Consider the following 57,671-nt stretch of genomic DNA (forward strand, 5'->3'; position numbering starts at 1 on the left):
AAAAAATAACTATTAAAGGCTTAAAAGATTAAGAGGGATCAGTGTTTTTAACTTGACGTGGGGAGTCATACCAACGCTCTGTTAATGGGCAAAATATAGTTGGCTAGAATAAGCGACGACGAAGCAAAAACCAACTGTATTTGTTCCTTGTTAAACAGCTCATTAGGTTTCACCACGCATAAATTGTGTCATAAATGCATCAACATCATTTTGAACAAGATCGTCATAAACAAAAGGCTGATTTAATACACTTTGGCTAACAATTTCACAGAACTTATTAAGTGAATTAAAGTAAAAAATATCTTCACCTGATTTAAAACTGCCATACTCGCCAACGCCTTCAGTTATTGTTTTTAAATCATTATGTGATAATAATTTATTTCGGGCTTTTTTCACTGATTTTGAAATGCTTTCCATTTCTTTAACACAAGAACAAAGCTTTGATTTTTCTTCTTCATTCCATCCACCAAACTCGATGATGTAATCTAGTGACAAGTTAATATTTCCACCTTGTACAGCTGGATCATGTAATTTGGCTAATTGGTGTAACCAACTTTCTTGAAACACTTCTTGAATTCGGTAAAAGAAATGCTCATGCCTTGGTGCTCTGATTTTATTTACATTAGGATTTTCGTCAAAAAGATATTTCCTCATTTGATATGTTTGGAATAACCAATCACAAATTTTGAAAAACTCTTTAACTACAACTTCTGTATGATGCGACATCCGTGAAACCTAACAATTTATTGGGGGGAAGTTTCTCGTTTTTCTGCCAAAGTACTTTCCCCTTTTTATTCTTGTCACATTATTAGCAAAACTCATAACTGTTTACTAGCTCTTTATTAATAAGATTATTCACAAACACAGTGAGTGAAAAAGAAGCAATCATCTGCTTTGACATCACTCCCAAGGAAACCTTAATTTATATACTAAATATAGAAAAGTTTGCTTTTGCTTTTGCTTTTGAGTCTCCATCCAAACATTCCTGAAATAAAATAAGTTTTTCAAAGTATGAGACAGGACGTCGAGTAAGGGATGGTGTTCAGGGACGAATTTACATCCCGTCTTTGCAAGCAAAGCTTAGTTTTATTGAAGATTAGAATGTTTGTTAGGAGCGGCCTTTTTCGCCTACCTTTTTTGGCTGTTGAAAAAAGGTATGGTCGCCGTCAAGGTGAAACCTTAGAGTTCATATAAATACGATGACAAAGTTAATACGGCAAATAGATAATTAAACATGTGCCTTTTTGACTGTTGAATGAAGATATTTTTCACATCATGGATGATGGGATGTCATCAAGACATGGATGTTTTATTAGATGACCAAAGGACGAATTTACATCCCGTCTTTGCAAACAAAACTTAATTTTATAGAAGATAATAATATTGGTTGGAAGCGGCGCACTATTTCATTATAAGAGCGGGTTACGTTTTTGGGCTGTTGCAAAAAGGTATAGTTCACATCATGGATGATGGGATGTCATCAATACAGGGATGTATTATTGATGACCGCCGAGGGGCGAAACCTGACAATTCATATATATTCTATTTAAAAAAAACGCCAACCTAAACAACACCTCTTTTAAAAGTGCCCTTACTTCACGCCTGAAGTGAAAAGGCTACTGCCAGTCCCAACTCACATTAGACACCAACAAACACTCGTCACATTTAAAATCAAACAAACCATGTAACGGCTCTTTCTGATCATCTTTTGTGAAAAGCCAATCACCATCACAACTTGGGCATAAACGTTGTTGCTCTGCTTCCAAGCTTTCACCACCAACACGATACAAATATTGATAAACCGGTATGTTAATTTGTTGTTGAATAGTTTTGGCTATCGCGTTGCCGTTTTGTAATAACTCACTATCGAGCTGGCTTAACTGCTCTATGGCAAAGGGTTCTATTTCTGTAATTTCATTCATTTGTAATTGGTCGCACGCCGCTTGGCTTTCTTGCCATTTAATTAATGGTTTTCTTACCTGCTCTGGCATTTTGTATAACGGTACTGGAGCAAAGTGTTCTAAGCAGCGCAGCGGTGAACAAGACTGTACATAGGTGGAATATAAAACCAGTGCTTTGGGTTGGTCACACGTATCAGAAAAATCAGACTGGCACTCTAGCCCTTTTAAGGTGAATTTTGGCGTAGACAATCCAAGTTGTTTTAATTGTTCAAAGGCTTTTAGCACAAACTCGTTATTATATTTAACCGCCAACGAGTCTTGTTCTGGGCAAACAAAGGTGATCTCAAACTTGTCGTCAATCAATGTAAGTGGAAACTCTCTTCCGATGATTTGTCCGTTGTAGCGGTATTGGTCTAATAACATGGAAATGGCTTGTTGGGCTTCATCAAGCTCTATGTCTAATTCACATTCAAAAGACAACTGGCATACGTACATCTGGAGATCCTTTTACTGGGGTTTCACTCAACAAGTTCAATTTTTTAACACAAAGCAGCAAAATAACATGAGTTATTTCATATTAATTGTTTATAACTAAAGGTTTGATTGCTAAAATCGCCGCCATTCTAGCCTAATTAAAACAATTGATTAGGCATTATTTAATATTTATGTAAACGGATCAAAAAACAATGCGTACTAGCCAGTATATAATTGCTACTTTAAAAGAAACGCCTTCTGACGCTGAAGTCATTAGCCATCAGCTTATGTTAAGAGCCGGAATGATCCGTCGTCTTGCTTCTGGTTTATACACTTGGTTGCCGACAGGGTTAAAAGTAGTACGTAAAGTTGAAGCCATTGTTCGTGAAGAAATGGACAAAGCTGGCGCGATTGAAATGTTGATGCCTGTAGTACAGCCTGCTGATTTGTGGATTGAATCTGGCCGCTGGCAAGAATACGGTCCAGAGTTATTACGTATTAAAGACCGTCAAAATCGTGATTTTGCCCTTGGTCCAACTCATGAAGAAGTTATTACTGAGTTTGTTCGTAAAGAAATAAACAGCTACAAGCAGTTACCACTTAACTTGTATCAAATTCAAACTAAATTTAGAGACGAAGTTCGTCCTCGTTTTGGTGTAATGCGTAGCCGTGAATTCACCATGAAAGACGCTTACTCTTTCCATTTAGACCAAGCGTCTTTACAAGAAACTTATGACGTTATGTATCAAGCATACTGTAATATCTTTACTCGTTTAGGTTTAGATTTTCGTCCGGTTATTGCTGACACTGGCTCTATTGGTGGTGATGCATCTCATGAATTCCATGTACTTGCTGACTCTGGTGAAGACGACATCGCATTCTCTACAGAAAGTGATTACGCTGCGAATATTGAAAAAGCGGAAGCCTTTGCTCCACAAGAAAAAGCGGATACGCCAACCCAAGAGTTAACATTAACTGACACGCCAAATGCAAAAACCATTGCTGAATTGGTTGAACAATTTAATACGCCAATAGAAAAAACAGTTAAAACATTAATCGTTAAAGCCTCGGCTGAGTGTGTTGCTGACAATGGCGCAGAATACGTTGCGCTAATAGTCCGTGGCGACCATGAGCTTAATGAAATAAAAGCTGAGAAGTTAGCTTTTGTTGCTGAGCCGCTAGAAATGGCAACTGATGAAGCGATAAAAGAAGTAATGAAAGCAAGCCCTGGTTCTTTAGGGCCAATCAACTGCCCTATTCCGGTTATTGTAGACAGAGCGGCTGCGGTTGCTTCTGACTTTAGTGCTGGGGCAAATCAAGACGGTAAACATTACTTTGGTATTAACTGGGAACGTGATTTACCACTTTCACAGGTTGCAGATATTCGTAACGTAGTTGAAGGCGATGTTAGCCCATGTGGTAAAGGCACATTAACCATTAAACGTGGTATTGAGGTTGGTCATATATTCCAACTTGGTAATAAATACTCAACGGCGATGAATGCTGGCGTATTAACGGAAAGCGGTAAACACCAAGTATTAGAAATGGGTTGTTACGGTATTGGTATTACGCGTATTGTTGCTGCTGCAATTGAGCAAAACCACGATAAGTACGGTATTAAATGGCCACTGGCATTAGCGCCATTTACGGTAGCAATTGTGCCAATGAATATGCATAAGTCTCATCGTATTCCAGATATTGCGCAAAAGATTTACGACGAATTAAAAGCCGCTGGCATTGAAGTATTATTTGATGACAGAAAAGAGCGTCCTGGTGTTATGTTTAATGACATGGAATTGATGGGTATTCCACACCAAATTGTTATTGGTGAACGTAATCTTGATACTGATCAAGTTGAGCATAAAGACCGTAACTCTGGCGAAAAAACACTTTTAGCAATTGACAAAGTAGTTTCGTTTGTTGTGAATAAAATAAAAAATATTTAATAAGAAAAGTAATTAAATTATGAAGATAAATACAGATAATGTAGCTCAACTAGCTTGGGAAAAAATGGATGGTTTATTGCCGTGTATCGTACAAGATGCAATTAGCGGTAAAGTCTTAATGCAAGGTTTTATGAATAAAGAAGCCATGAACCATACATTAAACACTAAGCAAGTTACTTTCTTTAGCCGTAGCAAACAAAGACTGTGGACTAAAGGCGAAGTGTCTAAAAATACGTTAGATTTAGTTGAATTGTCAGCAGATTGTGACGATGACTCAATAATTGCTCTGGCAAACCCAAATGGCCCTACGTGCCATACGGGAACAGAGACTTGTTGGCATGACAACACAGCACAACCTGAAATTAGTTTTATTACTGATTTAGAGCGTTTAATTGCATCACGTAAAGGCGCGGATCCAAAGTCATCTTATACCGCTTCTTTATACGCCAGCGGTATTAAGCGCATGGCGCAAAAAGTAGGTGAAGAAGGTGTTGAAACCGCACTTGCTGCCACAGTACAAGATTTGGAAGAGCTTAAAAACGAAAGCGCTGACTTGATTTATCATTTGTTAGTCTTGTTACAAGCCTCTGACTTAAGTTTGTCTGATGTGATTGGTGTGTTAAAAGAACGCCATAAAAAATAAGCTGATGCTGGAAAGTTTTAAGGCTTTAAGGCTTTAAGGCTGTAAAAGAGTTAGACAAAAACAAATAAAAAGCCAGTTTTCAGTTAATGGAAACTGGTTTTTTTTGATCTTGCTTCATGCTTTTATTTTATGGCCTTGTGCTTTTATGCTGAGACCGCTACTTGGCTTGAGAGCCGACTCCAGAACTACGTAACATGTGTTTTTCACCTACCGCTATTTGACTCATCTTCAATAACCTTAGCCAAACACTTTGCTGAATATAATGAACATCGTATTGCTGACACAGTGCTTTAACCTGTGGCTGAATAATCCTATATTGGCGCATAGGTAATTGCGGAAACAAATGATGCTCTATTTGGTAATTAAGATACATGTGGGATAAATCTATCCACTCGCTGCCAGTGCTGTAATTTGCAGAGCCGTAAATCTGTCGTAAAAAGTATTGCTCGCCGCCGCGTTCTGTTTTTGGAATATCTTGATAACGGTATAAATCGTCACCCGAATGATTAGGCACAATAATAATAAACGTGTGTAAGTTATGCAGTAACTCAGCACCTAATCGGCAATAAAACATAGCCCAACCCAGTGAAAAAAAGTACTCAAACAATAAAGGTAAAATAATAAAGTGAACGGTTAAGTAAGGCAGAAAAAGTTGGAACCACATTACCCTTTGTGACTTCTGCCTGATATCAATAAAGTTAAAAAACGTGATCTCATTCATCCCTCGGCCAAAGGATAAGGTTCTTGCTGAGTAATAGGATATTTTCCAAGTGAATGCGAATAACAGTAATATCACGAGCTTTAAAAAAGCAGGAAGCTTCATGTTTGCTAACCAATCCAAATTCTCTTCCACCAAGTCCGGATCTTTAACTTCTCCGGTAAAAGAATGATGCAAATAGTTATGCTCATAATTCCACGCTTCTGGTTTTATCCAATCAAACCAATCGAGGAGTCTGCGCCAACCAATCGCGTAATGTTTGGAATGAAAGCGTTTGGGAACGCCTTTTATTTTGTTGTAACCGCCATGACCAATATGATGCATTAACAACCAGTTGATCATTAACGACCAAGCAATTAATAAACTTGAAGCTATAAACCAATGATAATAACAAGCAGCTAATCCGGCGATAAAAGCCAGTTTGCCTTGCCAACCTATAAAGCGCATATGCCAATAATCACGTTTACTACTGTTGTCCTGCGCGGCTTTTCCGATTGCTTTTAATTCATTAACAAACTGAGTTAGGTTTGTTTTTGATAACTGCTCCACTTGACAATCCTTATCTCATTAAAAGTGAATAAAAAGTAAACTACTGTTATATCCTTATGGTTTCATTAAGTAAATATTAAATGCGGCCTTTATGAAATGTACTTTGGGCTGTGGTATATAATTACACACAGCCTCAAAGTAGTTACATTACTGCTAAACTGTCACTGCTAGTTATTATTTTTTACTGACGGCTTTAACGTCAAAGTAGAAAACACACTAGCGTCGATGTAACCTAAGTTTTTATCGCCATTTACCGCTTCAATTTTGGTAGAGCCCATAAAGTGTTCTCTTTGTTTACTACCGTCATTGTCACAATACGCCAGCATAAAACCCATTTGCTTATTGGTTTTAAGTTCAACCGGTTTTGCATCTGTTGTACCGACTTTAAAACTGTCGTCATATATTTTGATCGCCACTTCCCAAATCAGCTTTTTATGAACAGTACTGTCACGTTGCCAGCGACTTTCTATATGATCGTTAAGCAGAATGAAAGGAGCTTGGTTATCAGCTGTTTGCTCACCAATATCCACAGCTTGGTTATCTAATGCCACATGATAGGCAAAAGCATTGAAGTTAAACTGATGATTTCCACCAGATTTATCTTCATCAATAAAGATCTCTAAACAGTCGTCGTCCCAATATAAATTAAGCGGATTTGGGTATTGGTCAAACAGTACATCATCAACAATTTCAGCTAATAAATATAACTGACCTTTATCCCATGCAAGTTTAAAGCGACCTGAAAAGTCCTCAGCCGTTGGTACGTTGCCAATCATGTCATGCGGCATGTCATACCAAGTTGCTTGCTGCCAAACACTCTCGTCAGCTTTACCGTCAATGTTTACAACATTGTTAGTATGCACAGCTATAAAGCTTTCTTTTTGACTTTGCTTTTCACTTTGTTTTCCATTTGCTGCGGTACTTGTTTCAGCCACAGCATTGCTTATAAACGCACTGGCTAACATACATGCCAAAGCATGTTTTTTTAGTGTTTTGCTGTATTTAGTCATTGGATAATTCCTGATTAATTTCTTTAACAATCTCGTCTAATGGCTTATCCGCATTAATGCTTATAACACCTTCACTAGCACTCGGTATTTCAAGTGCATCAAACTGTGTGCTTAATAATGCAGGGTCAAAGAAATGATTTTCTCTTTGAGCAAGACGAGTCGCTATAATTTCTTGCGCTACATTTAAGTGAACTATATTTAGCTCAAAACCTAACTGAGCAAACATCTTTCTATGCTCTGCTTTTAAGCCTGAATAAGCTAATACACAAGATTGACGATTATCCAACAGCATACCTAAGAACTGTTGAATACGTTGCAGCCAAGGCAATCTGTCGTCGTCCGTTAATGGTGAGCCACTTGCCATTTTTTGTTTTGCACTTTCATCGTGAAAACTATCGGCATCTACAAATACTTGGTTGTTTAATGCAGCGACTTGCTCACCTACTGCACTTTTACCACAACCGCTAACACCCATAACTATGGTTAATTGCGGCGAAGATAACTCTTCTAGAGGCAATACAACTTCAACTTTGTACGTTTGCCCGGCTTTGACATCACAAATTTTATGCTGTGCTGACACTTCACCGTTAATAGTAACGACTGTGTCTTTGGTTTTATCTGATTTGATAACATTTAGTTCAATGCTTGCGCCTCTAAACTCACGTTGTACCGCTAAACTTGGCCAATGTGATGGCAATTGAGGCTGAATAAGTAAGTCATTGCCACAACCTTTAAGACCACACAAACCTTCAACCACACTACGTAAATACCAAGCAACGGTGCCGGTATTAAATAAATGACTTGAACGCCCTGCATGATGAGGATGTTGGTAATAAGCACCGCGATAATAATTAGGCACAAATACGGGTAATTGACCTTGCGCTTTTGCATTGGTTTGACTTGGTAACATGCGCTTTAATACGTCAAATGCTAAATCATTTTGACCTTTGGTATACAAAGCAAAACCATAAAACATAGCGGCATGGTTATACACAGAACCGTTTTCTGACACGCCTGCTGACTTTTGCGTAACACGACCAATATCTTCACGCATTTGGGTAAAACTCGGCGCTAACATAGTCACGCCATAAGGTGTGGCTAATTGAGAGAATATTTGGTTATTCATTAACTTATATTGACTGTCTGATGCAGCGTTACTTAACATGGCCCAACTTTGTGGGTTTAAGAATATTCGCCCTTCAACATCTGTTTTTGTACCAAAAACATTACCATCGTCGGTTATGCCACGGGCAAACCAATCACCATTCCAGCAATGTTTATTTACTTGTTGATTTAATGTGTTGGCGGCAGTTACAAAGTCCGTTAATTGTTGTTGGCTTTGTGTTTGTGCATCGTCTGATAAATAGGTTTTACAAACCGTTACCCAACAACTGATGGCATAAGAACTAGCCAGCGATAACCAAGCAGAGACACCTTTGCCTTTGTAACCAACCATATTCATTGGGTCACACCAATCGCCCTGTTCTATGTAACTCAAACCTCGCTCGTCAGTGGCACTTAATAACCACTGCATAGCTTTGTCTAAATGAACTTTAACACTTGCGGTTTCAGGTTCAGCGTTAGGCGTCACTTCAAAAGCAACCTGCTCGCTTAAAATACTGCTATCGCCAGTTTCATCTAAGTAAGCTTGTAAACATATCGACAGCCAAACACAGTGGTCTGTATGAGGAACTTGGTTGATATATTTAAGCTCAGCTTCATCTGTTAATAAAATACCGTCCGGCATCGCACCTGAGTTTTTTTGTTGAGACAAGGCAAGTAACAATCTTTCTCTGGTGACCGCTGGCGCAATGTAAATCATACCCATTGCATCTTGTAAGAAGTTGCGAGTTTGTGGGTCGGTACTTAGTCTGTTTACGTCACCATGGTAAAATACCTGACGTGGTAACCAATGATTTACGTAATGATCAAAGTCGGCATCTGGAGACGTTATCGATAACGTACCTTTGCCTTTATTTATGTAATCTGAATAGTCTTGTTGTATGTCTTTAAGCTGCTCAGGCTTGGCTAACAGTTTTGCTTTTAAGGTTTTGATCTCTTCTACATTTTTTGCAGGGCCAAAGATAATGTTAAGCTCTTGCTTCTCGTTTGGTAACAAGTGTTTGTTAAACTGTTGTACTCCAGCAGGAGTTTCATAACAGGCCGGTTTGTTTTCCAAACGAGCTTCTTGCAGCATGGATGGATTATGCATCCCCCCTTCTCCACGGAAGGTTAATAAATTACAACACCAAGAATCTGGTACTTGATCTGCCACCATATAAGTTAAGTCTTTTAACTCTTGATTCTTAAAGTAATCCTCTACTTTTTGATATGGCGTAACTGACGTTGCAACTATTCCTGAGAGCTCCGTATTAAAGTCGGCAGATTGGCTCATCCATGACATATAACCAATAGAAAAACACGGATAGATAGAAATCGATACCGCTGTAGCGTTGCTATTCACAACCTCAACTGACCATAACTCGACAACTAAATCCTTAGTTAAAGATAATGTAATTGTGAACTCAATGCCCCATTTGTTAATGATCCATTTAACATCGCTTGTTCCGGCAGAAAAGCAGAAAGAGTCGACTTCTACGCGCATAGGTTCATATGGTGCAGAAAATATTTCGCCAGTTTCTTCATTTTTTATATAGAAGAAACGGCCTGGATGATCGGCATAATAAGGTTGCTCTGGTTGAATAAACGTCTTTGCTTCTAGATTAGGCGCATAAGAATACTTTGATGGCTCTGGCTGCATAAACTGTGAGGTCATGTAACCTCGGCAGTTTATTTGAGCCACCATTTTAGAATTCCACAAAAAAGTGGTCGCACTAGGCATAGTTAAAGGGCTGAACAATTCTGTTCTTGCTAAGTCATTTTTGACTGTATTAGTAAATGTATTCATTGACATGATCTTATTCTGTTGTCCCAGCTTGATAATTACTTTTTAGTTTTAAGTCGTTTTGTACTTGCTCTAATGTTTTTTGTCCTAGTGGATAAAACCAAATGCACACAACGGCTAATACCGCAAAAACGGCAGGTATGAGTGACATTAATAAAACAATGCCCATTTCTGATGCTGAGTTTTGTGCTTGGTTAGCGACATATCCCAACGAACCTAATAACCAGCCCATCATGCCGCCTGCAATTGCGCCACCTAGCTTTTGTGCAAAAGCCGCTGCTGAGAAAACCATAGCGGTTGCGCGTCTGCCATTTTTCCATTCAGAATAATCCGCGGTATCGGCATACATAGAAAATACTAATGGTGATTTAGGCCCTAAACATAAGCCTATTAATATTTGAACCGCGAATATCAAAGGAATATTATCTTTAGGCAGAAAGAAAAATATCACGGATAGGATGGCAACGAGCCCCATTAAGATAAGTAACAATTTCTTTTTATCTAAAAACTTCACCAATATAGGTGTTAATGCCGCACCAGCCATTAAACTAAGCATGTAGGCCATAGAGAAAGAGCCAATTAGGTCTTCACGGCCAACAAAATACTTAAAGTAAAATGTACCTGAGCTACCGCGTAAGGTAATCGTTAACATGATGATCAAAGCAAGACTGAATAAGATAATCCAAGGTTTGTTTTTAGTTAAATCTTTAAGGTCTTGTAGTATTGGTGTTTTTTGCTCTGCTGGAGGTGATATTCTTTCTTTAGTGGTAGCAAAGGTAATAAAAAATAGAATCGCTGCAACAGCACCATAAAGCGCCATTGTTAACTGCCAACCTAAAATCTCATTACCATTACCTAAGTATTCAACTAAGTCTGGCGTTAAGTACGCAACGATAGTTCCGCCAGAGAATGCACCTATAAAGCGGAAACTGGTTAATGTTGTACGTTGATTTGAATCTGAGGTGATCACGCCCATAAGCGCACCGTATGGCACGTTGATGAAAGTGTAAGCTAACATCATAAAGATATAAGTAGCATACGCCCAAATCAGCTTACCTGAGTCTCCAACATCTGGCACAGTGAAGGTTAATATTCCAGCCGCCACGATAGGAATTATGCCCCAAAGTAGATAAGGTCTGAATTTACCGTACTTGGATGACGTTCTATCTGCCATTGCCCCCATAAGCGGATCTGAGAAAGCGTCAATTAAACGCGTCACCAACATCATGGTACCTACAGCGGTTGCAGATAGACCAAACACATCGGTATAAAAGATAAACAAAAACACATCAAATACACGCCAATAAAAATTAGACGCCACGTCCCCACATGCGTATCCGACTTTCTCTTTTAACGATAATTTATTTGATTGCTCAATAGATGAACGACTGACTTCCATATAACTTAACCTTGCTATTTATTATTTGTGACTATTCAAACATCTTATGTAAGCGCTTACAATGAAATTTTGATCATAGTGATTATTTATTACAATCTAGCCCACAGCCACCATGGCATAAGGAGTTATAGAGCTTTAACTCTATAATACCATTACAAATTTACCCTTGACGATGTACGTATTTTGGATTATTTTATGGATGTAAGCGCTTTCAGTTTTTGCAACAGGAAACGATGTAAGCGCTTTCAGTGCGGATAAACTAATAATATAAAATCACAACATCAACAGGAAAGTGCGAGAATAATATGAAAAATAATCGCTTTACAAAAACACAAATAGCAACCAGCTTATCAATCGCTTTAGGTGCATTTTCTGCACCTATGGTTTATGCAGCCGATGAAGCAGCAGACAATGTAGAAGTAATCGAAGTACGTGGTATTCGCGGCAGTTTAGTAAAATCAACTGCAATGAAGAGAAACGCGACAGGCGTTGTAGATTCGATTTCATCAGAAGATATAGGTAAATTTCCTGATACAAACCTTGCTGAATCACTTCAGCGTATTACAGGTGTATCAATTGACCGTGAAAATGGCGAAGGTTCAAAAGTAACTGTTCGTGGTTTTGGTCCAGATTTTAATATGGTAACACTTAATGGCAGAACTATGCCGGCGTCAAGCTTACCAGGAGGCGGTGGTACTGCTAACTCTCGTGCGTTTGACTTTTCTAACTTAGCATCAGATGCAGTTAGTGCGGTAGCCGTTTATAAAACGGGTCAGGCTAGTATTGCAACTGGTGGTATTGGTGCGACGATTGATATTGTTACAGGCAAACCATTAGACAACCCAGGTATGCATGCAAGCATAGGCGGTAAAGCATTAATGGACACAACCAATCGTGTTGGTAGTGACATTACTCCTGAACTTTCTGGTTTATTTAGCTGGACTGATGAAGAAGAAACTCTTGGTGCTTCAATTACTTTTAATACACAAAAACGTGATAGTTCAGCATCCGGCGCTTTTGTTAACCAGTGGAAAACGAATCCTTATGATGGCGTAATCCCTAAAGAAAGCACTGATATTTCTTTAACTAATGAACCTGACATTGGTCAATTGTACTCTATCCCTTCTGATTTAAGATATAAAATATCTGATAGAGAACGTGAGCGCGTTAATACTCAAGTAACATTACAATATCGTCCAATAGATAGATTAACTGCGACATTAGACTATACATATTCAAAGCAAGACTTATTTGAAGCTCGCGCTGAACAATCTGTTTGGATCGATGACTCTTACACAACCGAATTAACTTTTGATGATGAAATCGTGACAACTCCTGTTGATTTCACTCAAGACCGTCTTGAGTTAGCTCCTCGTGATTTAGGGTTGGCATTACAAGAACTTAATCAAGTTAATGAAAATAACTCAGTTGGACTTAATTTAGTTTATGAAGTAAGCGATGAATTAGTACTTGTTTTTGATGCTCACTCATCAACTGCTGAAAGTTCACCTGATGCGCCTTATGGTAGCTGGATGAATGTTGGTTTAGGTGCAAATGTTGTTGCTGGTCAAAACGTGGACTACTCAAAAGAGTTTCCAATAATGACTATCGACTTTGATGATTGTGATGCAGCTCGCGGATTAAATTGTAACACCGAGTTAGATATTTCAGATGTTGGTACTTCTATCTTAGATATGAATAGAGCAACTCAAAAATCGACTATTGATGAAGTTAGATTATCAGGTAGTTATGAAATGGACTTTGATGGTATTGAATTACTTGAAAGTGGTAAAATTGATTTCGGTATCGGTTCTCGTACCATGGAAAGCCACTCACAACAAAGTTTAACTCGTCATACTATGGGTAACTGGGGTATCGAAAATCCAGGTGAATTACCTGAAGGTTATCTTGATAAAGTTAATTTCCTTGCTGAATTTGACGATTACGATACAACTGGTGCATTTAGCCAAGGCTTTACAGGTGATGCTGCGCAAATTGCTACATGGGCCGCTGAAGAATACGGTTTTGATTTAGTAGCTAACAATGCAAATGCAACAGATCGAACAATTACAGAAGAGATAACGACTGCATTTGCTCAATTCTCAACATACGGTTATATAAGTGAATTACCATTCAACCTTTCTGTTGGGTTACGTTATGAAAACACTGATATCACATCTTCAGCACAAGTAACTTTACCAAATGCTGTTGCATGGGAATCAGATAACGACTTCAATGTTCGTTTTGGTGAAGGTGCAGAGTCTTATTCTGAATCAGCAAGTTACGATCACTTATTACCAAGCTTGAACTTCGATATTAGTTTAAGACAAGATGTTAAAGCTCGTTTTTCTTATAGCACAACTATCGCTCGTCCTACGTACGATCAATTAAGCACTGCAGCTAGTGATGTTTCTGGTCCAACTGGCCCTACAATTCTAACTGGAACTACAAATGGTTCAGCTTCAAACGGTAATGTAGCCTTAATACCATTAGAGTCAGATAATATTGACTTGTCTGTTGAATGGTACTTTGATGATGCAAGTTATGTGTCTGTTGGTTATTACCAAAAAAATATTGCAAACTTCACAGGTCGTGAGCCAGTTACTGAAAATGTATATGGGTTACGTGATGCGACAGCAGGTCCTCGTGCATTAGCAGCTCAACAAGCACTAATAGACTTAGATATTGCTGTTACTGATGCTAACTTATTTGGCATGATTGCAGCCACAGAAAATGGCATAACATTTAACTTAGCTGACGTTGAACAGTACGGTATCGACTATGATATTTTACCAAACAGCGATGATCCATTAATGGACTTTAATGTAACTAAGTTTGTTAATAATGAAGAAGCTAGTATTGATGGTTTTGAACTTGCTATACAACACTTCTTTGGTGACAGTGGCTTTGGTTTCCAAGCTAACTACACAACAGTTAACGGTGATATTGGGTTTGATAACAATGGTGATCCATCAATCACTCAATTTGCATTGGTTGGTTTAAGTGATACTGCTAACTTAGTAGCTATATATGAAAAAGATGGCTTCCAAGCTCGTATTGCTTATAACTGGCGTGACAAGTTCTTGAACAGTCAAGCGCGATTTGTAAATGAACCTGGTTATACTGAAGCGTATGCTCAGATTGACTTCAATGCTTCATACCAAGTCAACGAAGAATTATCTGTTTTCTTCGAAGGTATTAACTTAACTGGTGAAGATACACGTACTCATGGCCGTACAGCTGCTCAATTATGGAGTTTAGAAGAACAAAAAGCACGCTTTGCTCTAGGTGCTCGTTATAACTTCTAAGTAAAATAGTTATTAATCAATAATCAAAATGCCGTATAGTTAATACGGCATTTTTTTTGACCGAGACTAATTATAATTGCTATAAAAAATAGGCAAAAAATGGATACAAAAATTAATCATATTGTTGTCGTTGGTGGCGGATCTGCTGGTTGGTTAACTGCAGGGTTACTAGCGGCTGAACATGGGCAACAGCTTAAAATATCTTTAATTGAATCACCTCATATTAATACCTTAGGCGTTGGTGAAGGTACTTGGCCTTCAATGCGTAATACATTACAACGAATTGGTATTGAGGAAATAGATTTTCTACGAACTTGTGATGCATCATTTAAACAGGGATCTAAATTCATTAATTGGTGTAATGATCAAGGTAATGACTTTTATTATCACCCTTTTATGTCACCTACTGGCTATGAACATATTAATTTACATAGCGTATGGCAATCTCAAGCTCCACATCAAACATTCGCATCAGCTATTAACAACCAAAGTGACGTTTGCCAAGCCGGTCTTGCGCCGAAACAATTAGCAACACCATCATATGCATCAGTGACTAATTACGGCTATCACTTAGATGCCACTAAATTTGCACAATTATTAACAACACATTGCACTACAAAGCTAGGCGTTAATCATATTCAAGATCATATTATTAGTATTAATAATGATAGCGACGATTACATACAATCTATTGAGACCGAAAGTGGACAAACTATTAAAGGTGATCTATTTATTGATTGCTCTGGATTAACTGGGTTATTAATTGGTCAACACTATGGCATCAAAAACCTTAGTCAAAAGCACATTCTATTTAATGACTCAGCATTAGCAGTGCAAGTACAATATGAAAATGATGACTCACCTATTGAGTCAGCCACGTTATCAACCGCAGTCGATAATGGCTGGATATGGGATATAGGATTGCCTAGTCGTCGTGGAACAGGACACGTTTATTCGAGTCAGTATCAGACTGATGAACAGGCAAAAGAAACGTTAACCAAATACCTTAGTGAAACGATAGGAACTGAAAAAACGCAAGCTCTCAGTTTTAGAAAAATATCTTTTGAACCAGCTTATAGAAAGAAATTCTGGCATAAAAATGTAGTGGCGGTTGGTATGTCTGCCGGTTTCATCGAGCCCCTTGAAGCTTCTGCATTAGCACTCGTCGAGCTGTCTATATCAATGATCAGTGAACAGATGCCTAAAAACAGAGAACAAATGGCTATTATTGAAAAGCGATTTAACCAGCGCTTTGAATATCGCTGGCAACGTATAATTGAGTTTTTAAAACTGCATTACGTCATCAGTAAGCGTGAAGGTAAATATTGGGATGCTCATAAAGCTTCAGATTCTATACCTTCAAGATTGCAGGAGTTATTAACGCTTTGGAAATATCAGACACCGAGTCGTTATGACCTACCTGAGCAAGAAGAGATTTTTCCATCCGTCAGCTATCAATATGTACTTTACGGCATGGGTTTTAAAACAAGTCCTGTTCAATTGAGCCAAGAAAAACAAAAAATAGGTGCTCAATTAATTCTACAAAACACTCAAAAAACCAAACAATGTTTAGATGGATTACCCTCTAATCGTACTTTAATTCGCTCTCTTATTACGCAGTCACCTAAGGAGTTATAATGAATAATAAAATAAACCATGTGGTTATCGCTGGCGGTGGTACTGCTGGCTGGATGGCGGCAGCTGCTATAACAAAATTAATTGGTCACGCTACCAAAGTCACACTTGTTGAATCTGATGATATTGGAACCGTTGGGGTTGGCGAAGCCACTATTCCACCAATTAAAACCTTTCATAAGTTGTTAGGTATTAACGAACAAGAAATGATGCGTTACACAAACGCGACCTTCAAATTAGGTATAAGCTTTGAAAATTGGGGACAAAAAGGTGATGAATACATTCACTCTTTTGGTATGACAGGTAAAGAATGTTGGGCTGGTGAGTTTCATCATTTTTGGTTACATGGCTTACGTCATGGCCACACTAGCCCATTTGGTGATTATTGTTTAGAACTACAAGCTGCCAAAGCTAATAAATTTGGACTATCAGCCCAAAACCCAGTTAATTACGCCTATCATCTTGATGCAACTTTATACGCTAAATACTTACGGAATTTTAGTGAGAAGTTAGGCCTAAATCGACAAGAAGGGAAAATTTCTGAAGTTAGAAAGTGTAAATCCACAGGTAATATATCCGAGCTTGTGCTAGATAGTGGGCAAGTTATCAGTGGTGACTTATTTATTGATTGCACAGGCTTCAAAGGTCTACTGATTGAACAAGCACTGCATACCGGCTACGAAGACTGGTCTCATATCCTACCTTGCGATAGTGCGATTGCGGTACAAACAAAAACGGTTGAGTCACCTCGTCCTTATACTCGATCAATTGCACATGATAGTGGCTGGCAATGGCGTATCCCATTACAAAATCGTGTTGGTAATGGTTTAGTTTATTGCAGTAAATATATTAGTGATGAGCAGGCAAAAGAAACATTACTCAATAATATTGAAGGTGAAATGTTAACAGAGCCTCGTGTCATTAAGTTTAAAACTGGACGAAGACGTAAGGGGTGGAATAAAAACTGTATTGCCTTAGGATTAGCTAGTGGGTTTATTGAGCCACTAGAATCAACCAGTATTCATTTGATTATGTCGGGTGTTATCCGTTTGTTAAGATTATTTCCTTTTGACGGTATTACCGACAATATAGTTAATGAATACAATAATAAGCTCGACAGTGAACTTAATTCTATTCGTGACTTTATTGTATTGCATTATAAAGTGACTGAACGTGATGACAGCAACTTTTGGGATCATTGTCGTACTATGGATATTCCTGATTCGTTATCGCATAAAATTGACCTATTTAAGAATAGCGGACGCGTATTTTTAGATGATGGCGATATTTTCCGTGTCGATTCTTGGACTCAAGTTATGCTTGGTCAGAGAATTATGCCAGAACAATACCATCATATTGCGAGTATTATGACTGAGCAAGAATTAACGCAATTTATGAATGGCTTAAAACAGGATGTTAAACAACGCGTCCAGATGCTACCCAACCATAAAGACTTTATTGATAAGTATTGTAAAGCAGGATAAGCAATATCTAACTTCAAAATATCTCCATAAAAGAAGCCGCTAATTTGAGCGGCTTTTTTATTTTAATAATATGTACGTGTGAAGAGAAAATACTAAGCAGTCATTAAGCACTGATGGAATTAGAATCAAATACAGTTTCTTCGCCCATCACTATCACGTCTGCTTTTTTGAAGAAGTTAAAGTCCGTTGCAGTGCATGAACAGTAAGCGCCCATCATAGTGCTGACAATCAAGTCACCATTGTTTAGTTTTGGTAACATAATATTGTCTGATATCACATCAATACTGTCACAAGTTGGTCCTGCTAAAACCGAAGAATAAACATCATTAGACTGCTTTACACTTTTAGTTTCGTACTTAGCTTCATCAAACATCAAGCCGCTAAAAGACCCATAAATTCCATCGTCTAAATAGTACCAAGTTTGTCCATTGCGTTCAGCCTGTCCCATTACAGAGGCAATATTGGTGACTGATGGCGCAACTAAGTAACGTCCTGGCTCTGCAATAACTCTAACTGTTTCTGGCAATACGTTTAATGCTTGACGGATAGGCTCGCAAAATATATTTATTGGTGATACATCTGCCGTATATTGCACCGGAAAACCACCGCCAATATCAAGAGTACTTAATGCAGGTAAGCCTGCATCTGTCACTTGTTGCATGATTTCATTACAACGTGATATTGCAATAGCGTATTTATCGCCAGATCGCGTTTGTGACCCAACATGAAACGACAAACCTTTTATACGAATACCTAAGTCAAACGCATGAGTTATAAGCTCTAATGCTTGCTCTGGTTTACAGCCAAACTTTTTAGATAAGTCAGCGAGAACATCAGCATTAGGAAAGCTGATACGCAATAAAAGCTCGACCTGCTCACGATAAGGAATAAACTTTTCTAATTCATTTACGTTATCCACAACAAACACAGTACAGCCATAACGTAATGCGTGTTGAATATCACTGTCACGTTTTATTGGATGCGTTTGGATTGTACGTTCACTTGGTACGCCAACAGATTGCACTAAGTCTACTTCTCCGTTAGTGGCCAAATCAAAATAAGCCCCTTCTGCCAGTAACGTTCTAACTACCGCTGGATGAGGTAATGGCTTAAGTGCGTAATGCAATTCAACGTTTGGTAATGCGTCTTGTAATGCACGATATTGCTGACGAACCACGTCACAATCTAATACCATTAACGGCGTGCCAAACTGCGCAACTAAAGAGTCAATAGTATTACTGTCTAATGAGTTAGCAACATCACCGTTAATAGGTGAAACAATGGTTGAGGTTAAGTTCTTTTCTAAGTTTGTAACAGACATCGCAATTTCTCCAAACGTTTTCATAAAGCTATATAAACCAATTAAGGTTTGAGCGAGTTAAACATATTTAAATATTCAAATTCACTCTTGGATAGTTGCTCTATTGCCTGGCCGCATTTGCGATGTACTTGGATTGGCTATCAACAAGAAGTGGCGGGATAATAAATAAATTTTCGCCTAATGCAACTTTTTATTATTCAATAAAACAGACTTTTTGATGATGTTTTTTCTAGAGAGTAATACAGGAGAAACCAACAGTAATTTACAATTACTATATATATTTCAGACAGATAAATAAAAGTACGTGTTAATAATTATGTTAACTGCAGGTTAATGAGAACGGTTTTTGAGTCTTTATCCATATCCTCAAAATATTTTTATCGTGAAGTAATAAAATATTTATTGAAATAGCATTAATCAAGTAATCCACTTAGTTTTCATTAAAAAGTAGATAATTATTTCCAAAAAAAAATGGAAGCTAGGCTTCCATTTTTAATCATTATTTATGTATCAACGTTTCGTAAATGAAAGGTACATAGCACCTAGCATTTAAGCGCTATGATCACTGACAACTAATTGTCGCTTGAGCAGCTGTATTAGGCTCAAGTTTAATGTCTGCAACACTAAGTTTAAGTTTACCTTTTGATGATAATTCAAATGGTACAACTAAGTTACTCATAATAGTGCCGGTATTTGCATAACAAGCCATATCAATTGACAGCGTTTGCCATTCGTTTAGCGGCATTGCATTTAGTTGTTTTGTGATATCAATACTTGAACCACAGCTATTTTGACTATCGCCTTCACCTTCGCAGTTCATCGATAGTTCAACTTTACCCGCTGGCTTTTCCATAACGTTAACTTGGAAGTATAATGCAGATTGCACTTCTAGGGCTGAGCGTAAATCTTCACGAAAACTACTTTTACTAGCGATTCTTATACCTGCTCTTTCTGAGCCGTCTAATGTTATTTGGCGTGCATCTTCTTGCACTACTTTATCCACTGTACGATAAGCTAATGCACCCAATGTCTGTGCACTAGATTTAACTTCCATTTCTTTATCGCCTGAAAATAACCATAGTAACCAAGGTTTTTGCATTTCACCGTTAAATATTTGTCTCGTAGTTACTTGAGATAAGTCACGTTTAACAACGTCGTTTAAGTTATCAGGCAGTACGTTTTTATCACCATACTGCAAACCAAAACCATACGGTAATAATGGAGTGTAGTTTTCATCAAAACGATTTATCACTGCTTGGTCTGGAGATTTAGGCCAAGTAAAAGATAATTTACCTTTGAAGTCATTTTGAACTGAACCGTCCGCATTAGCCAAAATAACATCCGCTACGCCTTGCCCTTCTGAACCCGGTAACCAAGCTGCTACAAATGCATCACTTGCGTTAAGTTCGGCATTCACCCACATTGGACGACCCGATAAGAAGATTGAAACTACTGGAATACCTTGAGCTTTAAGTTTCTGAAGTAACGCTAAATCTGCTTTTTCACCACGTTGATAATCTAAGTTTTCACGGTCACCATGACCTTCTGCGTAAGGTTCTTCACCAAAGACAACAACCGCAACGTCAGGTTTGGTTGTGAACGTACCATCTTCACTCAATGTCACTTTACCGCCTGCTGATTTTACTTGGTCAGCAATTCCTTTATAGATAGACGAACCACCTGGGAAGTCTGCATTAGTGTTATTAGTACCTTGCCAAGTGATTGACCAACCACCAGATTGTTTACCGATATTATCAGCACCGTTACCCGCTACTAGAATGTGACTTGTTGGCTTAATAGGTAATACATTTTTATTTTTTAATAATACCAAAGACTCTTGAACCGCTTGGCGTGCAACATCTCTATGCGCTTGAGCACCAATCAATTCAACTTTACCAGAGAATTGACGATTAGCTGGGCTTGGTTTATTAAACAAATCAGCACGTAATTTAACGCGTAAAATACGAGTAACTGCATCGTCAATACGACTCATTGCAATAACACCATCTTTTACTTGTTGTACTGTATTTTCAAACAAAGGTTTCCAAGCAGCAGTTGGCACCATGAAAATATCTAAGCCAGCGTTAATTGCTTGAGGGCAATTTTCGTTAGTACAGCCTTTGATTTGACCATGACCATTCCAGTCACCAACAATAAATCCATCAAAACCCATTTGTTCTTTAAGAACATTAGTTAATAGATATTTATTACCGTGAATTTTATCACCGTGCCAGCTATTAAAAGATGCCATTACAGATTGCGCACCAGCAGATAAACCGCCAACGTAACCTTGTGCATGAATATCAAATAACTCTTGCTCAGAAGCAATATTATCACCTTGATCATCACCTTTTACGGTACCGCCATCACCTACAAAGTGCTTAACTGTACTAATAACTCGGTCATTACTTAAAAAGTCTTTATCTGCATGGCCCTGTAAACCTTTTACAATAGACGCTGCATAACTACGAACAATCTCTGGATCTTCAGAGTAACCTTCATAAGTACGACCCCAACGGTCATCACGAACGACAGCTACAGTAGGAGCAAATACCCAATCAATACCAGTAACCATTACTTCTGTAGCCGTTACCTTTGCAATCTCTTCAATTAAATCAGGGTTGTTAGCTGCACCAAGACCTATGTTATGCGGGAACAAGGTCGCGCCAATTACATTGTTATGACCGTGAACTGCATCCGTTCCCCACATTGTTGGAATATTAGAGCCATCAATACTGTCATCTATAGATGCTTGATATAAATCTTCAGCTAATTTAATCCAATCTGCAGGAGTCGATTGTTTATTATTGTTTGGAAAACCACCGCCACCATTAAGGTAAGAACCAAAACCATACTTACGCATATCTTCAACGGTAATATCACGAATTTCAGGTTGCATCATTTGCGCAACTTTTTGCTCAAGCGTCATTGTTGACATTATTTCAACAATTTTACTTTCGATTTTGTCATCTTTTTTAACAGCAATATCTAATACAGGCCAAATATCACTCGCATCTTTTTCAGATGAGTCAGGGCCAGTTCCACAGGCAGCTAATGTCATTGCGACAACAGAAGCAATTACCGTCTTATGATTTAAAAATGATTTTTTCATATTAATATTTCTCATAAATTATTTTACTTTAAACGTTAACTGTTTCTGGTTTACTACCAACCAAACCGTAGTACGCTATGTAGGCGTAACAAATAATTGGTAAAGCAAACGCGAGTTGTACACCAATTGAATCCGCTAATACACCTTGAAGTACTGGCACAATAGCACCACCTACAATAGCCAAACATAAAATACCTGAACCTTGGCTTGTGTGTTTACCTAAACCTTTTAACGCTAGGCTGAAAATAGTTGGGAACATAATAGAGTTACATAACCCCACTAATAAAATTGCCCACATAGCCACAGAGCCAGAAGTTAGAATAGTTATAATAATTAGTACCATCGCCGCTGATGCATTAAATGCTAATGCTTTGCCTGCTGCTACTTTTTGCATAATAGCTGCACCAAGGAAACGACCAACCATTGCACCGCCCCAATAATAAGTTAAATACTTGGCAGCTTCTTTTTCTTCTAAGCCAGCAATATCTGCTTCACCAAAGAAACTAACTAAAAAGCCACCAATAGAAGCTTCAGCGCCTACGTAAACAAAAATACCAACAGCACCCAATACTAAATGACGATATTGCAATGCAGATCCTTCTACTTTTTCACTCTCTTCAGCTTCAGCTTCTTTTAAGTTAGGTAATTTTAAATAGGCAAATATTGCGGCTAAAATTAATAACATTGCAGTTAACACGAGATAAGGTATTTGAACTGACTCAGCATTTTGCGCTTTGCTTACTGCGCTAGTAGCTTCATCTAAAATTAACCACGCGCCTAAATATGGTGCCACAGTCGTACCTAGAGCATTAAATGCTTGCGTCATTGTTAAACGAGATGAAGCCGTTTCTTTAGGACCTAATAAGGTAACAAAAGGGTTGGCTGACACCTGTAATAGAGTGATACCACTGGCTAATACAAACAAAGCTCCTAAAAATAATGGATAGCTATGGACTGACGCCGCAGGATAAAACATTAAACAACCTACAGCTGCGACAACTAACCCAATAACAATCCCTTTTTGATAACCTAGTTTTTTCACCAAAAAGCCAGAAGGTAATGACACTAAGAAGTAGGCACTAAAAAAACAAAAATGAACCAACATAGCTTGTGTGTAGTTAAGGTCAAAAACCCCTTTTAAGTGTGGAATAAGTATATCGTTCATGCAGGTAATAAAGCCCCACATGAAGAACAAAGTCGTTAATGACGTCAAGGCAAAGTTGTAGTTCTTACCGTCATTGATTGTGTTGTGCATATCTGTTGAATGACCAGACGAAGCCATGGTGTTCCCCTCAAGATTGATTTTTATTTTGTTAAATTTTTATTATTGGGTATACAAGAAAAAAATTAATAGTTGGATAGAAAATCATTATTGACCTTTGACCAATTACTAATTACCCTTACCTGAATTGTAAGCGCTTTCATTGTCAGTATTAGAAAGGTTTATGTCTATTTTTTCAAGTGTTTTATATATGTATAGAAATATAACGCTACAAATTAAAACAAAAACTAAGTTAGAGTTATTATGACCGCAATTAAATTACCATCGAATTCAAAAATGTTATCGCCAGATTTCACCTTTGGTGTAGCAACAGCTTCCTTCCAAATTGAAGGTGGTATAGACGACCGACTACCATGTATATGGGATACTTTTTGTGCCAAAGAAGGCACAGTTGTAGACAACTCTGACGGTTCAGTTGCTTGTGATCATTATAATCTATGGCCTCAAGATGTTGAATTAATTGAATCGTTAGGCGTTGATGCTTATCGCCTTTCTATTTCATGGCCACGCGTAATTACGGTTGACGGTCAATTAAATCCAAAAGGTGTAAAGTTTTACACTGACCTGTTAGATGCATTAAATGCCAAAGGCATTAAAACTTTTGTTACTTTATACCACTGGGACTTACCGCAACATCTTGAAGACCAAGGTGGCTGGTTAAATCGTGAAACTTCTTATAAATATGCAGAGTATGTTGATTTAATTACTAAAGCATTGGGCAGTAGAGTTCATTCTTACGCCACTTTTAACGAACCATTTTGCAGTGCTTTCTTAGGTTATGAAATTGGTGTACATGCTCCAGGTATCGTAGGTAAAGAATTTGGTCGTAAAGCAGCGCATCATATTCTGTTAGCTCATGGTTTAGGCATGAAGGTGTTACAAAAAAATAGCCCTGATAGCATGAATGGTATTGTTCTAAACTTTACGCCTTGTTACCCATCAACAGATTCACCTGAAGATAAATTAGCAGCTGATTACGCTGACCAATATATAAATCAGTGGTACGCAAAGCCATTATTTGATGCTGCCTACCCTGCAATGATTGATGAATTACCTGATAACTGTAAACCAATAATTCTTGATGGCGATATGGAGATCATTGCTCAGCCTCTTGATTTTATAGGCATTAATTACTATACACGTTTGACTTACAGTGCACCTACCGAAGTTGGTGAGTTTTATACTGAGCTAGAGCATTTATATCCTAGAACGGATATAGGCTGGGAAATTTATCCAAAAGCTTTAACAGAATTATTAGTATCACTAAACAAGCTATATAAATTGCCTCCTATATATATAGCAGAAAATGGTGCCGCTATGCCTGATAAAGTAGAGAATGGCGTGATCAACGATTTAGATCGTATCGATTATTACAATACTCACCTTAATGCGGTAAACGATGCTATTGAACAAGGTGTTAACGTACAAGGTTATTTTGCTTGGAGCTTAATGGACAACTTTGAATGGGCAGAAGGATACTTAAAACGCTTTGGTATTGTTCGAGTTGATTATGTCACACAAGAAAGAACCATTAAAAATAGCGGTCACGCTTATAAAGCGTTAATTAGCCAACGTCAAAAATAATGTAAACAAGGCCTTTTAAAAGGCCTTGTTTTTATCTTAATATTATAAAAACAACAATAAGAATCAATCATGACAAAAATTCCATTTTACGAAAAAGTAGGATATGCCTTTGGGGATGCAGCAGCTAACTTAGTTTGGCGTGGTGCATTAGCGTATCTTGCAGTATTTTATACTGATACATTTGGCTTAACGGCAACTGCAGCAGCTATGTTGTTCCTTGTGGTTCGTCTTACCGACGGTATTACCGATATTATTATGGGTATGATCGCCGACAGAACAGACACTAAATGGGGTAAATTTAGACCTTGGATTATATGGTCCACGCCATTTTTAGGCCTGTTTATGGTCCTAGTTTTCACCACACCAGATTTAAGTGAAGGCGGTAAGCTAGCTTATGCATACTTCACATATATTGGTTTAACCTTAGCTTATACCGTTAACAACGTGCCTTATTCGGCATTAATGGGCGTAATGACTGACGACGACAAAGAACGTACAAGTTTGTCAGGCTTTCGTTTTGCCGGCGCATTTTTAGGTGGTTTGGCGGTTATGGGCTTTACCCCGCAACTTGTTGCTTGGTTAGGTGCTGGTGATGATGTCATGGGTTATCAATACACTATGTATGTGTTTTCAGGTGCATTAGTAATATTAATGCTTATCAGTTTTACTAGCACAAAGGAACGTATTAGCCCGCCAATTTCAGCCGACACTGATTTAAAATCTGAACTATTTGATTTAATGAAAAACCTGCCATTTATCATTTTGCCGTTATTATCTATCACTCTTTTTTTCTATTACCGAGATTTAAACAGTGGATTATTTTTTGCTGCAGTAATGGTTGCTATGTGGTTTGTGATCAAAAAACTCATTAACAAAAACTCCGATGAGATGAGCGGAACTCAAAGAGATATGGTTGATTTGTTAACTAACAAACCTTGGTTAATCTTATTGGGTATGGGCTTTTTGACTATGATGCTAAATGGCATTAAGTACGGTGCTATTGCTTATTACTTTAAATATTTTATTGGTGATGAATTGATGGCAGGTCAATATTTTGTTGGCTTATTAGTTGTTTCTATTATTGGTGCCTTATGTACTAGCCCTCTTTCTAAATGGTTAGGTCGTAAAAAATTATTTATTGTATCGTTAATATTAAGTGGTTTACTGACAATAGCTCTTTTTTGGGCTCCTCAAGGTAATGCAACTTATGTATTTATTGTAGGTTGTAGCGCTGAGTTTTTCGCCGCAATATTACCAACATTATATTTCTCAATGTTAGGCGACTCTGCTGATTATTCTGAATGGAAAAATGGCCGTCGTGCCACTGGTTTAATTTATTCTGCAGGCACCTTTGTACAAAAAACCGGTGGCGGTTTTGCTGGTGCATTAGTGTTAATCGTACTTGCTGGTTATGGGTATGACGGTATGGATCAAGCAACCATTGAAAGCTCATTACCTGGCATGCAATTGCTTATGAGTTGGATACCTGCTGCATTTAGTTTTACTGCAGCAGCGTTAATGGTTTTTTATCCAATAACTGATTTAAAACAGCAACAAATGAGTAAAGACTTAATCCAACGTCGATTAGATAATAAATAATAATACGTATTCCTACTACTATTTATTATTCCCCTAACGCTGAGCTTGTTAGGGGGGGTTATCTTTCATTTTAAGCAACCTTTAGTGGAAATTATTCCCAATCGCGGTATAAACATCATTCTTAAGTGCAGTGTTTAATGGATTAAATAGGTATGTTTATAACAAAGAGTGGGGATAACTTAACCTCAATCCGACGGGCTGGGATTATTTGTCACTCCAACTTCCTTCTTTTTATTTTAGCCAGACACTTAAATAGAAACGCTATTCTCTAGTCTTCTGCCTCGCTGGATGCAACAAATAATGGCCAGCCTTGAGAAAATGAAAGATAAACAGCCTCTATTACCAATTAATTAAATTGGTATTAACAACCATTAAGGTTAGACTAACAAAAATAAATTCCCTTATAATCCTAAAAAGGAACACAATGGCCACCATATACCAAGTTTCAGCTCTTGCTGGCGTTTCATTAGCGACGGTTTCCCGCGTTATGAATAACAATGCCAAAGTAAGTGATAAAACGAAACAAAAGGTAGTGGATGCCATGAAAGAGCTAGGATATCGTCCCAATGCAACAGCTCGTTCCCTTGCATCGAGTCGCAGTGATAGTGTCGGCTTGTTAGTTTCTGAGTTACATGGGCCCTTTTTCGGGCAAATGATGGGCGGAACTGAGTCTGAATTACGCGACGCAGGAAAACACGTGATTATCACCACTGGACACAGTGACGAAGAAAAAGAAATCGATGGTATTGAGTTTTTATTAAGCCGAAATTGTGATGCATTAATTTTACATGTGGAAGCTGTTTCAGATGAATATTTAATACAGTTAAATAAAGGCAAAGTGCCGATTGTTCTTATTAATCGTTTTATCGAAGAAATGGCCGACAGCTGTATTACCCTAGATAATGCACTAGGTGGATACTTAATGACTAAGTCCATCCTAGCAAAAGGCCACACTGAGATAGCGTATATCTCTGGACCTAACTGGAAGTCAGATTCAAACGAGAGAATTGAAGGTCATAAAAAAGCCTTACAAGAATACAACCTGCCATTTAATGAACAACTCATGTATCAAGGTGACTTTACCCAAAGTGGAGGCTGTGATGGCTTATCCAGTCTGTTAGAGATAGGACACCCTTTCACTGTATTAATTTGCGGTAATGATGAAATGGCATCGGGGGCATTAGCAACGGCTCGTCAAAAAGGCCTGGATGTACCTAAAGACTTATCTATTGTTGGATTTGATAACGTGATTTACGCTAGTTTATTATTTCCAACCCTTACTACCATAGACTATCCAATCAGAGATATGGGGCATATGGCGGCAAGGCTAATATTAAAGAATATTTACGGTCACAAAAAATTGGATATTCGTCATCAATTCCTACCTAAATTAGTTGAACGAGACTCAGCAATCTCCATTTAGACTAAATTCATCTATAAAAGTGATGACATTTTTAGATCAATACATAATCAACTAATTTACATTCCCATATTGATTTTAACGGTTTAAATATACTAACGCATCATCTCAGCTTCAATTTCTTCTAACGACTTACCTTTAGTCTCTGGGAATAGTTTTATAACTAACACTAAACTAACTAAAGCACACACACCGTAAATTAAGAAGGTTACTGCCGAACCAAGAACCTCCAACTCCCAAGGGAATACAAAGGTCACTGTGAAGCTAACAATGCTGTTAATTACACTGACAAACGAAATAGCGATACCGCGAATATGGTTGGGGAATATTTCAGAGAACATCACCCACATTACCGGCCCTAAAGAAAATGCGAACGAGGCAACAAAACCTAAAATTCCTAATAAAATAATAGTCGCATTCATGGTCGCGGCTAGTTTTAAAATATCACCTTGGTGTGCATTAAATACTTGTTGACCAACCTGCTTAACAACCGCTTGCTTAAACTCAACGTCTGACTGATAAGACTGTGTTTGTATAGATTCTAACTTGTTGAGTGACTTTTCTTTTACCACTAAGTCATCGATATCTTGCGAAGTTAATTTATATGTCGCTTGAGAGAACCCATATGCACACAAAGCCATACTCAGAGTCACACCGGCTAAGCCAATAGTTAACAGAGGTTTGCGTCCTAATTTATCTATTAACATCATAGCAGCAACAGTAAATAATACATTGATCACCCCTACCAAAACGGCTTGAGAGAAAGCAGCGTTTGTACCAACACCACTTTGCTCAAAAATACTTGGTGCATAAAAGAAAATCGCATTTATTCCTGTGATCTGCTGCGCAATACCAACAATTATACCTACGGTAATAGCAAAACGAATTTTTGAATTAAACAAATACTTTAAGCTTGCCACTAACGATGAGTCTTTATTCTCAAGTGAAGTTTTTATCTGGTTAATTTCATTTTGGTGAATATTATCTTCAACGTCTGTATTTAATTGTCTAAATACTTTAAGTGCATCTTCATCTTGTCCCTTTAGAGCTAACCAACGTGGACTGCGCGGAATAATAAATAGTAGAGCAAACCAAGCCAAAGCGGGAATAATTTCTAACCCCAACATCCAACGCCAAGTGTCAGTATCAAGTCCAACAGCACTAACCCAGGTTGCTGAAGATTGACTAAGTTCTAGTACATAATAGTTGGCAAAATACGCTGCGGACAAACCAACAACCACGTTAAGTTGATTAATAGAAACTAACTTACCTCGTTGTTTTGGTTGGCTAATTTCAGCAATGTACATAGGTGCAATCATCAGTGAACAAAAAGCCAGACCGCCAATAAAACGAGCGGAGACTAACATCCAATAACTGGTTGAAAACGCCGAAGCTATTGCAGAGAGTAAATAAAATAATGCGATAGCGATAAGTAAATTTCTACGACCAAAGCGGTCGGCTAATGCCCCTGCAGTAACAGTGGCAATTATAGCCCCTAGAGTAGGAGCACTAACAACAAAACCTTGTTCAATGGAGTTGAGATTAAACTCCGAGACGATAAAGTTTAAAGTGCCGGAGATCACTGAGGCATCAAAGCCAAAAATAAATCCACCTAAGGACACTATGATTGTATACAAAAAAACTGGGGATATTTTCATATTATGGATGTTACGTTACTGATATTAGCGCTTACTTTATCACGCCCGTAACAAATTGGCTGCCGTTACATACAAACTATTTGCATTCAGGGTTTTACATTCAACAATAGCTAGTAACATCAATGTAAACTTCATCGTTAAATTACATTATTTCAGCGGTTATTAATATCATGTCATTGAACACAAGAGTAATATTGGTACTAGCATCTCCCATTACTTTTCTAAATTTAAATTATTTAAGGATAACTAAATGAATAAAAAAGCCTTACCAAGATTATTAGGCTTGTTTGTTTTACTGACTTTAGCTGGCTTCACACAAGCTGCTGAAACAAAAAAACAAGATAAAAGAGCCGACTATATACGTTCTCATTACGCTAAATATGAATACCAAATTCCAATGCGAGACGGTATTAAGTTATTTACTTCCGTTTATATTCCTTATGATAAAAAATCTGAATATCCAATGATGATGCAACGTACTCCATATAGAGTTGCACCATACGGCGTAGATAAATATAAAACTAAATTAGGTCCAAGTGAAATCTTTGAAAAAGAAGGTTTTATCTTTGTATTCCAAGATGTGCGCGGTAAGTTCATGTCGGAAGGAAAATACGTCAACATGCGCCCTCAAGATGCAGGCGATAAAGGCGGAAAAGCCACAGACGATGCAACTGACACTTATGACACCATAGATTGGTTAGTTAAAAATGTACCAAACAATAACGGTAAAGTTGGTATGTGGGGAACATCATATCCAGGTTACTACACTTCTGTAGCTGCGATAAATAGCCACAAAGCACTAAAAGCAATATCACCACAAGCACCAATTGCAGATTGGTTTTTTGACGATTTTCATCGTAACGGTGCGTTTTCTACACCAATGGCGTTTATTTTCTTTGATACTTTTGATAAGCAACGCGACGGAGAATTTGCTTATTGGCCAAAAGGCATGGACTCAGTAACGCCAGATGGTTATGAGTTTTTCCGTAATTTAGGCCCGCTTTCAAATGTTAATAAAAACTACTTTAAAGGCGAACGTCCATTCTGGAATGAATTAACTGAACATCCAAATTACGATTCATACTGGCAAAAGCGTGATCTACTTCAACACCTTGATAATGTAAAACCTGCAACGTTAGTTGTTGGTGGCTGGTATGACACTGAAGACTTATATGGTCCATTATCAACTTATAAAACAATGTCACAAAATAATAAAAAGGATAACGTACATATTGTTATGGGTCCTTGGTACCACGGTCAATGGAATAGTAAAGATGGCTCAAAAATGGGTGAAGCTGATTTAGGTTTCAATACCAGTGAATGGTTTCAAGAACGTGTTTTATTGCCATTTTTTAAAGACAACTTAAAAGACGCTGACACCGGCTCATTATCACAAGCAACTATATTTGAAACCGGTGCTAATCGCTGGCGCGAGTTTGACACTTGGCCACCAAAAAAAGGCAAAGATGTCACTTTATATATGGGTAATAATGAAAAGTTACTCACTCATAAAGACAAACAGGGCGGTTTTAGCGATTACATTAGTGATCCTAAAAAACCAGTTCCACACTCTGCCCATACAAGTCGTGGTTGGGATCGTCCATACATGGCTGAAGATCAACGTTTTACCGCTCGTCGTACCGATGTTTTAGTATTTAACAGCGATGTGGCAACGGAAGATCAAACCATTGCAGGTGCTATCGACTTAAACTTATGGTTCTCTACCGACCAAAGTGCTGCAGATATTGTGGTTAAATTAGTGGATGTATTTCCTGGAATGGATGCAAGCAGTAATAAAGTTGATAAAGAGACTGGTAACCGTCATGAATTAGTTCGTTGGGGCATTATTCGCGGTCGTTTCAGAAACAGTATGAGCACACCAGAGCCATTTGAACCGAATAAACCAACCTTGGTTAAGTTTGAGTTATTGGATGTATTGCACACCATAAAACGTGGGCATAAATTACAAATCCAAGTGCAAAGCAGTATGTTCCCGTTCATGGATATGAATCCGCAAAAATACGTAGGTAATATCTTTAATGCTAAAGCTGAAGACTATGTCAGAGCAGAGCACAAACTATATCACAGCGACAAATACCCAAGTTCAATCGAGTTTAAAGTTATAGATCGTTAGAATATAACTGATCCTTTAAAACACACTAAAATCCCCGCTCTGTGCGGGGATTTTTATTTAAGCAACAACATGTATTCGGTTAACTTAAGTTAAGCTGAACTCATCAAAGATTGTTATCAAGCGGCATGTGCAGCTTCTGAAACTGAACTAAATGTATTTTCTAAATTTAAATTAATATTCAGTTTTAATTTACGAGCGATATCACTTGATGAAATAACACCACGAATATGATGGTTAGACTTATCTAAAACTAAACAGTGGCGAAGCTTATAATTATTTAACGCCATAAGTACATCATTCACAGTCGCATTTTTTAATTCATCAAAATCAAAGGCATGCAAACGATATTTAGGGATCATTAAATCATCAACCAATACTTCATCTCGGCTGTTACTTTTTGATACTTGAGCTAGTATTTTCTGCTCTGTTAATTCGTTAGTACTAATAATACCTAAAAAGTCATTATCTTCAGACACCACTATTTTCATCCTAACATGGGTTTTTAACATTAGTTTTAAAGTATTTTCGGCAGATACTCCCCTTTCAACTACTTGAGCTTCATGCTTTTTAAAATCTGTAAAAATAGCAGTTGCAGAGGATTGTAAGGTAGTCATCTCGAATTCATCTGGAGAAACAACATTGTCGGTAACATCTAAATTTAATAATTGTAATTTTTTCATTTTGATCTCTATATTCATAATCTGCGCGATCAAAAAAGTTATTGTAAAACTCTATCATTGGACAAGTTAACTACGTAATCGTACTTTAAATGGTTAATGAAGCAGCCTATTACATAACTTTTATTTTAATTTTGATCACTGAATTTCATTGATAACATTTTGCTAAAAGCCAAATGTAATTTCTAATATCTATTTTATTTATGAATATAGAGTTGGAGGGGCTCTTGATTTGGTATTTTCAAAATGTTGTAGCGGAAGGTACGGTTGAGTATAGCTTGAAGCTGAGTCAGTATAATTATCAGTAATAAAGCCAACGCGTGTATTATCAAACGCAAACGGCTCATCTAAATCAAGTTCTGGAATTGATATTCCATCAACCGTAACTAAGCTTGAATCCGCTGCAGTTAAATTATGTTCACCGCCGAGTTCAATTTCTTTTCCAGAAAAAGTGCTTAATACAAAAGCGAAAACAAATAATAGTTTAAATAACATTGCACTTACCTCCTGAATTAAAAACTTAAATAAGACTCGTCTAACTAATATTGTAGATTTCTTTCCTATATTCAAGCTTTAAATGTAATTATTTACTTCTTAAGATTAAAATCAATCAATAGAATGCCAATTCATACGGTATGATAAGGCAATTAGAGAATTGAATAATTTGTATTTATGCTTCCACTCATAACCGTCATTATATTAACTCTACTCGCTGGTTTAGCGATGCCTCTTGGCGCTTTTCTAGCAAGCAGGAAATTTATTAAAAGTAGAATTGTACAAAGTGAATTTCAACATTTTATTGTTGCATTTGGCGGTGGTGCTTTGTTATCGGCGGTAAGTCTAGTTTTAGTCCCAGAAGGCAGTCGTAGCTTATCTTTACCCAGCACTGCACTTTGGTTTAGCTTAGGTGCTTTGTTGTTTATGGGACTAGATATTTTACAGCAGAAGGTAAAAACATCAGCAAGTCAATTACTGGCAATGCTGAGTGATTTTGTTCCTGAATCTATAGCGCTTGGCGCAACTTTTACCATCAATCAAGAGCTGGCTTTATTACTCGCAGCGATGATCGCAATGCAAAATATTCCAGAGGGGTTTAATGCTTTTACTGAACTAAAAAAAACAAGTGCGTACTCAGCAAAAAAAATCATTATTCTATTTAGTTTATTTTCATTGCTTGGGCCATTGAGTGCTGTGGCTGGTTATTTGTGGCTGGTTGAAGATCCTGAATTGTTATCGATTATTATGATTTTTGCATCCGGTGGAATTTTATATATAGTATTTCAAGATATTGCACCTCAGATTAGATTAAAGAATCACTATTTCCCACCTATGGGGGCGATTTGTGGTTTTTTACTAGGAATATTAGGTTATATGCTAACAACACTATAAAACCCGATTTCGCCCTTCTTGCTTGGCTTGATAAAGAGCAACATCTGCTGCTTTAACCATGTCTTTCCAGGAGCCTGCTTTTTGGCTGCACAAGCCAATACTGACGGTTAGTACATTTAATTTACTACCTAAATGTTCGATACCAGCCTGCTCAATCGCCGCTCTTATTCGCTCTGCAGCAAGCGTAGCGCCTTCCAGTTCAATATCATTCATGATCATTAGTATTTCTTCACCGCCGTAGCGATATACTCTATCTGACTTACGCTTAACTTTTTTGATGATTTTAGCAACTGACTGTAACGCTTTATCGCCTAACTGATGGCCATAATGATCGTTATAGTTTTTGAAAAAGTCGACATCGATCAAGGCAATAGCATAAGACGATTTATTGCGTTTTGCCTCAGCTTGTTTGTACTTCAAATCAATTTCCATTGCATGACGGCTACCAATTTTCATCAGTGCATCTTCTAATGCTAATGTCTCTAATTTTTTATTTGTTTTTCTTAGTGCTTGGTCCAAGTCCATCAAATCAATATAAGTATTCAACAATTCGGTTTGAGATATGATCCCAACTAAATTGTCATCGTCGTCCACCACAGGTAAGTTTTTTAATTGATTAACTTTAGCGGTCACTAACGCCTCATAAACCGATGTATCTTGATGCAGACAAAAAGGTTTAGAGTGCATTACATCAGCAACAGTTAATTCTGGCGAAGGAAAACGACTCTCATTATTAAATGACTGTTGGCACATCAACATGATATCGCGTGCGACCACCATGCCATGTAACTTATTGCCATAACCAATTAACCCACATGAATGGTTATTAACTAACATTTCATTAAGTAATTGCTTAAAATTTGATTCCGGCGAGGCGTTTATTGTTGCCGGAACCATGATGGATTTAATATTCATTGGTCATCTTATTTATTACTTTTAAAATCATGTTAAAAATAACACTAATTAACTGACACTTATATTTACTAACGAAAAAAGGCACCAATTTGTGCCTTTTTATAATTAAAGTATCAAACTAAACTTTACTACATATTAGGGTAATTAGGACCGCCGCCACCTTCAGGTGTCACCCAGGTAATATTTTGGGCCGGGTCTTTTATATCACAAGTTTTACAATGTACGCAGTTTTGTGAGTTAATCTGGAACTGGTTCTCACCGCTTTCGCTTTTAACAAACTCATAAACGCCTGCAGGACAATAACGTTGTGCTGGCTCATCATATTTTTCTAAATTAGCCAAAGGTATTGAAGAGTCAGCAAGTTTTAAATGAACTGGCTGATCTTCTTCATGGTTAGTATTAGACAAAAATACTGACGACAAACGATCAAAACTAAGTTTGCCATCAGGCTTACTGTAATCAGGCTTTGAACATTCTCCAGCAAGCTTCATATTGGCATGATCTGGAGTGTTGTCGGTAAAGTTAAACGGTAGTTTTCCACCAAACCAATTTTGGTCGAGAGTATTATATGCGCCACCTAAGAACACACCTAGTTTATGCATTACAGGGCCAAAATTACGGCTTGATTTGAGTTCGTCATATAACCAGCTTTGCTCAAACTTATCTTGTAGTTGAGTTAAATCTGATTGGCCTTCATCGCCGGCTTTTAATGCATCCGCAATCACTTCAGCTGTGATCATAGCTGATTTCATTGCTGCATGATTACCTTTGATTTTGGCGTAGTTTAAGGTACCAGCATTACAGCCCACTAAAAAACCACCTGGCATAGACATTTTAGGCAAAGAGTTTAAACCACCTTTAGCAATGGCTCTAGCGCCGTAAGCAATGCGTTTAGCACCAGTTAAATGTTTGGCAAATATTGGATGATGTTTCATACGTTGAAACTCTTCAAACGGGCTAACATTTGGATTAGTGTAATTTAAATCTATGATCAAACCACAAACAACTTGATTACCTTCTGCGTGATATAAATAACCACCACCGCTTAATTCACCTGTTAATGGCCATCCTGCAGAGTGAACCACTAAACCTTCTTGATGCTGTTCAGCTGGTACATCCCAAATTTCTTTAAAACCTAGTCCGTAATGCTGTGGTGATTTGTCTGCATCTAATTGATATTTATTAATTAACTCTTTACCTAAATGGCCACGACAACCTTCGGCAAAAATGGTGTACTTAGCTCGTAACTCCATACCTGGCATAAAGGAATCTTTTTGCTCTCCAGCTTCATTTAATCCCATATCACCAGTTTGAATACCGACTACGTTATCTTGCTCATCGTATAATATTTTTGAGGCTGGAAAACCTGGGAAAATTTCAACGCCCATCGCTTCAGCTTGCTCTGCTAACCAACGACAAACATTGCCCATAGAAACGATATAATTACCGTCGTTGTGCATGGTTTTTGGGAATGAAAAACCTGGAATTTTTGTTGAAGCAGATTCACCACGTAAATAATAAATTTCGTCATGGCTAACTTTGGTATTTAACGGGGCACCTTTTTCTTTCCAGTCTGGAATTAATTCGTCCAAGGCTTTAGGTTCAAATACAGCACCTGATAATATATGAGCGCCAACTTCAGAGCCTTTTTCTACCACACAAACCATTAACTCTTGTTCATTTTCTTGTGCTTTTTGCATCAATCTTATCGCTGCTGACAAACCTGCAGGCCCAGCACCGACAATCACGACATCAAAGTCCATTGACTCTCTTTCAATTACAGACATTGAAGTTTCCCCTTAAATTCATTGTTTTGTTGTTTTTATTCTACGATTGTATTTATTCTACATCCTCTTCTTAGCTGCATAACTAAGTTCAAGACTTACAACCTTATTGTTGAGCATAGTATCTAATTTTATCAGCATGTTTAACTACTTTATTAAGATATAACGTACTTTTCACCGAATTTACCAACTTAATAATTTAACATACTCATTATAATCAACTCGACTTATTGGGCTTACAGTTGCTTATTTTGATACGGATCACTTTAGCCTAATTGATAACAATTACCCTCTTCTGACGTTTCCTCAAATATAATCTCAATGGTTGAATGCTTGATGGAATATTGCATTGCTAGTAACTGCTTAACCTGCAGTAAACTACCTGAACTAGCTTGTTCTTGTAATGATAAGCTAGCTTCTAACAGAGTTTCATTATCATCAAGTTGCCACACATGAATATGATGTACTTTTTCTATATTTGTTAATGACTCAATTTGGTTGCACAGTTCATCAACATCAATATCCTCTGGTGCGGCCTGCATTAAGATATTAATACTTTGTTTTGCTAAGGATAAACCGTGATAAATAACATAAATAGAGATAGCAATTGTGGCGATTAAATCCACGACATACCATTGATATAAAATGATCAAAGTACCAGCTACAATCACTACAACCGATGCAAACGCATCTGATAAATTATGAATAAAAGCGGCTTTCAAATTTAAGTTATCTTTAGCACCAGATTTATAAGTTAGCCATGCCGTTGCGGTATCGATCAATAATGCAATTGTTGCTATCCAAACGACTATCCAACCATCTATCGGCTCAGGGTTAAAATACGTTGTTATCGCCTCATAAACTAAATACAAACCAACAATAATTAACGTTGTACTATTAATTAACGCCCCTAAAATTTCAGCACGTTTAAAGCCATAGGTCATTTCTTTACTGGCTGGTCGTCTAGCAATTTTACGAGCCACAATAGCAATAACAATCGCGCCTGCATCACTTAAGTTATGTAGCGCATCTGCAATAAGCGATAAGCTACCTGAAACTAAGCCACCTATAATTTGTACTGCTGTTAATAAAATATTAATGAATACCGCAATACTTAATTTACCATCGTGAGAATGCCCATGATGGTGCCCATGATGATGACCGTTGGATGAATGACTGTGACTCATGAATATATCCTTTTGCTTATACTAATTAAGTGACGTTATGAAATGAAAACGACTATTAATCCACATTCTTTTTATTATCAATATAACCGTTGATCACTTGCTCTAACATTGAAAGAGGCATAGAGCCATTCTCTAATAATTTGTCGTGAAACTCTCTTAAATCAAAGTTTTCAACCAATTGAGTTTCCGCTTTTTTACGTAATTTTTTAATTGTTAGTTCACCTAATTTGTAAGATAACGCTTGTGCTGGCCACGAAATATAGCGGTCAATTTCCGTTTTTACATTATGTAAAGACAGTGCAGTATTATCTGCTAAGTAGGACATAGCTTCTGCCCTTGTCCAACCTTTAGCATGCATACCTGTGTCTACAACTAAACGACAAGCTCGCCACATCTCATAAGTTAAACGACCGAACTGACTATAAGGGCTTTGATAGAATCCAGCTTCAACGCCTAAATATTCAGAATAAAGTCCCCAACCTTCACCAAAAGCTGAAATATATGTTTTGGTTCTAAACTTTGGTACATCTTTCATTTCTCTGGCAATAGAACCTTGTAAATGATGTCCCGGCACGGCCTCATGCAAAGTTAATGCTTCTAATACATATAAAGGGCGGCGATCTAAACGGTAAGTATTTACCCAATAATTACCAGCTTGATCATTCCTAGAGGGGCCTGAGTAACGACCAGTAGTATATTTTGGCGCTATGTTGGCTGGCACTTCAATAACACCATAAGGTGTGCGAGGTAATGTTTTAAATAATGAAGGTAACTTGGCATCCATTTTTTTCGCGATAAACGATGCTTCTTTTAATAATCCTTCAGGAGTGGTTGCGTAAAATTGAGGATCTGTACGCAAAAAATCAATAAACTCAGCAAAGCTTCCACCAAATTGAACATCCTCGATTATTTGTTCCATTTCAGCTCTAATGCGCTTAACTTCACCCAAGCCGATATTGTGAATTTCATCAGCGCTCAGGGTTAATGTAGAGTAATGGGCAACTCTATTCGCATAATAATTTTTGCCATTAGGTAAGCTGGTTGCCGCAATATTAGTTCTAGCGTTTGGCACATAAGTGTTAACAAAGAAATCATAATATTGTTGGTAACTTGGTATTACTTTATTGGTTATAACCTGTTTTGCTTTTGCAATTAACGACGAACGCGTTTCTTCACTTAAGTGTTTAGGAAGTGATTTAAATGGTAAGAAATATAAGCTCTCAGTAACATCGTCTTTTATAAAAGCCTTGATTGAACTTTCAAAGCCAGTTAACACAACTTTAGGTTGGGTTATTCCAGCTTCTATTCCCTTTTTCATCCATGATTGCTGTTGCTCAAAATAACGAGGCATTTCATTAAGCCTTGAAATATAGTCTATATAATCTTGTTCTTGTTTAAAATTAATTCTCTTATTAATAGAGCTAATATAAGCATGAAAACCAGACTCAGCAGTTAAAGGCATGTAATGCTCTTTGTTAATATAACTGTCTAATTGGTTCTTTATTTTATAACTCAGTACAGATAAGTTTATCTGCTGACTTTGGGATAATAAATCAGCATCTAGTTTAGATAATTCGGCATATATTAATGTTAACGCTTGGTGATCCGCTAGCAGCTTCTCAGCACTAAGATCCGGTAAATGGGCATTATTACCACCAATCTCAGGTTTACTAAAAGGGCTTTTTGAGTCGTTGAACTTTTGATATTTATCAATAACAGAATGAAGTTGTTGCTCTGTGGTTAACTCAGTATTTGTGGATGATTTATCGCTATAGTTACACGAAAAAGTAAGCATTGATAAAAAGAGGATGATTAATGTTTTCATTATAAAGTCTATGACCGATGGTAATTCCATCCACTTTAAGTGAAAAAGCTTGAACCTGTCAAACTAGACAGGCTTTTACTTACAACTTTAGACTATAGTTTGTCGAAATATATTTTGAAATAATAAAAACTATCAAGCCTAATTGTATTAATTAACCTTTTTCATTTTATGGCCTTTGACAGCGTAAAATAAAATAAATAAGTAACAAGGCAACATAACCGCATAGCCCATTTGAAATGAGCTCATCCCACTAATTAAGCCCCAAATCATAGGTCCAAATGCGCCACCAGCAATTCCCATAACTAATAATGCAGACCCTGTACTTGTTAACTTACCCATCCCGGATAAAGCCAAAGGAAATACTGCAGGCCAAACAATTGCATTTGCTAGGCCTAAAAATGCAATCATTAATAAAACATCAGGAAGTTGCGTTCCGCCAAATGGCACAAGAAAAATACTTGAAACTATACTGGATTGAGTATCTACAAATAAAATACATAATGTCAGTAACACTCCAAGCCCTGCCGATATACTCAATGCTTTTTGTTGCGAAATAAAACGCGGAATAAAAGCTATCCCTAAAATATAACCAACAACCATGCACATCATAGTGTATGAAGTCATTACGCTATAACTTTCTACACCTAAAGAAAGAGCGAACGTTCCAATGGTATCTCCTGCTATAACTTCCACCGCAACATAAACAAAAATAGCAATCACACCAAAAGCTAAATTAGGGTGAGAAAGCGTTTCTTTTATTTCACTGATAGAACTTGATGTTTCCTCTTCTTGATTGGCCAGCTCAGGTAAAGGGGATTTTTTAACGGCAAAACCTAATAAACCAATAAATAAAGCCATACCTAAATAAGGAAAGATTAAACTGTCGGCCATATCATCTATCTGAACTTGTGATAACTCTTGTCCAACATTACCGGTAAAGTTACTCAATATTAATGCAGTAAATACCATAGGTGAAATAACCCCTGCCCCTTTATTTAAAATACCCATAATGCTTATACGGGCAGCAGCGGATCCTTCATCACCTAAACGCACCACATATGGATTGACCGCAGTTTGTAATAAAGTTTGTCCTGCGCCCATAACCAGTTGAGCCAATAAAAACAAAAGAAACATTTGAGACTTTGCAGCAGGAATAAACAATAAACCAGCTAACATCATGACAGCCATTCCCAGTGCCATGCCGTTTTTATAACCGACTTTTTTAATCAACATCCCTGATGGAATCGCAGTGAAGGTTACTGCTATATAAAACGAGAATAAGATCAATGAGCCTTGAAAGGGAGTTAGTTGCAATATTTGGCTTAAATAAGGCATTAATGACCCATTTAACCAAGTTGCAAAACCTAAGATAAAAAACAATACAGCAACAATAGCCATAGGTATTACATTACTTTTTTTAGATGTATCTATAACACTTGTCGTCATGTTATTTTCCTTTTTATTATAGGTATTAAAACTGCCTGTCTTATATTTAGACAGTTAAATCTTGTGATTTTAAATGATCTTAGATGGCGGTTTTGATAACAAAATTAGGTAATAAATAACTCTAACGTACAAGCTTTTATAAAAAGGTTTGAACAAGAGATAAAACTACGAGCTAAGATTAAATATGCTTTATCCTAGCTCATAGCGAGTTAAGTCTCTATAACTTAATAACTTTCTTTATATTGTTGATATACAGTCCTTAACTTAAGGACTGTCATAAAAAACCTATTATAAATTTTCCTCTGCAAATTGAGCTAAACGACTTCGTACTACACCGTTTAGGTTCACGGTGGCACTGCCTTCAAAGTTTTTAAATCGTTCAACTATGTAAGTTAACCCTGAAGTTACCGCGGTAAGATAATTGCTATCTATTTGCGCTAAGTTGCCTGAACACACTAACTTAGTACCTTCACCACAACGAGTAATAATTGTTTTTAATTGTGAAGCAGTTAAGTTCTGGCATTCATCTAACAACACCACCGCATTTTGAATACTACGTCCGCGCATAAAGTTAACCGACTTAAACTGGATATTGGCTTTTTCCATAATGTAATTAAGGCTGGAACTCGGGTTTTCATCGTTTTTATGCAGCACTTCCAATGAATCGGTAATAGCGGCCAACCAAGGTGCCATTTTTTCTTCTTCCGTACCGGGCAAGAAACCTATTGATTCAGCTATTTCTGGTGTGTTTCGCGTCACTAAGATTTTATCGTAAATCCCTTGTTCAACTACCATTTCAAGTGCAGCGGCTAATGCCAATAAAGTCTTACCACAGCCTGCCGGACCGGTTAAAATAACCAGTTCTATATTAGGGTCAAGCAAAGCATTAAGTGCCATTCCCTGATAAATATTTTTCGGTTTTATGCCCCACGCTTGCCTTGCTAATAGTCGCTGTCGACCTAAATCAAGTAAGTCCACATGATCATCGTCTTTGTTCACAACTCGTGCCGCAAAGTCAGATTTTTCATCCAGTAAATATTCGTTAATAAATGTATTTTCTAAATTCTCAGCTTTTACAGAATGTGTGGTGTCTCGCCCTATCGTGGTTGTTTCAACTGCAGCAACGTTTTGCCAAAAGTCCCCCTCAAACTCTTCATAACCTTTAGTAAGAAAGCGTATGTCATCAATTAGCTGATCGGTTCTATAGTCTTCGACATGTTTTAACCCTGCACCTTTAGCTTTTAAGCGCATGTTAATATCTTTTGTTATAAGGACTACAGTTACATCCGGCTCATTTTTTTGGCTATATCTTTTTTGTAAATATAACGCCGCATTGATAATTTTATTATCATTTTCACCACCGGGTAATCCTGATACTTCTGGATTAATATGATGGTCATTTAAAATAATTAAATGACCCGTAACTGAACTGTCTTTTAAGTCTCCTCGGTTAAGCGGCACACCAGCAATCATTAACTCTGGCGTCACATCTTGTAAGGTATTTTCCAACGAACGAATGGCAACCCGTGCATCTCGGGATACATCTTTATTACGGTCTTTAATATGATCTAATTCTTCCAAAACGGTCATTGGAATTAATACATCGTGTTCTTGGAAGTTAAAAAATGCGTGGGGGTCGTGAAGTAATATGTTGGTATCTAAAACAAATAATTTTTTATCAGCGCTACTTTCTTGTTGTTTTTTCATATATCGCCCTTTTAATAAATGTTCAGTCTTATACTCCACCTAAATGTAGTAAAAATATATGAATGTTTGATGAATTTTTTTCATTTCATAAACCATATTATCTCCAGCCCTCACTAACAATATAATTTACTTAAACTTTCACCTTGAAATAATTTCATTATTTTTCAGGTCTTTAAATATACATTAAATCGTTTTGTCTACTAAACTCACGATGTTTGTTATTAATTAAAGGGTTAAGAATTTTCATGAAGTACTGCCTCATTATAAAATTATTGTTAATTTTAGTTATTCCATTCAATATCTTAGCGGATATAAGTGCTTTAAAAGAACAATATAAACGCCCTAACAGCATCCCTTTCCCCGCTGACAATCAATATTCAGCAACCAAAGCTATGTTAGGTAAAATGCTATTTTTTGACCCAAGATTAAGCAAAGACGAAAACCTAAACTGTAGCTCTTGCCATAACCCTTCCTTCGGTTGGGAAGTACCAAGAGCCAAAGCCGTTGGCGCTCAAGCACAAGAGTTACCAAGGCATGCACCTACCGTATTAAATATGGCATGGGTAGAACCGTTTTTTTGGGATGGCCGAGCAGCAACACTAGAAGAACAATCTCTAGGCCCAATAGAAAGTAATGTAGAAATGAACCTACCAATACAGGAAGCTATCCAACGCTTAAGTAAAATCGAAGGTTATAGAGATTGGTTTGAAAAGGCATTTCCGTCAAAAGGGATAAGCAAAGAAACTATTTCAAAAGCAATTGCGACATACGAAAGAACAATAGTGTCCTCTCAAGCCCCATTTGATTTATGGATAAATGGTGAAGAAGACGCAATCAGTGATTCTGCAAAAAACGGATTTACTCTTTTTAACGGCAAAGCGCAATGCGCTGCTTGCCATACAGGCTGGAACTTCACTGATAATAAGTTTCATGATGCTGGTGTATTCGACAATGTAGATTTAGGACGTTATGAACTAACGAAACAAGAATACGATAAACATGCCTTTAAAACCCCAGGGCTGAGAAACATTAACGAACGAGCTCCTTACATGCATGACGGAAGCCTTGTATCTTTAGAGAGTGTCATTGTGCATTATATGAGTGGCGGCATGCCAAGACCATCACTGAGCCCGTTAATGTCACCAATAGCGCTTAATGCTGAAGAAATGAAAGACATCATTGAGTTTTTACATACTCTGACTGGACCAGCAATGGTTGTGTCACTTCCGATTTTACCGCAATAGGACATATTCATGAGTATTTACAAACGTATATTGCTTAGCTTTTCTTTCATGAACAGTATTTCAATACTGTTAGCTATCATACTTTCTTATCAGCTTTACAGTTTGAGTAATCAGACGATTAATACCTCTAATATCACATTAAGCCAAGTAGACCATGCTCGTGAAGCTTGGGATGGCTTTCGTGACCTGAAAAGCTACATCGACCGGATTAAATTAAAAATCCAACCTTATGACAACAAAGAAGTCACTGATACGGTAAATAGTAAATATAACGTTATGATGGATCATTTTTCTACATTAAAACAATTATCCACATCTGCAGAAACATTAAAAATGATCGATGAAGTTATCAATATTTCGACTTTATGGCGTGACGAACAACTAAGTATTATTGCAGGACAAGAATTAGCGGTTATTCCGGCAGACGCTTATCTAGATAAAGTTGAAAATGACTTACAATTATTACTTGCCAATGTCATAAAACAAACTATTGATATGGGTAAAGAAAAGCAATTAATGGCCATAGAAGATGTGAACAATTCCATTACTTTTGCCATTATCATAGTCACAGTCGTTCTTATTGCAGGTATTGCACTTACGCTAATCGTTACGCGCTCAATTACTCGCCCTATTCAAACGTTACATAAATTTATGGCAAAGCTAGCTGATGGCAAAGGGGATTTAAGTCAGCGTATGAGAGTAATTGGTAATGACGAGATTACTCAAGTAGCTATAAAGTTCAATTTGTTTATGACCACGTTACAAGACATGGTTAGTATGGTTGCAAGCTCAGCCAAAGAATTAACCGATGCAACCGATAATGCACAACGTAATATTGTTAACATTAATCAAAACATTGAAAAACAAAATACCATTATTAACGGAGCTGCAGATAAAACCGAGCAGCTTAGATCATTCACCAACTCCATTGTAAATGAAGCCCATGATACTTCTAATTTATCCAAAGATGTATGTAACAATGTAATGCACACCAAAGGTGTTTCGCAAAAAACACTGGATAGCATCAATGAACTTTCGTCCTCTATCATGAAAACATCTGAGAATATAAGTGAACTAACTGAAAGCAGCGCAGAAGTTAGTCAGGTTCTAAATGTAATAAAAGGTATTGCTGACCAAACAAATTTATTAGCCCTTAATGCAGCAATTGAAGCTGCTAGAGCTGGTGAAACCGGACGTGGTTTTGCTGTGGTAGCTGATGAAGTAAGAACACTGGCAATTAGAACGCAAAACTCGACGGGGGATATTGAGTCGATTGTTGAACGTATTCAAGATAGCGTACTAAATTCTGAAAAAAATATGGAAATAAATATCAGTAGAGCAAAAGTATGTGTTGATGAAAATATTAATATTAAAGAAGCGTTAGAAACTATGTCTTTGTCTATTGCTCAAATAGAACAAATGAATCTGAGAATATTAAGCGCTACCGAGCAACAACAAAATAGTACCAATGAAGTCGATACTCGTATCCAAGAAGCCAGTTCAATCAGTGTATTAACCGCGGCTAATATGGAAGAGATAACGAAAGAAAGCCATGAGTTAAAAAATACAGCGACCTCACTGGCAAATATAGTAAAAGGCTATTCACTATAAACATTCCCTTTAGTTGGGTTTACTAGAGGGATTCAAGTTGTCCCTGAATATGTGTTATTGCAGAGTGCTCAAATAGCTGCAATGACACATACTATCTTTAATTTTAGTAGCCAACTTACTACTCTAGTACGTTTCCTCACTCTCACAATATTAAAAAATATTGTGCTATTTTTAAGTCAAATTCATCAAATCTGACCTATCGTTAACGCTAATAGCTTGTCACGCTTGCGTTAACTAAATTAATTACTGTAATTGTTCGTTAAGGCAAGTACAATACGCGCCCTCAAAAGCGGTGTAATCTGGGTATTCTAGGAGTTTTATTAATGAATTTTGCAATTGGTCAACGTTGGGTAAGTCAAGCTGAAAACAATTTAGGTTTGGGTACCATTATCCAAGTGGACAGTCGATTTGTTCAAGTAATGTTTCCGGCTGCAGATGAAACCAGAAATTACGCTCAAGACCAAGCACCTTTAATGCGTGTGGAGTTTTCACCGGGTGAAACATTATCTAGCCTAGAAGAATTCAAGTTTGTGGTAGAGCATGTTGAAGAAACGCAACAAACCCTAGTTTATAAGGGCAAGCGCACCGACACCGGTGAAGATGTTTCTGTAAAAGAAATAATGCTAGACCACCACATTAAATTAAATACCCCAGAAGCACGTTTATACACTGGTAACTTTGATCGCAGCCAATGGTTTTCATTACGTATGGAAGCACATCAGCATAAGGCGGCTTTAGATTCTTCAAGCTTACAAGGTTTGCAAGGCGCTCGCGTTAGCTTAATACCCCACCAGCTATACATTGCCGACACCGTTGGTAAACGTTTTGCTCCAAGAGTGTTATTAGCTGATGAAGTCGGTTTAGGTAAAACCATAGAAGCGGGTTTAATAATCCACCAGCAATTAATTAGTGGCCGCGCACAACGCGTATTATTAATACTGCCTGAGAGTTTACAACATCAATGGTTAGTAGAAATGTTACGCCGCTTTAATTTGCACTTCTCTATTTTTGACGACCAACGTTGCCAAGCTGAACAAGAAACAGCTGGCGAAGAAGAAGATGCAGTATCACCATTTGATAGTGCGCAGTTAATACTTATTAGCCAAGAATGGTTATCACGTGATGATAAATGGCAAAAAGCATTATTAGAAAGTGAATGGGATTTAGTTGTGGTCGACGAAGCGCACCATATTACTCCTGAAAATGAATCAACATTAAATAATGCTCAATCTGAAATTAAGCAGTTATACACTCATGTGCAAACAATTGGCCAACAAACAAAAGGCTTAGTGTTATTAACTGCAACGCCGGACCAACTTGGGCATTACGGACACTTTGCTCGTTTACAATTGTTAGATCCAAACCGTTTTCATGATTACGACAAATTCAAGCAAGAAGAAAGTCATTACCAACAGATTGCCGATATAGCCAATACCTTAGTTTCTCAACAAGAATTATCAGCTACGCAATACAAGCTTTTATCACAATTGTTAAATGACACTAATAGCATTAAAAATGTAGATAATTACCAAGCTAATTCAGATAAAGCTGAATTAGCACAAACCTTAATTTCTGACTTGTTAGACCGTCATGGTACCGGCCGTATTATGTTTAGAAATAGCCGCCAAGGCATTCAAGGTTTCCCAGAGCGTAACGTGACGCCATATCCATTAACGGCACCGGAAGGTTACCCAAATGGCACCACGTTTATGGGATTACAGCCAGAAACTCAACACGACAGTGGCGTAACAGAAAATCATGCATGGTGGAATTTAGATCCTAGAGTGCAATGGCTTTGTAATTTCTTGTTAGAAAACAAAGGTGAAAAAGTATTAGTTATTTGTGCTCATGCAGAAACAGCAATGAAAATAGATGATGCTTTGTTTGAAAAAGAAGGATTAAAATCCACTGTATTCCACGAAGGCATGACTATAGTTGAACGTGACAAAGCTGCCGCTTATTTTGCCGATGAAGAAAATAGCGCACAAGCGTTAATTTGTTCTGAAATTGGCTCTGAAGGCCGTAACTTCCAGTTTGCACATCATTTAGTATTATTCGATTTACCTGCGAACCCAGACTTGCTAGAGCAACGTATTGGTCGTTTGGACCGTATAGGTCAAACTGAAACGGTAAAAATTCATGTGCCATACTTAATCAACAGCGCACAAGAAAACTTGTTTAATTGGTTCCAAAATAGCTTTAATGCGTTTGAACAAACCTCGACTACTGCACGTATTGTGGCGGAAGAATTTAAGCAACAAATTACCGATGTACTTTTAAATACCTCAGAACAAGATGCTCAAGATAACTTGATTAAAGCTTGTCAAACTAGAAACCTAGAATTAAAAAAAGAAGTTGAAAATGGTCGAGACCGTTTACTTGAACTTAATTCAAGTGGTGGAGAAAGCGCTAAGCAAATATGTGAACAAATTGATGAAATGGATGACTCCACTGAACTTATGACTTACATGGGTCGAGTTTGGGATCAATTTGGTGTTTCCCAAGAAGAAAAAGCCACGTTTAGTACGATATTGCACCCTGGTGAACACATGCTAAATGACCATTTTCCAAGTTTACTTGAAGATGGCATGACAGTTTGTTTTGACCGCGAAACAGCCTTATCACAAGAAGACCAACACTTTATGAGTTGGGAACATCCTATGGTTATTGGTGTATTAGACATGTTGTCATCTGGTGAATTAGGTAACAGTTCAGTGTGCTTATTACCTCATAAGCAATTAGCTCCTGGTACTATCTTGCTTGAAGCTAGCTTCGTTGTGTCAACAAGCGCACCTAAATCATTGCAACTTCATCGCTTTTTACCAAATACTGCAATTCGTTTATTGTTAGATAAAAACGGCAACAATTTAGCGGATAAAGTGAAGCAAGGCTCTTTAGATAAAATGCTTAAAAATGCTAAAAAAACAATGGCATTACAACTAATCAAAGCATTAAAAGACGAAGTCGCTGTGCTTGTAGAAAAAGGCGAAGCGATAGCTGCAACTCACGCAACTCAGATTAAAATCGACGCCAAAGATAAAATGCTTAATAACCGTCAGCAAGAATTAAACAGGTTAACTGCATTACAAAAAGTGAATCCTGCGATTCGTGATGAAGAGATTAACTTCTTACAACAACAAATTGATAACTCAATTAAAGAAATAGAATTGGCGCAAGTTAGCTTAGACGCGATTCGTTTAATTGTTGTAACAGAAGGGTAATTACCGTGGCATTGTTAGAATATAATCCACCAACCAGTCCGTACATCGACGTTTTATATCAAGATGAACATATAATCGCCTTGAATAAACCGAGTGGATTATTATCAGTGCCCGGCAGACAAATAGAACACTTTGACTCTTTAATGTTACGAGTCCAAAACGTTTGGCCAAACGCAGGAATAGTTCACAGACTAGACATGATGACCTCCGGCATTATTGTTATGTCTATGCACAAAGAAGCCTTACGTTTTTTAAATCGCCAATTTGCCGAACGCGTCACTGAAAAATTTTATATTGCAGTCGCTTCAGGCCACATTGAGCAAGATAAAGGCAGTATAGATTTACCATTAATTTGTGACTGGCCTAACCGCCCAAAGCAAATGGTTTGTTACGAAAATGGCAAACAATCGTTAACCCATTATCAAGTATTAGAACGTGGTACTACTGATGGGAACGATTGGACAAGAGTTAAGTTAATTCCCATTACTGGCCGCAGTCATCAATTACGCGTGCATTTAAAAGAGTTAGGTCACCCTATTCTTGGTGACCGTTTATACGCACCTGCTGAGATAATAAAACAAGCAGATAGGTTGTTATTACATGCGCAAAGATTGGAAATAAAACATCCAGATACTGAAGAAGTTATCGTGTTTGAAAAAGAGTGTGAGTTTTAATTCGTACTACTATTAATAACCATAAAAAAAGCCCACATCCAAATGCGGGCTTTCTTATAGCTAAACTCACCTTTTATGATAAAGATGAAATGCCGTAAACTTAGTCAAATTGGAAACCAAGTTTAATACCAAAATTACTTTCAACATCACCAGATAATGCAAGTGATGAATAAACACCTAATATAATGTTATCAATAAAAATATTAGCGCCAACTCTACCAAATAATCCGCCAGATACATCCAGATCTTCTTCATAACAATCACTGCAATTAGGAATTCCGCGTGTTGCATCTAGAAGTAAGTTAACGCCACCTTGAGCATACAACATAGATTTATTTTCATTTACAAACCAAGCGAATCCATATGCCCCACCGATAGATAACGCAGACGCTTCTGACTTTTCTGTACCATTTGAGCTACCGCCATAACCACTAGTTATAACAACGTCTTGAGAAAAACTATAGTCATCTTCAAAACTAACTCTCTCAGCAAAAATACTTAAGTATTTATTTTCGTTTAACTGATCAAACGATAGACCAAAGACGCTAGCACTATCACCTAAACCTTGTGAATTTAAATCTGAATTTATTGATGCCAATCCAAGGTTAACATTCATACTCCAACCTTGAGGCGTATTAACATAAGTTTGGTCAACCTCTTCTGCTGTTGAGGTAAAAGATAATAGCAACAAGGTTAATATAACTAGGGGTTTCATACTTCTAAATTCCTTATAATGAAAGTTTAACTATTTTAAACCTCTGCTTTATAACAAATTTATTTTCAATAAAAAACCAATAACATTGTTGTTCTAATTTTTATAGGGATCCCCCTACAAATGTTAATTCCCCAACATTTGCTGAATTTCAGCATAAGGATATTCAGCCAACTGACCAAAACCAGAGACAGATCTCGCTTTTAGTTTGGTAAAGACAGGCGTGGTTATTCCACATAAAAATCGTGTTTGTAGCACAGCTGATGGTTGTTGATTATATTTAGCATAATAATGCTGCACAAACTCGCTAACTAAGTCATGAACTTGCTGTTGATTAAGCGCAGATTTTGTTGCAGGTTCCGGCATAATGACTTTATGACCAGCACAAACACTGCAATGTCCACATTGTTGTGGAACTTGATCATCACCAAAATAAGTAGCTAGCTGATACGTAATACATTTATTTTGTTCAAACATGTGTAGCATATTATGAATTTTAGCTACTTCACCTTGTTGTTTCTGGTCAAAGTAACTACTTAAGTCCTGACTTTGTTGAGCTACATTAATTTGATCAACATTAACTCGGTACACTTCTGTGATTTGTTTGGCTTGTAGTTCTATCCAACCTTTCTCATCAAAATATTCTAACGCAGTGATCACTCTAGCTCTGTCATTACTTGCGTTATCGGTTTTATATTGCTGACAAATTGCGTCAATATCAGCCGTCCACCACGTTTTAGCTCGTTGTGAATATTGTAAAATGGCTTGTACAAAGGCTAACCTTTCACCATTAAAGTTTGAAATTAGAGTTTGTTCATCCACTAATAACTTAAATTTATATTCGGCAAAATAAGAATACATAGGCTGTATTAAGCCTTGGATTTCCAAATAAACTAATAAGGTTTTTAACGGTAATTGCCTAATGTTTGAGTCCATCGACAAAGAGTAAAGTTGGAATTCCCACTTACCATTTTGTTTGTTTTGATTAATGTCTTGCAGCACATATTCTATACCTGAAAATTCAGGTGTATCACCATAAATAAAATTTTCTAATACGCTAATATTGTCTCGGTTCACCAAAACCAAACAATCCGATTTCTGTCCATCACGCCCTGCTCGGCCAATTTCTTGAGAATAGTTTTCAATAGACTTGGGTAAGTCATAATGCACAACGTGACGAATATTACTTTTATCTATGCCCATACCAAACGCTATAGTCGCAACAATAATATCAATATTACCAGCCATAAAGTCGCTTTGAATACTTTGTCGTAAGTCGCTGTTCATTCCTGCATGGTAGGCTTTAACATTAAAACCCGCTTTGGCTAAGGATGCAGCCACGGTTTCTGCGCTGTGCTGTAAAGTCACATAAACGATGCTCGGCTCTATACTGGCCGTTTTGTCTTTTTTATCTCGTAAATTATGTTTAAAAGCCGGTTTATACCTAGCTTCGTGTAACAGCCAATTCTCTAAGAAAAACAGTTTGTTTTTATCACTTACCGCTTCCACGCTAAGGTTTAAATTGGGACGGTAAAAACCAGTTGCTGTTATGTCTTCACGCTGAATATTAAATTTACTCGCCATGTCTTCAATAACTTGAGGCGTTGCAGTTGCGGTTAATAACAGAGCCTGCGGGATATGAAAGTCACGTTGATATTGTGGTAATTTTAAATAGTCGGGACGAAAATTATGACCCCATTCAGAAATACAATGTGCTTCATCAACCACTAATAACGAAATAGCGACACTTTGTAAAAAGTTTCTAAAGCGCTCGTTCTTTAAACGCTCAACCGCAACCATCAATATTTTGATGTGGCCTGCTCTTACGTCCTGCATAATTTGATTGACTTGTTCACGGGATAAGCTTGAGTCGATACTCGCCGCTGGAATGTTTTTACTATTTAAAAAGCTGATCTGATCTTGCATTAGCGCCAATAAAGGCGAGATAACCAAAGTTAGATTTGGCATGTGTAAGGCGGGTAATTGATAACAAAGTGATTTACCTGAGCCGGTTGGGAATATTGCAGCAGCAGAACGACCATTAACGACAGCCGAGATAACAGGCTCTTGGCCTAGTCTAAATTCGGAAAACCCAAAGTATTGCTGTAGTGTTTGTTTTATTGATATAGGAGTCATCACGTGCATCCCTTCATTGGTAAATTAACTGTAAACATTCACAGTATAATTCAATCACTTTAAATGCCAAGTATATTTCGCTAAAGTATGTGCTACAGCTCCTCTTTTATCAGCTTGCTAACATAAAGAATAAATAAATGACCCCTGCTATTAATTTTTTAAAAAAGAATAAAGTCGCTCACCAAGTGCTTGATTATAAACATGATACAAATGCTGAATCTTATGGTTTAGAAGCCGCAAGTAAGTTAAACCTTCCTGAACAACAGGTATTTAAAACCTTAGTTACCTCTACCGACAGCAAGCAATTGATAGTGGCTATTATTCCAGTCACGGCTAAGTTAAATCTTAAAAGTGTTGCTAAAGCCGTTGGCTGTAAAAAAATAGCCATGGCAGATCCATCTGTTGTTGAACGTACAACAGGCTATGTTCTTGGTGGTGTTAGTCCATTTGGACAAAAAAAACGATTAACTACGGTCATTGATAAGTCTGCATTACAACACGATTATATAGCGGTAAGTGCCGGTAAAAGAGGACTAGAAATAACCCTTTGCCCAAAACAATTAATTACACTGCTAAATGCTAAGGTTCTGGATATCCAAAACTAATTTATCGCGCTTTCTTTTACCTTGTATTTTAATAGTACTTTTCTTATCTATTCAAATTATGAATTTATATGTTAAATCCCAGATCCTATTTCATGTAATACCATAAAATAGTAGTCAACCTATCACGAAGAACTCATGTATAATGCGCCGCAAAATGTAACTGCCCAACTTTTATGAATAGCGGCTATAAGTAATAGCTTTCATAAGTAATAGAATAGGTAAGCAATGTCTGATAAATTTTTCTTTAAAGGTCGTCAACCAGCTCGACTTGATCACACAAACCATGGGTTTAATACCAAATCAACAAAAAAGCTTGGGTCTAAAAAGTACCCATTGACTTTACAAGTGGTGTCGGTTGAACGCCAAGAAGAAGTTCAAGCTTTAGTTGATGACGCTAATTTATTTGCCAATATCACGCTTAACGAAACAGAAAAAGCGGTTGAGTCTATTGAAGAGTTAACCACAATATTGAATATCACTAAACCAATCACTTTTGAAAAAACACCAGAACGCAATAGCCCTTGCTCTTGTGGTAGCGGTAAAAAATTCAAAAAATGCTGCGGATAGTTTTTATCTAGCACAATTAATTACAGTGGTGATCCCAATCCGCTTTTTTGTTAGGATTGCCCACCTAAATCCTGTTTACATTGAATAACTTCAATGTATTTTTAACTAAATTATATAAATAGAAGATTAGAATATGAAACAAGTTGCAATTGTTATGGGTTCAAAATCAGACGGGCCAACGATGAAACATGCTGCAGAGATGTTAGATACCTTTGGTATTGAATATCATGCAGAAGTTGTATCCGCACACAGAACACCGCACTTGTTACAAGAATTCGCAGAAACAGCCGCAGATAAAGGTTACAAAGTTATTATTGCAGGCGCAGGTGGCGCAGCACATTTACCAGGCATGATAGCCGCATTCACCCATCTTCCTGTATTAGGTGTTCCAGTTAAATCAAGTAAACTAAGTGGCGTTGACTCTTTATATTCTATCGTGCAAATGCCAAAAGGTGTTGCGGTTGGTACATTGGCTATTGGTGAAGCTGGTGCAGGAAATGCTGGGTTATTAGCTGCTCAAATCATTGGATTAAATGACCCAATTGTGACGCAAAAAATCAAAGACTTTAGAGCGGCGCAAACTCAAGACGTATTAGATAATCATAAATTAGACTTTTAATTTTCACTTTCTATTTTTAACTTTTCGGTATCCAAATGACTCAAGCATTCACAGGTAACGCGTCTTATTTAAACAATGGCAACGACTTAATTGTTGTACTAGGTCATGGGCAACTTGCCCGTATGATGTACTTAGGTGCAACACAATTAGGATTAAATATTATCGCGGTTGACCCAAACGATAGAGTTTGTGTAAATGCGGTAGATAAAACTGTGTTAGATATCAGCATTGAGCAAGCATTTTCAGCCTGTAAAGCGATTACCTCTGAGTTTGAGCATTTACCAAAAGACTTGGTTAAACAAGCTCAAGATAGCGGAAAGTTTAAACCTAATGCAGCTGCGATTGCCGCAGGTGCAGACCGTATTGTTGAAAAGACTTTATTAGAGAAGTTAAGTATTCCAAATTGCACACACCAAATTATAAATAGTGTTAGCGATTTAAAAAATGCTTATGATAATTTAGGCCCTAAGTTAATTTTAAAAACTAGCCGTGATGGATATGACGGTTACGGCCAGTGGCGGATATTTTCAACTGAACAACTAACACAAGTCTGTGCTGATTTAGCCGATTTTGATTTTGCCTTTATGCCATTAGTTGCAGAGCAATGCATACAGTTTGAACGTGAGATTTCATTATTAGGTGTTACCGATATAAACGGCGAGCATAAATACTATCCGTTAACTGAAAACCATCATGCTGACGGGCAACTTGTTTTGTCATTAGCGCCAGCACCAAATTTAACGCCTGAGTTACAACAACGAGCAGAAGCGATTCATCAAGCCATTGCAAACGAGTTAGATTATTGTGGTTTGTTGGCTATAGAATTGTTCCAAACAGGCGAACAATTACTGGTAAATGAAATTGCTCCAAGAGTGCATAATTCAGGTCATTGGACCCAACAAGGCTGTGCAGCTAGTCAGTTTGAAAACCATATAAGAGCGGTAGCAGGTTTACCTTTAGGTGATACCTCAGCGCAGCATTTAGTCGCTATGGTTAACTATGTTGGTGAGCCAAAACCAAGCACTGACATAATGAAGTTAGCCAATACGCATTTGCACTGGTACGATAAAAGCGTTCGACCAAAACGAAAAATGGGACACATCAATTTAGTGGCTGATAACAACCAAGCGTTGCAAAAGCTGATTGGTCAAGTACATGATTTATTGCCAAAGTCGTTAGCTAAAAATTTGGCTGAAATAAAAGAATAAAATATAAAGCTCTGACTATCAGGGCTTTTTTTATACCTGTTTCCAGTGCGCAATACGGTTTTATCTTAATTAGATTTACAAATAGCGATTCAAATTTATACTCACAGTCACATCCGATCAGTGAGTAAAGTGGATAACAAAACTATTTATAATAAATTCAAACAATTATACTGTTTCAAATAGGCTCTTAATTAGGAATACATAGATGAAAAAAATACTAAAAGGTTTAAAGAAATTTCAAACCTTAATCTATCCATTACACCAAACTCGTTTTGAAGAGTTAGCAGAAAATCAAGATCCTGACGTTTTATTTATTACTTGCTCAGACTCAAGAGTTGATCCTAACTTAATCACTCAAATGGATCCGGGGGAATTATTTATATGTCGTAATGCTGGCAATATCATCCCTCCTCATTCTAATGAAACCGGTGGTATGACAGCATCCATTGAATATGCAGTCTCAGTGTTAAATGTGAAAAACATTATTATTTGTGGCCACAGTCACTGTGGTGCAATGAAAGCAGCTATGCATCCAGAAAAAGTGAAAAACTTACCCCACGTAAAAGTATGGATAGATCACGTTAGAGCCGCGAAAGAGTCTGTTGAATTTTCGCATAAGTGCCAACCATCAGGTTTGGACGATTCACATTTAGATGAGCTAACAAAACAAAACATAGTATTACAATTACATCACTTAAAAACCCACCCTTCTGTGTTCTCAAAGCTTAATTCTGGTCAATTAAACCTGCACGGTTGGATTTATAATATAAAAACAGGTGTTGTTGAGTCTTATAACGAAGAAACAAAAAGCTTTTCTGAGTTATAATCGCCATAAATCAATAATGTGATCTACTTACGTTCAATAATCCAGAATTATTGAACGTTTTATTTGGGTTATTTGCATAACATTTTCACACTTACTATGGCTTTATTAAATGAACAAATCCCGCCTACACCCAAGAAATAGACACCAAGCCATAAATGGCGTGGCATATGACTTTCTAATTTTATGCAAAGTAAATCCAGAACTTAGCCAATACGTTGGTGAAAACCAAGCTGGTAATCCAACCATAGACTTTGCTATTTCAGATGCAGTTAAACAACTCAACAAGGCGTTATTGCTGCACTTTTATCAATTGCAGTTTTGGGATATTCCACCTCAGTATTTGTGCCCGCCTATTCCAGGCCGAGCCGATTACATTCATTATATTGCCGACTTATTAGCACAAAGCTTTAATGGTGAAATTCCAACAGGAAAACAAGTTAAAGGCTTAGATATAGGCACAGGCGCTAACTTAATTTATCCTATTATTGGTTCGTATGAATATAAGTGGAGTTTTGTTGGAACTGACATAGATCCAGTATCAATTAGCTGCGCTACCCAATTGTGTAAAGTAAATCCTAGGCTAACCAAAGCGATTAAACTGCGCAGCCAAGACAATGCCAATAACATATTCAAAGGCGTGATCAATAGCACCGACCAATTTACCTTCACTATGTGTAATCCCCCGTTTCATAAATCTGCTGAAGAAGCACTTAAAGGCAGTCAACGTAAACTGGATAACTTAGCAGCAACACGCAAAGGTAAATCTGAATCAACCGACAAACTGAATTTTGGCGGCCAAGCAAATGAATTATGGTGTGACGGTGGCGAAGTTGAGTTTATCTGTAAGATGGTGCGCGAAAGTACGCAATACGCGCAACAAGTCATGTGGTTCACCAGCTTAGTCTCTAAAAAAGACAATTTAGACATTATTCAAGCTGAACTAAAAAAAGCAAAAGCCAAACAAGTGAAAGTGGTTAATATGGGACAAGGCAATAAAATCAGCCGCTTTATTGCGTGGTCGTTCTTAACTCACGAAGAACAAAACCAGTGGTTTAATGTGAGTACTTAATTTTACTTATAAAACTCAATTTTAGATGTTAAAACAAAAAACGAACACACTAGATGTTCGTTTTTATCTATACAGATGTAACTGGAAAAGCTTACTCTTAATATAAGTTTTTATTAATCTGCAATCCTACGGGTAAAACAAGGTTCATTTGGTTTAGATAAGTCAGC

The 57,671-nt window shown here is 37.3% G+C and carries 41 protein-coding genes (1 of these 41 running past the window's edge); 20 read left to right on the forward strand and 21 right to left on the reverse strand.

The window, feature by feature from the left end:
- Positions 1 to 162 precede the first annotated feature (162 nt).
- Together Q0940_RS09215 and Q0940_RS09220 are read right to left on the reverse strand one after the other, a co-directional pair.
- Positions 163 to 726, reverse strand: a complete 564-nt coding sequence (locus tag Q0940_RS09215; RefSeq protein WP_299267399.1) for a hypothetical protein — start codon at positions 724 to 726, stop codon at positions 163 to 165.
- Between the two features lie 890 nt (positions 727 to 1,616).
- Positions 1,617 to 2,396 (reverse strand): Zn-ribbon-containing protein, encoded by a 780-nt coding sequence (locus Q0940_RS09220; protein ID WP_299267401.1) that lies wholly within the window; start codon positions 2,394 to 2,396, stop codon positions 1,617 to 1,619.
- A gap of 191 nt (positions 2,397 to 2,587) precedes the next feature.
- On the opposite strand from Q0940_RS09220, the gene Q0940_RS09225 reads away from it, so the two are divergent.
- Together Q0940_RS09225 and hisIE are read left to right on the forward strand one after the other, a co-directional pair.
- Positions 2,588 to 4,321 carry a proline--tRNA ligase gene (locus Q0940_RS09225; protein ID WP_299267404.1) on the forward strand — a complete coding sequence of 578 codons (1,734 nt, stop codon included), beginning with the start codon at positions 2,588 to 2,590 and terminating at the stop codon, positions 4,319 to 4,321.
- Between the two features lie 19 nt (positions 4,322 to 4,340).
- On the forward strand, positions 4,341 to 4,964 hold the full coding sequence (gene hisIE / locus Q0940_RS09230; protein WP_299267408.1) for a bifunctional phosphoribosyl-AMP cyclohydrolase/phosphoribosyl-ATP diphosphatase HisIE: 624 nt from the start codon (positions 4,341 to 4,343) through the stop codon (positions 4,962 to 4,964).
- A gap of 157 nt (positions 4,965 to 5,121) precedes the next feature.
- Here hisIE and Q0940_RS09235 read toward each other — a convergent pair whose 3' ends face one another.
- From Q0940_RS09235 to Q0940_RS09250, 4 genes are all read right to left on the reverse strand, one after another.
- A complete protein-coding gene (locus tag Q0940_RS09235) occupies positions 5,122 to 6,231 on the reverse strand; it encodes a fatty acid desaturase (RefSeq protein ID WP_299267411.1) in 1,110 nt (369 codons plus the stop codon).
- A 167-nt stretch (positions 6,232 to 6,398) separates the two neighbouring features.
- Positions 6,399 to 7,241 (reverse strand): sugar-binding protein, encoded by an 843-nt coding sequence (locus Q0940_RS09240; protein ID WP_299267413.1) that lies wholly within the window; start codon positions 7,239 to 7,241, stop codon positions 6,399 to 6,401.
- Entirely contained in the window at positions 7,234 to 10,149 is a 2,916-nt protein-coding gene (locus Q0940_RS09245) for a gluconokinase, GntK/IdnK-type (protein ID WP_299267416.1), read from the reverse strand. The genes Q0940_RS09240 and Q0940_RS09245 overlap by 8 nt, the downstream gene beginning before the upstream one ends.
- 10 nt (positions 10,150 to 10,159) lie before the next feature.
- Positions 10,160 to 11,545 carry a glycoside-pentoside-hexuronide (GPH):cation symporter gene (locus tag Q0940_RS09250; protein ID WP_299267417.1) on the reverse strand — a complete coding sequence of 462 codons (1,386 nt, stop codon included), beginning with the start codon at positions 11,543 to 11,545 and terminating at the stop codon, positions 10,160 to 10,162.
- 305 nt (positions 11,546 to 11,850) lie between these two features.
- On the opposite strand from Q0940_RS09250, the gene Q0940_RS09255 reads away from it, so the two are divergent.
- From Q0940_RS09255 to Q0940_RS09265, 3 genes are all read left to right on the forward strand, one after another.
- Entirely contained in the window at positions 11,851 to 14,853 is a 3,003-nt protein-coding gene (locus Q0940_RS09255) for a TonB-dependent receptor (RefSeq protein WP_299267419.1), read from the forward strand.
- A 99-nt stretch (positions 14,854 to 14,952) separates the two neighbouring features.
- A complete protein-coding gene (locus Q0940_RS09260; protein WP_299267422.1) occupies positions 14,953 to 16,491 on the forward strand; it encodes a tryptophan halogenase family protein in 1,539 nt (512 codons plus the stop codon).
- Positions 16,491 to 17,972 carry a tryptophan halogenase family protein gene (locus Q0940_RS09265; protein ID WP_299267424.1) on the forward strand — a complete coding sequence of 494 codons (1,482 nt, stop codon included), beginning with the start codon at positions 16,491 to 16,493 and terminating at the stop codon, positions 17,970 to 17,972. Before Q0940_RS09260 ends, Q0940_RS09265 begins: the two co-directional genes overlap by 1 nt.
- A gap of 103 nt (positions 17,973 to 18,075) precedes the next feature.
- Here the strand turns inward: Q0940_RS09265 and Q0940_RS09270 are convergent, their stop codons facing one another.
- The 3 genes from Q0940_RS09270 to Q0940_RS09280 all read right to left on the reverse strand — a co-directional run bounded on the left by Q0940_RS09270 (position 18,076) and on the right by Q0940_RS09280 (position 23,687).
- Complete coding sequence (locus tag Q0940_RS09270) at positions 18,076 to 19,293, reverse strand: type III PLP-dependent enzyme (RefSeq protein ID WP_299267427.1); 1,218 nt, start codon at positions 19,291 to 19,293, stop codon at positions 18,076 to 18,078.
- 562 nt (positions 19,294 to 19,855) lie between these two features.
- Positions 19,856 to 22,405: an exo 1,3/1,4-beta-D-glucan glucohydrolase gene (locus Q0940_RS09275; RefSeq protein WP_299267428.1), complete on the reverse strand. Its 2,550-nt coding sequence runs from the start codon at positions 22,403 to 22,405 to the stop codon at positions 19,856 to 19,858.
- A 28-nt stretch (positions 22,406 to 22,433) separates the two neighbouring features.
- Positions 22,434 to 23,687, reverse strand: a complete 1,254-nt coding sequence (locus Q0940_RS09280) for a sugar MFS transporter (RefSeq protein ID WP_299267430.1) — start codon at positions 23,685 to 23,687, stop codon at positions 22,434 to 22,436.
- Between the two features lie 243 nt (positions 23,688 to 23,930).
- Here Q0940_RS09280 and Q0940_RS09285 point away from each other — a divergent pair, with 243 nt between their 5' ends.
- From Q0940_RS09285 to Q0940_RS09295, 3 genes are all read left to right on the forward strand, one after another.
- Positions 23,931 to 25,271, forward strand: a complete 1,341-nt coding sequence (locus Q0940_RS09285) for a GH1 family beta-glucosidase (RefSeq protein WP_299267431.1) — start codon at positions 23,931 to 23,933, stop codon at positions 25,269 to 25,271.
- A 69-nt stretch (positions 25,272 to 25,340) separates the two neighbouring features.
- Positions 25,341 to 26,870 (forward strand): MFS transporter, encoded by a 1,530-nt coding sequence (locus Q0940_RS09290; RefSeq protein ID WP_299267433.1) that lies wholly within the window; start codon positions 25,341 to 25,343, stop codon positions 26,868 to 26,870.
- A 424-nt stretch (positions 26,871 to 27,294) separates the two neighbouring features.
- A complete protein-coding gene (locus Q0940_RS09295; RefSeq protein ID WP_299267437.1) occupies positions 27,295 to 28,293 on the forward strand; it encodes a LacI family DNA-binding transcriptional regulator in 999 nt (332 codons plus the stop codon).
- Between the two features lie 92 nt (positions 28,294 to 28,385).
- On the opposite strand, the gene Q0940_RS09300 is transcribed toward Q0940_RS09295, so the two are convergent.
- Positions 28,386 to 29,948, reverse strand: a complete 1,563-nt coding sequence (locus tag Q0940_RS09300; RefSeq protein ID WP_299267439.1) for a sugar porter family MFS transporter — start codon at positions 29,946 to 29,948, stop codon at positions 28,386 to 28,388.
- Positions 29,949 to 30,198: 250 nt separating this feature from the next.
- Between Q0940_RS09300 and Q0940_RS09305 the strand changes: the two genes are divergently transcribed.
- Entirely contained in the window at positions 30,199 to 32,082 is a 1,884-nt protein-coding gene (locus Q0940_RS09305; protein ID WP_299267441.1) for a CocE/NonD family hydrolase, read from the forward strand.
- Between the two features lie 116 nt (positions 32,083 to 32,198).
- Here the strand turns inward: Q0940_RS09305 and Q0940_RS09310 are convergent, their stop codons facing one another.
- Positions 32,199 to 32,762: a CBS domain-containing protein gene (locus tag Q0940_RS09310; RefSeq protein WP_299267444.1), complete on the reverse strand. Its 564-nt coding sequence runs from the start codon at positions 32,760 to 32,762 to the stop codon at positions 32,199 to 32,201.
- A 198-nt stretch (positions 32,763 to 32,960) separates the two neighbouring features.
- Entirely contained in the window at positions 32,961 to 33,254 is a 294-nt protein-coding gene (locus tag Q0940_RS09315) for a hypothetical protein (protein WP_299267447.1), read from the reverse strand.
- 177 nt (positions 33,255 to 33,431) lie between these two features.
- Here Q0940_RS09315 and Q0940_RS09320 point away from each other — a divergent pair, with 177 nt between their 5' ends.
- Positions 33,432 to 34,148, forward strand: coding sequence for a ZIP family metal transporter (locus tag Q0940_RS09320; RefSeq protein WP_299267449.1), 717 nt, complete (start codon positions 33,432 to 33,434; stop codon positions 34,146 to 34,148).
- Here the strand turns inward: Q0940_RS09320 and Q0940_RS09325 are convergent.
- The 6 genes from Q0940_RS09325 to Q0940_RS09350 form a co-directional block, all read right to left on the reverse strand.
- The gene (locus Q0940_RS09325) at positions 34,143 to 35,063 is read right to left on the reverse strand and encodes a diguanylate cyclase (protein WP_299267451.1); all 921 of its coding nucleotides are present in this window, start codon (positions 35,061 to 35,063) and stop codon (positions 34,143 to 34,145) included. The two genes, Q0940_RS09320 and Q0940_RS09325, sit on opposite strands and share 6 nt — an antisense overlap.
- Before the next feature lie 128 nt (positions 35,064 to 35,191).
- Entirely contained in the window at positions 35,192 to 36,826 is a 1,635-nt protein-coding gene (locus Q0940_RS09330; RefSeq protein WP_299267659.1) for an electron transfer flavoprotein-ubiquinone oxidoreductase, read from the reverse strand.
- A gap of 287 nt (positions 36,827 to 37,113) precedes the next feature.
- Positions 37,114 to 38,034 (reverse strand): cation diffusion facilitator family transporter, encoded by a 921-nt coding sequence (locus Q0940_RS09335; protein WP_299267454.1) that lies wholly within the window; start codon positions 38,032 to 38,034, stop codon positions 37,114 to 37,116.
- 55 nt (positions 38,035 to 38,089) lie between these two features.
- Positions 38,090 to 39,859, reverse strand: a complete 1,770-nt coding sequence (locus Q0940_RS09340) for a DUF885 domain-containing protein (RefSeq protein ID WP_299267457.1) — start codon at positions 39,857 to 39,859, stop codon at positions 38,090 to 38,092.
- A 147-nt stretch (positions 39,860 to 40,006) separates the two neighbouring features.
- Positions 40,007 to 41,305 carry an N-acetylglucosamine MFS transporter NagP gene (gene nagP, locus Q0940_RS09345; RefSeq protein WP_299267459.1) on the reverse strand — a complete coding sequence of 433 codons (1,299 nt, stop codon included), beginning with the start codon at positions 41,303 to 41,305 and terminating at the stop codon, positions 40,007 to 40,009.
- A 288-nt stretch (positions 41,306 to 41,593) separates the two neighbouring features.
- Positions 41,594 to 43,012 (reverse strand): PhoH family protein, encoded by a 1,419-nt coding sequence (locus Q0940_RS09350; protein ID WP_299267461.1) that lies wholly within the window; start codon positions 43,010 to 43,012, stop codon positions 41,594 to 41,596.
- Between the two features lie 245 nt (positions 43,013 to 43,257).
- Here Q0940_RS09350 and Q0940_RS09355 point away from each other — a divergent pair, with 245 nt between their 5' ends.
- The 4 genes from Q0940_RS09355 (at position 43,258) to Q0940_RS09370 (ending at position 49,762) form a co-directional block, all read left to right on the forward strand.
- On the forward strand, positions 43,258 to 44,256 hold the full coding sequence (locus Q0940_RS09355; RefSeq protein ID WP_299267463.1) for a cytochrome c peroxidase: 999 nt from the start codon (positions 43,258 to 43,260) through the stop codon (positions 44,254 to 44,256).
- 9 nt (positions 44,257 to 44,265) lie between these two features.
- A complete protein-coding gene (locus Q0940_RS09360; RefSeq protein WP_299267465.1) occupies positions 44,266 to 45,867 on the forward strand; it encodes a methyl-accepting chemotaxis protein in 1,602 nt (533 codons plus the stop codon).
- A gap of 323 nt (positions 45,868 to 46,190) precedes the next feature.
- On the forward strand, positions 46,191 to 49,088 hold the full coding sequence (rapA, locus tag Q0940_RS09365) for an RNA polymerase-associated protein RapA (protein WP_299267467.1): 2,898 nt from the start codon (positions 46,191 to 46,193) through the stop codon (positions 49,086 to 49,088).
- A 5-nt stretch (positions 49,089 to 49,093) separates the two neighbouring features.
- Positions 49,094 to 49,762, forward strand: coding sequence for a pseudouridine synthase (locus Q0940_RS09370; protein ID WP_299267469.1), 669 nt, complete (start codon positions 49,094 to 49,096; stop codon positions 49,760 to 49,762).
- A 100-nt stretch (positions 49,763 to 49,862) separates the two neighbouring features.
- Here Q0940_RS09370 and Q0940_RS09375 read toward each other — a convergent pair whose 3' ends face one another.
- Together Q0940_RS09375 and Q0940_RS09380 are read right to left on the reverse strand one after the other, a co-directional pair.
- A complete protein-coding gene (locus Q0940_RS09375; protein ID WP_299267471.1) occupies positions 49,863 to 50,477 on the reverse strand; it encodes a hypothetical protein in 615 nt (204 codons plus the stop codon).
- Between the two features lie 123 nt (positions 50,478 to 50,600).
- On the reverse strand, positions 50,601 to 52,610 hold the full coding sequence (locus Q0940_RS09380; protein WP_299267473.1) for an ATP-dependent DNA helicase RecQ: 2,010 nt from the start codon (positions 52,608 to 52,610) through the stop codon (positions 50,601 to 50,603).
- Between the two features lie 137 nt (positions 52,611 to 52,747).
- Here Q0940_RS09380 and ybaK point away from each other — a divergent pair, with 137 nt between their 5' ends.
- From ybaK to rlmF, 6 genes are all read left to right on the forward strand, one after another.
- Positions 52,748 to 53,215, forward strand: coding sequence for a Cys-tRNA(Pro) deacylase (gene ybaK, locus Q0940_RS09385; protein ID WP_299267475.1), 468 nt, complete (start codon positions 52,748 to 52,750; stop codon positions 53,213 to 53,215).
- Between the two features lie 225 nt (positions 53,216 to 53,440).
- Entirely contained in the window at positions 53,441 to 53,782 is a 342-nt protein-coding gene (locus Q0940_RS09390) for a PBPRA1643 family SWIM/SEC-C metal-binding motif protein (RefSeq protein ID WP_299267478.1), read from the forward strand.
- A gap of 133 nt (positions 53,783 to 53,915) precedes the next feature.
- A complete protein-coding gene (gene purE / locus Q0940_RS09395; protein ID WP_299267480.1) occupies positions 53,916 to 54,401 on the forward strand; it encodes a 5-(carboxyamino)imidazole ribonucleotide mutase in 486 nt (161 codons plus the stop codon).
- A gap of 35 nt (positions 54,402 to 54,436) precedes the next feature.
- Positions 54,437 to 55,609 (forward strand): 5-(carboxyamino)imidazole ribonucleotide synthase, encoded by a 1,173-nt coding sequence (locus Q0940_RS09400; protein WP_299267482.1) that lies wholly within the window; start codon positions 54,437 to 54,439, stop codon positions 55,607 to 55,609.
- Between the two features lie 205 nt (positions 55,610 to 55,814).
- Entirely contained in the window at positions 55,815 to 56,435 is a 621-nt protein-coding gene (locus Q0940_RS09405) for a carbonic anhydrase (protein ID WP_299267484.1), read from the forward strand.
- 109 nt (positions 56,436 to 56,544) lie between these two features.
- Entirely contained in the window at positions 56,545 to 57,504 is a 960-nt protein-coding gene (rlmF, locus tag Q0940_RS09410) for a 23S rRNA (adenine(1618)-N(6))-methyltransferase RlmF (protein ID WP_299267486.1), read from the forward strand.
- A gap of 113 nt (positions 57,505 to 57,617) precedes the next feature.
- On the opposite strand, the gene yaaA is transcribed toward rlmF, so the two are convergent.
- Positions 57,618 to 57,671 carry the 3' portion of a peroxide stress protein YaaA gene (gene yaaA / locus Q0940_RS09415; RefSeq protein ID WP_299267488.1) on the reverse strand. Its footprint extends 723 nt past the window's final position, so only the last 54 of its 777 coding nucleotides appear in the window; its start codon lies beyond the right edge, outside the window; the stop codon is at positions 57,618 to 57,620.

The sequence above is a fragment of the uncultured Psychrosphaera sp. genome, assembly GCF_947500655.1.
GTDB lineage: Bacteria > Pseudomonadota > Gammaproteobacteria > Enterobacterales > Alteromonadaceae > Psychrosphaera.

Excerpts from the sequence above, each read along its gene's own strand:
- Q0940_RS09295 (WP_299267437.1), top strand. The coding sequence starts at position 27,295 with ATGGCCACCATATACCAAGTTTCAGCTCTTGCTGGCGTTTCATTAGCG.
- hisIE (WP_299267408.1), top strand. The coding sequence starts at position 4,341 with ATGAAGATAAATACAGATAATGTAGCTCAACTAGCTTGGGAAAAAATG.
- nagP (WP_299267459.1), bottom strand. The coding sequence starts at position 41,305 with ATGACGACAAGTGTTATAGATACATCTAAAAAAAGTAATGTAATACCT.
- Q0940_RS09275 (WP_299267428.1), bottom strand. The coding sequence starts at position 22,405 with ATGAAAAAATCATTTTTAAATCATAAGACGGTAATTGCTTCTGTTGTC.
- Q0940_RS09280 (WP_299267430.1), bottom strand. The coding sequence starts at position 23,687 with ATGGCTTCGTCTGGTCATTCAACAGATATGCACAACACAATCAATGAC.
- Q0940_RS09355 (WP_299267463.1), top strand. The coding sequence starts at position 43,258 with ATGAAGTACTGCCTCATTATAAAATTATTGTTAATTTTAGTTATTCCA.
- Q0940_RS09225 (WP_299267404.1), top strand. The coding sequence starts at position 2,588 with ATGCGTACTAGCCAGTATATAATTGCTACTTTAAAAGAAACGCCTTCT.
- Q0940_RS09250 (WP_299267417.1), bottom strand. The coding sequence starts at position 11,545 with ATGGAAGTCAGTCGTTCATCTATTGAGCAATCAAATAAATTATCGTTA.
- rlmF (WP_299267486.1), top strand. The coding sequence starts at position 56,545 with ATGAACAAATCCCGCCTACACCCAAGAAATAGACACCAAGCCATAAAT.
- Q0940_RS09240 (WP_299267413.1), bottom strand. The coding sequence starts at position 7,241 with ATGACTAAATACAGCAAAACACTAAAAAAACATGCTTTGGCATGTATG.
- Q0940_RS09215 (WP_299267399.1), bottom strand. The coding sequence starts at position 726 with ATGTCGCATCATACAGAAGTTGTAGTTAAAGAGTTTTTCAAAATTTGT.
- Q0940_RS09300 (WP_299267439.1), bottom strand. The coding sequence starts at position 29,948 with ATGAAAATATCCCCAGTTTTTTTGTATACAATCATAGTGTCCTTAGGT.
- Q0940_RS09380 (WP_299267473.1), bottom strand. The coding sequence starts at position 52,610 with ATGACTCCTATATCAATAAAACAAACACTACAGCAATACTTTGGGTTT.
- Q0940_RS09400 (WP_299267482.1), top strand. The coding sequence starts at position 54,437 with ATGACTCAAGCATTCACAGGTAACGCGTCTTATTTAAACAATGGCAAC.
- Q0940_RS09310 (WP_299267444.1), bottom strand. The coding sequence starts at position 32,762 with ATGAAAAAATTACAATTATTAAATTTAGATGTTACCGACAATGTTGTT.
- Q0940_RS09405 (WP_299267484.1), top strand. The coding sequence starts at position 55,815 with ATGAAAAAAATACTAAAAGGTTTAAAGAAATTTCAAACCTTAATCTAT.
- Q0940_RS09330 (WP_299267659.1), bottom strand. The coding sequence starts at position 36,826 with ATGGACTTTGATGTCGTGATTGTCGGTGCTGGGCCTGCAGGTTTGTCA.
- Q0940_RS09255 (WP_299267419.1), top strand. The coding sequence starts at position 11,851 with ATGAAAAATAATCGCTTTACAAAAACACAAATAGCAACCAGCTTATCA.
- Q0940_RS09265 (WP_299267424.1), top strand. The coding sequence starts at position 16,491 with ATGAATAATAAAATAAACCATGTGGTTATCGCTGGCGGTGGTACTGCT.
- purE (WP_299267480.1), top strand. The coding sequence starts at position 53,916 with ATGAAACAAGTTGCAATTGTTATGGGTTCAAAATCAGACGGGCCAACG.
- Q0940_RS09340 (WP_299267457.1), bottom strand. The coding sequence starts at position 39,859 with ATGAAAACATTAATCATCCTCTTTTTATCAATGCTTACTTTTTCGTGT.
- Q0940_RS09220 (WP_299267401.1), bottom strand. The coding sequence starts at position 2,396 with ATGTACGTATGCCAGTTGTCTTTTGAATGTGAATTAGACATAGAGCTT.
- Q0940_RS09320 (WP_299267449.1), top strand. The coding sequence starts at position 33,432 with ATGCTTCCACTCATAACCGTCATTATATTAACTCTACTCGCTGGTTTA.
- Q0940_RS09390 (WP_299267478.1), top strand. The coding sequence starts at position 53,441 with ATGTCTGATAAATTTTTCTTTAAAGGTCGTCAACCAGCTCGACTTGAT.
- ybaK (WP_299267475.1), top strand. The coding sequence starts at position 52,748 with ATGACCCCTGCTATTAATTTTTTAAAAAAGAATAAAGTCGCTCACCAA.
- rapA (WP_299267467.1), top strand. The coding sequence starts at position 46,191 with ATGAATTTTGCAATTGGTCAACGTTGGGTAAGTCAAGCTGAAAACAAT.
- Q0940_RS09260 (WP_299267422.1), top strand. The coding sequence starts at position 14,953 with ATGGATACAAAAATTAATCATATTGTTGTCGTTGGTGGCGGATCTGCT.
- Q0940_RS09375 (WP_299267471.1), bottom strand. The coding sequence starts at position 50,477 with ATGAAACCCCTAGTTATATTAACCTTGTTGCTATTATCTTTTACCTCA.
- Q0940_RS09335 (WP_299267454.1), bottom strand. The coding sequence starts at position 38,034 with ATGAGTCACAGTCATTCATCCAACGGTCATCATCATGGGCACCATCAT.
- Q0940_RS09290 (WP_299267433.1), top strand. The coding sequence starts at position 25,341 with ATGACAAAAATTCCATTTTACGAAAAAGTAGGATATGCCTTTGGGGAT.
- Q0940_RS09350 (WP_299267461.1), bottom strand. The coding sequence starts at position 43,012 with ATGAAAAAACAACAAGAAAGTAGCGCTGATAAAAAATTATTTGTTTTA.
- Q0940_RS09325 (WP_299267451.1), bottom strand. The coding sequence starts at position 35,063 with ATGAATATTAAATCCATCATGGTTCCGGCAACAATAAACGCCTCGCCG.
- Q0940_RS09245 (WP_299267416.1), bottom strand. The coding sequence starts at position 10,149 with ATGAATACATTTACTAATACAGTCAAAAATGACTTAGCAAGAACAGAA.
- Q0940_RS09305 (WP_299267441.1), top strand. The coding sequence starts at position 30,199 with ATGAATAAAAAAGCCTTACCAAGATTATTAGGCTTGTTTGTTTTACTG.
- Q0940_RS09360 (WP_299267465.1), top strand. The coding sequence starts at position 44,266 with ATGAGTATTTACAAACGTATATTGCTTAGCTTTTCTTTCATGAACAGT.
- Q0940_RS09315 (WP_299267447.1), bottom strand. The coding sequence starts at position 33,254 with ATGTTATTTAAACTATTATTTGTTTTCGCTTTTGTATTAAGCACTTTT.
- Q0940_RS09285 (WP_299267431.1), top strand. The coding sequence starts at position 23,931 with ATGACCGCAATTAAATTACCATCGAATTCAAAAATGTTATCGCCAGAT.
- Q0940_RS09270 (WP_299267427.1), bottom strand. The coding sequence starts at position 19,293 with ATGTCTGTTACAAACTTAGAAAAGAACTTAACCTCAACCATTGTTTCA.